Annotated in this window: 52 protein-coding genes and 1 tRNA gene (2 of these 53 running past the window's edge); 26 read left to right on the top strand and 27 right to left on the bottom strand. The window is 34.1% G+C overall.

The window, feature by feature from the left end; translation table 11 throughout:
* The 13 genes from JQC67_RS05115 to JQC67_RS05055 all read left to right on the top strand — a co-directional run.
* Positions 1 to 570: the end of a beta-ketoacyl-[acyl-carrier-protein] synthase family protein gene (locus tag JQC67_RS05115; protein ID WP_203251774.1), read on the top strand. 630 nt of this gene lie to the left of the window's left edge; only the last 570 of its 1,200 coding nucleotides appear in the window; its start codon lies off the left edge, out of view; the stop codon is at positions 568 to 570.
* Positions 567 to 1,640: a beta-ketoacyl synthase N-terminal-like domain-containing protein gene (locus JQC67_RS05110; protein ID WP_203251773.1), complete on the top strand. Its 1,074-nt coding sequence runs from the start codon at positions 567 to 569 to the stop codon at positions 1,638 to 1,640. The genes JQC67_RS05115 and JQC67_RS05110 overlap by 4 nt, the downstream gene beginning before the upstream one ends.
* Positions 1,634 to 2,410 carry a polysaccharide deacetylase family protein gene (locus JQC67_RS05105; RefSeq protein ID WP_203251772.1) on the top strand — a complete coding sequence of 259 codons (777 nt, stop codon included), beginning with the start codon at positions 1,634 to 1,636 and terminating at the stop codon, positions 2,408 to 2,410. The genes JQC67_RS05110 and JQC67_RS05105 overlap by 7 nt, the downstream gene beginning before the upstream one ends.
* A complete protein-coding gene (locus tag JQC67_RS05100; RefSeq protein ID WP_238934488.1) occupies positions 2,403 to 3,062 on the top strand; it encodes a LolA family protein in 660 nt (219 codons plus the stop codon). Before JQC67_RS05105 ends, JQC67_RS05100 begins: the two co-directional genes overlap by 8 nt.
* A complete protein-coding gene (locus tag JQC67_RS05095) occupies positions 3,043 to 3,648 on the top strand; it encodes a hypothetical protein (RefSeq protein WP_203251771.1) in 606 nt (201 codons plus the stop codon). The genes JQC67_RS05100 and JQC67_RS05095 overlap by 20 nt, the downstream gene beginning before the upstream one ends.
* Positions 3,645 to 4,016: a hotdog family protein gene (locus JQC67_RS05090; RefSeq protein WP_203251770.1), complete on the top strand. Its 372-nt coding sequence runs from the start codon at positions 3,645 to 3,647 to the stop codon at positions 4,014 to 4,016. The genes JQC67_RS05095 and JQC67_RS05090 overlap by 4 nt, the downstream gene beginning before the upstream one ends.
* Positions 4,017 to 4,021: 5 nt before the next feature.
* On the top strand, positions 4,022 to 4,510 hold the full coding sequence (locus JQC67_RS05085; protein ID WP_203251769.1) for a hypothetical protein: 489 nt from the start codon (positions 4,022 to 4,024) through the stop codon (positions 4,508 to 4,510).
* 86 nt (positions 4,511 to 4,596) lie between these two features.
* A complete protein-coding gene (locus JQC67_RS05080) occupies positions 4,597 to 5,766 on the top strand; it encodes a DUF2062 domain-containing protein (RefSeq protein WP_203251768.1) in 1,170 nt (389 codons plus the stop codon).
* Complete coding sequence (locus tag JQC67_RS05075; RefSeq protein ID WP_203251767.1) at positions 5,759 to 9,439, top strand: MMPL family transporter; 3,681 nt, start codon at positions 5,759 to 5,761, stop codon at positions 9,437 to 9,439. Before JQC67_RS05080 ends, JQC67_RS05075 begins: the two co-directional genes overlap by 8 nt.
* Complete coding sequence (locus JQC67_RS05070; protein WP_203253192.1) at positions 9,436 to 10,980, top strand: phytoene desaturase family protein; 1,545 nt, start codon at positions 9,436 to 9,438, stop codon at positions 10,978 to 10,980. Before JQC67_RS05075 ends, JQC67_RS05070 begins: the two co-directional genes overlap by 4 nt.
* On the top strand, positions 10,958 to 12,649 hold the full coding sequence (locus tag JQC67_RS05065) for a C45 family autoproteolytic acyltransferase/hydolase (protein WP_238934487.1): 1,692 nt from the start codon (positions 10,958 to 10,960) through the stop codon (positions 12,647 to 12,649). Before JQC67_RS05070 ends, JQC67_RS05065 begins: the two co-directional genes overlap by 23 nt.
* Positions 12,649 to 13,947 carry a phenylacetate--CoA ligase family protein gene (locus tag JQC67_RS05060; RefSeq protein WP_238934485.1) on the top strand — a complete coding sequence of 433 codons (1,299 nt, stop codon included), beginning with the start codon at positions 12,649 to 12,651 and terminating at the stop codon, positions 13,945 to 13,947. Before JQC67_RS05065 ends, JQC67_RS05060 begins: the two co-directional genes overlap by 1 nt.
* A gap of 12 nt (positions 13,948 to 13,959) precedes the next feature.
* Positions 13,960 to 14,532 (top strand): pentapeptide repeat-containing protein, encoded by a 573-nt coding sequence (locus JQC67_RS05055; RefSeq protein ID WP_203251766.1) that lies wholly within the window; start codon positions 13,960 to 13,962, stop codon positions 14,530 to 14,532.
* 30 nt (positions 14,533 to 14,562) lie between these two features.
* Here JQC67_RS05055 and JQC67_RS05050 read toward each other — a convergent pair whose 3' ends face one another.
* The 3 genes from JQC67_RS05050 to JQC67_RS05040 are packed head-to-tail and all read right to left on the bottom strand — an operon-like array spanning position 14,563 to position 18,134.
* Positions 14,563 to 15,240, bottom strand: a complete 678-nt coding sequence (locus tag JQC67_RS05050; RefSeq protein ID WP_203251765.1) for an SCO family protein — start codon at positions 15,238 to 15,240, stop codon at positions 14,563 to 14,565.
* Positions 15,227 to 16,909, bottom strand: coding sequence for a tetratricopeptide repeat protein (locus JQC67_RS05045; protein WP_203251764.1), 1,683 nt, complete (start codon positions 16,907 to 16,909; stop codon positions 15,227 to 15,229). Before JQC67_RS05045 ends, JQC67_RS05050 begins: the two co-directional genes overlap by 14 nt.
* Before the next feature lie 46 nt (positions 16,910 to 16,955).
* The gene (locus JQC67_RS05040) at positions 16,956 to 18,134 is read right to left on the bottom strand and encodes a DUF1624 domain-containing protein (RefSeq protein ID WP_203251763.1); all 1,179 of its coding nucleotides are present in this window, start codon (positions 18,132 to 18,134) and stop codon (positions 16,956 to 16,958) included.
* Positions 18,135 to 19,080: 946 nt separating this feature from the next.
* On the opposite strand from JQC67_RS05040, the gene JQC67_RS05035 reads away from it, so the two are divergent.
* Together JQC67_RS05035 and JQC67_RS05030 are read left to right on the top strand one after the other, a co-directional pair.
* On the top strand, positions 19,081 to 19,578 hold the full coding sequence (locus tag JQC67_RS05035; protein WP_203251762.1) for a DUF6265 family protein: 498 nt from the start codon (positions 19,081 to 19,083) through the stop codon (positions 19,576 to 19,578).
* Positions 19,575 to 19,925: a hypothetical protein gene (locus JQC67_RS05030; RefSeq protein ID WP_203251761.1), complete on the top strand. Its 351-nt coding sequence runs from the start codon at positions 19,575 to 19,577 to the stop codon at positions 19,923 to 19,925. Before JQC67_RS05035 ends, JQC67_RS05030 begins: the two co-directional genes overlap by 4 nt.
* A 79-nt stretch (positions 19,926 to 20,004) precedes the next feature.
* On the opposite strand, the gene JQC67_RS05025 is transcribed toward JQC67_RS05030, so the two are convergent.
* The gene (locus tag JQC67_RS05025; protein ID WP_203251760.1) at positions 20,005 to 20,469 is read right to left on the bottom strand and encodes a CBS domain-containing protein; all 465 of its coding nucleotides are present in this window, start codon (positions 20,467 to 20,469) and stop codon (positions 20,005 to 20,007) included.
* Between the two features lie 141 nt (positions 20,470 to 20,610).
* Here JQC67_RS05025 and JQC67_RS05020 point away from each other — a divergent pair, with 141 nt between their 5' ends.
* From JQC67_RS05020 to JQC67_RS05005, 4 genes are all read left to right on the top strand, one after another.
* A complete protein-coding gene (locus JQC67_RS05020; protein ID WP_203251759.1) occupies positions 20,611 to 22,893 on the top strand; it encodes a M28 family peptidase in 2,283 nt (760 codons plus the stop codon).
* Positions 22,886 to 23,692, top strand: coding sequence for an SDR family oxidoreductase (locus JQC67_RS05015; protein ID WP_203251758.1), 807 nt, complete (start codon positions 22,886 to 22,888; stop codon positions 23,690 to 23,692). The genes JQC67_RS05020 and JQC67_RS05015 overlap by 8 nt, the downstream gene beginning before the upstream one ends.
* A 116-nt stretch (positions 23,693 to 23,808) precedes the next feature.
* Positions 23,809 to 24,180, top strand: a complete 372-nt coding sequence (locus tag JQC67_RS05010; protein ID WP_203251757.1) for a hypothetical protein — start codon at positions 23,809 to 23,811, stop codon at positions 24,178 to 24,180.
* 135 nt (positions 24,181 to 24,315) lie between these two features.
* Entirely contained in the window at positions 24,316 to 25,017 is a 702-nt protein-coding gene (locus JQC67_RS05005) for a tetratricopeptide repeat protein (RefSeq protein WP_203251756.1), read from the top strand.
* A 96-nt stretch (positions 25,018 to 25,113) separates the two neighbouring features.
* Here JQC67_RS05005 and JQC67_RS05000 read toward each other — a convergent pair whose 3' ends face one another.
* The 7 genes from JQC67_RS05000 to JQC67_RS04970 form a co-directional block, all read right to left on the bottom strand.
* Positions 25,114 to 25,614: a hypothetical protein gene (locus tag JQC67_RS05000; protein WP_238934483.1), complete on the bottom strand. Its 501-nt coding sequence runs from the start codon at positions 25,612 to 25,614 to the stop codon at positions 25,114 to 25,116.
* A 106-nt stretch (positions 25,615 to 25,720) separates the two neighbouring features.
* A complete protein-coding gene (rimK, locus tag JQC67_RS04995) occupies positions 25,721 to 27,091 on the bottom strand; it encodes a 30S ribosomal protein S6--L-glutamate ligase (RefSeq protein ID WP_203251754.1) in 1,371 nt (456 codons plus the stop codon).
* A 36-nt stretch (positions 27,092 to 27,127) separates the two neighbouring features.
* Positions 27,128 to 28,654 carry a bifunctional GNAT family N-acetyltransferase/carbon-nitrogen hydrolase family protein gene (locus JQC67_RS04990; RefSeq protein WP_203251753.1) on the bottom strand — a complete coding sequence of 509 codons (1,527 nt, stop codon included), beginning with the start codon at positions 28,652 to 28,654 and terminating at the stop codon, positions 27,128 to 27,130.
* 77 nt (positions 28,655 to 28,731) lie between these two features.
* Positions 28,732 to 29,055 carry a hypothetical protein gene (locus JQC67_RS04985; RefSeq protein ID WP_203251752.1) on the bottom strand — a complete coding sequence of 108 codons (324 nt, stop codon included), beginning with the start codon at positions 29,053 to 29,055 and terminating at the stop codon, positions 28,732 to 28,734.
* A gap of 2 nt (positions 29,056 to 29,057) precedes the next feature.
* A complete protein-coding gene (locus tag JQC67_RS04980) occupies positions 29,058 to 30,035 on the bottom strand; it encodes a deoxyhypusine synthase family protein (protein ID WP_203251751.1) in 978 nt (325 codons plus the stop codon).
* Positions 30,022 to 30,963, bottom strand: coding sequence for an agmatinase (gene speB / locus JQC67_RS04975; protein WP_203251750.1), 942 nt, complete (start codon positions 30,961 to 30,963; stop codon positions 30,022 to 30,024). The genes JQC67_RS04980 and speB overlap by 14 nt, the downstream gene beginning before the upstream one ends.
* 25 nt (positions 30,964 to 30,988) lie before the next feature.
* Positions 30,989 to 32,449: an arginine decarboxylase gene (locus JQC67_RS04970; RefSeq protein WP_203251749.1), complete on the bottom strand. Its 1,461-nt coding sequence runs from the start codon at positions 32,447 to 32,449 to the stop codon at positions 30,989 to 30,991.
* A gap of 719 nt (positions 32,450 to 33,168) precedes the next feature.
* Here JQC67_RS04970 and JQC67_RS04965 point away from each other — a divergent pair.
* Positions 33,169 to 33,876, top strand: coding sequence for a hypothetical protein (locus JQC67_RS04965; protein ID WP_203251748.1), 708 nt, complete (start codon positions 33,169 to 33,171; stop codon positions 33,874 to 33,876).
* Between the two features lie 40 nt (positions 33,877 to 33,916).
* On the opposite strand, the gene JQC67_RS04960 is transcribed toward JQC67_RS04965, so the two are convergent.
* Positions 33,917 to 35,323 carry a sulfatase family protein gene (locus JQC67_RS04960; protein ID WP_203251747.1) on the bottom strand — a complete coding sequence of 469 codons (1,407 nt, stop codon included), beginning with the start codon at positions 35,321 to 35,323 and terminating at the stop codon, positions 33,917 to 33,919.
* Positions 35,324 to 35,394: 71 nt separating this feature from the next.
* Positions 35,395 to 35,466: transfer RNA gene (locus JQC67_RS04955), tRNA-Arg, on the bottom strand.
* Positions 35,467 to 35,646: 180 nt separating this feature from the next.
* Here JQC67_RS04955 and JQC67_RS04950 point away from each other — a divergent pair.
* Genes JQC67_RS04950 through JQC67_RS04930 form a run of 5 tightly spaced genes read left to right on the top strand, consistent with a single transcriptional unit; the run spans position 35,647 to position 41,246 of the window.
* Entirely contained in the window at positions 35,647 to 37,014 is a 1,368-nt protein-coding gene (locus JQC67_RS04950) for a Gfo/Idh/MocA family protein (RefSeq protein WP_203251746.1), read from the top strand.
* Between the two features lie 9 nt (positions 37,015 to 37,023).
* Positions 37,024 to 38,007, top strand: coding sequence for a Gfo/Idh/MocA family protein (locus JQC67_RS04945; protein ID WP_203251745.1), 984 nt, complete (start codon positions 37,024 to 37,026; stop codon positions 38,005 to 38,007).
* Between the two features lie 13 nt (positions 38,008 to 38,020).
* The gene (gene nagA / locus JQC67_RS04940; RefSeq protein ID WP_203251744.1) at positions 38,021 to 39,232 is read left to right on the top strand and encodes an N-acetylglucosamine-6-phosphate deacetylase; all 1,212 of its coding nucleotides are present in this window, start codon (positions 38,021 to 38,023) and stop codon (positions 39,230 to 39,232) included.
* Between the two features lie 8 nt (positions 39,233 to 39,240).
* A complete protein-coding gene (locus JQC67_RS04935) occupies positions 39,241 to 40,482 on the top strand; it encodes an Nramp family divalent metal transporter (RefSeq protein WP_203251743.1) in 1,242 nt (413 codons plus the stop codon).
* Positions 40,483 to 40,490: 8 nt separating this feature from the next.
* Positions 40,491 to 41,246, top strand: coding sequence for a glucosamine-6-phosphate deaminase (locus JQC67_RS04930; protein WP_203251742.1), 756 nt, complete (start codon positions 40,491 to 40,493; stop codon positions 41,244 to 41,246).
* An 80-nt stretch (positions 41,247 to 41,326) separates the two neighbouring features.
* Here the strand turns inward: JQC67_RS04930 and JQC67_RS04925 are convergent, their stop codons facing one another.
* The 10 genes from JQC67_RS04925 to JQC67_RS04880 form a co-directional block, all read right to left on the bottom strand.
* Positions 41,327 to 42,601, bottom strand: coding sequence for a TRAP transporter large permease (locus tag JQC67_RS04925; RefSeq protein WP_203251741.1), 1,275 nt, complete (start codon positions 42,599 to 42,601; stop codon positions 41,327 to 41,329).
* Positions 42,598 to 43,062, bottom strand: a complete 465-nt coding sequence (locus JQC67_RS04920; RefSeq protein WP_203251740.1) for a TRAP transporter small permease — start codon at positions 43,060 to 43,062, stop codon at positions 42,598 to 42,600. Before JQC67_RS04920 ends, JQC67_RS04925 begins: the two co-directional genes overlap by 4 nt.
* Positions 43,052 to 44,062, bottom strand: a complete 1,011-nt coding sequence (locus JQC67_RS04915; protein WP_203251739.1) for a TRAP transporter substrate-binding protein — start codon at positions 44,060 to 44,062, stop codon at positions 43,052 to 43,054. The genes JQC67_RS04920 and JQC67_RS04915 overlap by 11 nt, the downstream gene beginning before the upstream one ends.
* A 5-nt stretch (positions 44,063 to 44,067) precedes the next feature.
* A complete protein-coding gene (locus JQC67_RS04910) occupies positions 44,068 to 44,649 on the bottom strand; it encodes a RidA family protein (RefSeq protein ID WP_203251738.1) in 582 nt (193 codons plus the stop codon).
* Positions 44,650 to 44,669: 20 nt separating this feature from the next.
* On the bottom strand, positions 44,670 to 45,905 hold the full coding sequence (locus JQC67_RS04905) for an aminotransferase class V-fold PLP-dependent enzyme (RefSeq protein WP_238934481.1): 1,236 nt from the start codon (positions 45,903 to 45,905) through the stop codon (positions 44,670 to 44,672).
* A 22-nt stretch (positions 45,906 to 45,927) separates the two neighbouring features.
* Entirely contained in the window at positions 45,928 to 46,404 is a 477-nt protein-coding gene (locus JQC67_RS04900) for a RidA family protein (protein ID WP_203251737.1), read from the bottom strand.
* A 60-nt stretch (positions 46,405 to 46,464) separates the two neighbouring features.
* Positions 46,465 to 47,565 (bottom strand): bile acid:sodium symporter family protein, encoded by a 1,101-nt coding sequence (locus JQC67_RS04895; protein WP_238934478.1) that lies wholly within the window; start codon positions 47,563 to 47,565, stop codon positions 46,465 to 46,467.
* 62 nt (positions 47,566 to 47,627) lie between these two features.
* A complete protein-coding gene (locus JQC67_RS04890) occupies positions 47,628 to 48,884 on the bottom strand; it encodes an amidohydrolase/deacetylase family metallohydrolase (protein ID WP_238934476.1) in 1,257 nt (418 codons plus the stop codon).
* An 11-nt stretch (positions 48,885 to 48,895) separates the two neighbouring features.
* Positions 48,896 to 50,650, bottom strand: a complete 1,755-nt coding sequence (locus tag JQC67_RS04885; RefSeq protein ID WP_203251736.1) for a c-type cytochrome — start codon at positions 50,648 to 50,650, stop codon at positions 48,896 to 48,898.
* Positions 50,651 to 50,808: 158 nt separating this feature from the next.
* Positions 50,809 to 51,558 carry a carbohydrate-binding family 9-like protein gene (locus tag JQC67_RS04880; RefSeq protein WP_203251735.1) on the bottom strand — a complete coding sequence of 250 codons (750 nt, stop codon included), beginning with the start codon at positions 51,556 to 51,558 and terminating at the stop codon, positions 50,809 to 50,811.
* Between the two features lie 132 nt (positions 51,559 to 51,690).
* Between JQC67_RS04880 and JQC67_RS04875 the strand changes: the two genes are divergently transcribed.
* Complete coding sequence (locus tag JQC67_RS04875) at positions 51,691 to 51,915, top strand: hypothetical protein (RefSeq protein WP_203251734.1); 225 nt, start codon at positions 51,691 to 51,693, stop codon at positions 51,913 to 51,915.
* On the opposite strand, the gene JQC67_RS04870 is transcribed toward JQC67_RS04875, so the two are convergent.
* From JQC67_RS04870 to JQC67_RS04855, 4 genes are all read right to left on the bottom strand, one after another.
* Complete coding sequence (locus JQC67_RS04870; protein ID WP_203251733.1) at positions 51,902 to 52,480, bottom strand: RNA polymerase sigma factor; 579 nt, start codon at positions 52,478 to 52,480, stop codon at positions 51,902 to 51,904. The two genes, JQC67_RS04875 and JQC67_RS04870, sit on opposite strands and share 14 nt — an antisense overlap.
* 497 nt (positions 52,481 to 52,977) lie before the next feature.
* Positions 52,978 to 55,506 carry a glycoside hydrolase family 95 protein gene (locus JQC67_RS04865; RefSeq protein ID WP_203251732.1) on the bottom strand — a complete coding sequence of 843 codons (2,529 nt, stop codon included), beginning with the start codon at positions 55,504 to 55,506 and terminating at the stop codon, positions 52,978 to 52,980.
* Positions 55,507 to 55,523: 17 nt separating this feature from the next.
* Complete coding sequence (locus tag JQC67_RS04860) at positions 55,524 to 56,285, bottom strand: SGNH/GDSL hydrolase family protein (protein WP_203251731.1); 762 nt, start codon at positions 56,283 to 56,285, stop codon at positions 55,524 to 55,526.
* A gap of 43 nt (positions 56,286 to 56,328) precedes the next feature.
* Positions 56,329 to 57,671, bottom strand: partial view of a PVC-type heme-binding CxxCH protein gene (locus JQC67_RS04855; RefSeq protein WP_203251730.1) — the 3' portion only. It continues 1,693 nt past the right edge of the window; 1,343 of the gene's 3,036 nt are visible here — the last part of the coding sequence; its start codon lies beyond the right edge, outside the window — the gene reads right to left on this strand; its stop codon occupies positions 56,329 to 56,331.

The following is a 57,671-nucleotide window of genomic DNA, read 5'->3' as shown; positions in this document are numbered from 1 at the left end:
CCTTTTGATGAAAATAGAAAAGGTTTAAATTTAGGGGAAGCAGCAGCTTATTTGGTTTTAGAATCTGATAAGATTATTGCTAGAGATAACAAAAAAGTGCTGGCTTATGTGAAAGGTTATGGCAATTCAAATGATGCTTACCACCAAACTGCATCTTCAGAACAAGGAGACGGTGCCGTTTTAGCAATGGAGAAAGCATTGAACGTAGCCGGACTCTCACCAGACGCTATTGATTATGTAAATGCTCACGGTACAGCAACACCCAACAATGACCTTTCAGAAGGCAGAGCGCTACTTCGTGTTTTTGGAGCTAATGTTCCTGAATTTAGCTCAACAAAAGCATTTACAGGTCACACTTTGGCTGCTGCCGGAGGTGTAGAAGCTGTATATTCTGTGCTTGCTTTACAAAATAACATTATCTACCCAAATCTGAATTTTAAAACTCCAATGAAAGAATTCGATTTGTGTCCTGAAACAAATCTCAAGCAAAAAGAATTAAAAACAGTGCTATCAAATTCGTTCGGTTTTGGCGGAAATTGTTCGACCGTAATATTTTCAAAAGAAGCATGAAAAAGTCGGTCTACATAAATAGTGTTGGTTCAGTTTCACCACAAAACACCCTTGATAATTCGGTGTTTCTTGATGAAATTGTCAATTATGAAGATACCACCTTGGCTGTCATCTCACCCAACTATAAAGAATTCATTCCGCCTGCGGCCGCAAGACGAATGGCAAAGGGAATAAAAATGAGTACCGCAAGTGCAAAAACAGCTTTAAGTGAAGCACAAATTGAAGAAAGTGCGGTTGATGCAATTATTGTTGGAACGGGACTAGGCTGTATTGGCGATTCAGAGAAATTTATAAAAGATATAATTGATAATGATGAGCAATACCTAACACCTACTCGCTTTATTCAATCTTCACATAATACCGTTGCAGGTCAAATTGCATTGGGCATGGGCTGTAAAGGACATAATTTCACTTATGTTCATTCATCAAGTTCATTTGAATCTTCACTTTTAGATGCTAAAATGCAACTAGAAGAAAATGAAGCCAAACACATTTTAGTTGGTGGCGTAGATGAATTGGTTGATCATCATGAAAACACCCATCGCTTTATTGGTCATATTAAAAAAACACCTGTGCACACCAATGCACTTTTAACCTCTAAAAGTAAGGGAGCCGTGTTTTCAGAAGGCGCCAACTTTTTTCTACTTTCAAACGAGAAAACTAATTCTGTCTATTCGCAATTAATAGCGCTTAAAACTTTCAACACAATAGCTCTTGAAAGAATTGAATCATTGGCAACTGACTTTCTTTCGGAAAATAATTTATCAATTAAAGACATTGATTTAATTGTCATGGGTAACAATGGTGACATTGAGTTTGATGCGTATTATGATGAATTATCTAATAATATATTTAAAGAAACACCTCAGGCGTATTACAAACATTTATCAGGTGAATTTGACACGGCGTCTGCTTTCGGATTTTGGTTAGCCAATAAAATCTTGAAAAATCAAAACATACCCAAAGCGGTTCAAATGAATTCGATTCAACCTGAAAAATTACAAACCATTTTGCTCTACAATCAATATAGAGGTGAAAATCAGAGCTTTGTATTATTAAAAGGATGTTAAAGCGAAAGTACATCAACCTATTTTTTATAGCACTTTTAGTCACATTAATTGGTCTGAATTTTGTGACTGCAATACCATGGATTAGCTACCCGGTAATATTGATTTTATGGTTTTTATTAACGCTTTGTGGCTCTTTCTTTATTCGATGGAATTATCATTTAACATCATTGTCTGAGAATAAAAATGTTATAGAAAGTCAAATTTCTTTAACCTTTGATGATGGCCCAAACCCTGAGTTCACTCCTAAAATATTAGAATTATTAGAACAATATAACGCTAAAGCGACTTTTTTTTTAATTGGAAAGCATGCCGAAAAACACCCGAATATTGTTCAAAACATATTAAGACAAGGTCATAGTATTGGTAATCACACATATTCACACACCAATGACTTCGGTTTTTTCAGGACAAACAAAGTGATTAACGAATTACGAACAACCAATACCATTGTAGAAAAAATTTCAGGTTACAAAATGAGGCTATATCGCCCTGCATTTGGCGTTACAAACCCAAGTATTCAAGAAGCTGTTACAAAACTCAACGTAAGCTCTATTGGGTGGTCAGTACGTTCCTTAGATACTACTAACAGAAGTGAGGAAGTTATTTTAAAGCGCATCACAGCTAAGGTTACCAAAGGCGATATTATACTTTTGCATGACACCTCAACAAAAACGGTAGATGTGTTGGAACGGTTATTGCTATTTTTGCAGGTAAATAATCTAAAGTCTGTTCCGGTTGAACAGCTTTTGAAGATCAAGGCTTATGAATAAATGGTTTATAAATAACACTTCTATTAAATCAAGTCTTTTAATAAGCGCTTTTATTATACTTTTTGCTACAGGAGAATTATTTGCTCAAACCCAAATGAACTCGGATGAAGCTGCCCAATTGCAAGCTAGCGTAAAATCTTTGGCCGAAACAACAAAAACCATTACAGCAGATTTTGTGCAATTCAAGCATCTAGACTTTCTTTCAAACGACATAGAATCAAATGGCAAACTGTCTTTTAAAAGCCCTGACATGTTAAAATGGGCTTATGTAAAACCATTTAAATATTCAGTTTTGTTTAAAAATGATATGCTTTATATCAATAATGAAGGTGAAAAAAACAATATTGATATTGGCTCGAATAAATTATTCAAACAATTGAATAAGCTTATAAGTACTAGTATTACAGGTGATATGTTCAACACAGAAGAATTTCGAATTACCTATTTTAACATTGAAAAAGGTAGTGAAGTTCATTTTTCGCCAAAAGATGAAAAGTTCGCTAAGTATATCAAAGAGTTCCATATTACATTCAACGAAAAAGCAACTGTAAGTGAAGTCAAAATGATTGAGCCTACAAATGACTATACGCTTATTCAGTTTTCAAACCGATTAAACAATCAAAATATACCTGATGCGGTTTTTGCTCAGTAGTCTTGTTTTAGTATTGGTCAGCTGTGGATCTTATCCGAAGAACCAAAACTTCATGATATCAGATACTGAAGAAGTTCAAATAAACAACCCCTATTTTTCTGACTCCTCTCAAGATTATATCTATAAAGCTGATATAAAAGTTTTAAAAAAATCTTTCAGCGGAATATTTATAGTAAAAAAGATGGGAGACAAACATCATAGAATTGTCTTTACTACTGAAATGGGGAACAAACTTTTTGATTTTGAATTTTTAGACGAAAATTTCAAAATCAACCATATTTTACCAGAAATGGACAAAAAAATACTCATAAACACCCTAAAATATGATTTTTTTGCCCTAATTAAGCAAAATTCAATTTTAAAAAATTCATATTCTGATGGTGAATTAAAAATAATGCAGACTGAACTTTTAAATAAAAACCATTTTTATCTTATAGAAAATAGTCGACTTACTAAAATAGTTCGGGTAAGCAACGGAAAAGAAAAAGTTACTTTCTTATTTTCAGGAATAAATGATAACATTGCAACTGACATCAACATTCAACATCATAACATAAAACTGAATATTCATCTGAAAAAATTATGAACGTACTCATAGAGAATCTATACGAAGTAAAATCATTTGAAAACAATAATGGCGCTGTAATTGCTACGGTAACATTAAATAAGGACCATGAAATTTTTAATGGTCATTTTCCTGACAATCCAGTAATGCCAGGTGTTTGCATGATTCAGATGATTAAAGAACTAACCGAAAGAGCTACTGCTAAAAAACTCTTTTTATCAAGTTGTTCTAACATCAAGTTTATGGCTATCATAGATCCTGAAGAAAATAAACTTTTAAATTTAACCATCAACTATTCTGAAGATGACGGTATAATTAAAATTAAGAATACAGCCACATATGAAGACACTCTGGCATTAAAATTGAATGCTACATTCAAAATAATATAGGCGCAATGAAAGTATTGGCATATGCATTCTGTTTCTTTTCTTTAGCATTCATTTCGCTTAGTCTAAGTGAATTGCGTAAAAACTATGTGCTTGCCAATGATAATAAAGAAGTGACGCAGAAAATGCATGATGCGCTTGCATCTATATCTGAAGATGACCAAGCCATTCTTGTTGCGTACAAAGGCGCGGTATCAACATTATTAGCAAAACACAGTAAAGCAATAAAAGATAAAAAAGGTTATTTCAAAGAAGGGGTAGTATTACTTGAAACAGCAATAAAAGAAGAACCAAACAACATTGAAATACGTTGCCTGCGACTAGGGGTACAAGAAAATTCGCCTAAAATTTTAAGATACAAATCTGAAATACCTACAGACAAGCAATTTATTCTTGACCATTATTCTTCTGAAACTTCACAAGAAATTAAAGATTTTGTAAAGGGCTACATTCAACAATCTAACAGCTTTACCCAAGCCGAAAAGCAATTGTTTTAGGCTTGTGAATATGTATCTTTGCCTAATATATTGGGGAAAGATTGAATACACCAACAACCACGAATATTGACAATGTACAAGAAAATATGAGGCAACTTAAATGTTGCGTCATAGTACCTACCTATAACAATGCTAAAACCTTAAAACGAGTTTTAGACCGTGTTCTTCTTCAGACTACTAATATTATTATCATCAATGATGGTTCTACCGACAATACAAAAGAGCACTTAATTGATTATTCAGAATATACCCAAATCACTTTAACTCAAAATAAAGGAAAAGGAAATGCGCTAAGATTAGGCTTTAAAAAAGCATTAGAATTAGGTTTTGAATTTGCCATCACTATTGACTCTGATGGTCAACATTTTCCTGAGGATATTCCAATATTCTTAGATGAATTAGTCGCGACTGAAGACAAGAAAATTTTATTGATTGGCAGTCGAAATATGACGCATGAAAGCGTTCCAAAAAAGAGTAGTTTCGGTAACAAATTTTCCAATTTTTGGCTGTGGGTTACCACAGGAACGACATTAGCCGACACCCAATCAGGTTTTCGTTTGTATCCCATAAAAGCAATGCAAGACATAAAACTCAGAACGAATAAGTTCGAGTTTGAGATTGAAGCCATGGTAAAGTCTTCTTGGAATGGTATTACCTTAAAAAATGTGCCAATTCGCGTCTTATATGATGAAACCGAACGTGTTTCACATTACCGCCCAACAAAAGATTTCTTACGTATTAGCGCACTAAATACTGTTCTGGTACTCATAGCTTTATTCTACATTAAACCGCGTGATTTATTTCGGAAGTTTCGCAAAAAAGGCTTTAAACGTTTTTTTTATGAAGACTTTTTAAAAAGTAATGATCCACCATTAAAAAAGGCCCTCTCTATTGCTTTAGGTATTTTTATAGGTCTATCTCCGCTGTGGGGTTTTCATACAATTTTAGTTATTACACTAGCCGTTCTTTTTAAATTGAACAAAGTAATTGCCTTTGCCTTTTCAAATGTTAGTATGGCACCTTTAATTCCGATTGTTGTTTTTTTAAGTTTACATACGGGCTCTTGGGTAACCGGACAAGAAGTGAGTTTTTCAATGAGCGACTTTAGTGAAGATTTTGGCGCAATTAAACAATTACGCACCTATCTCATTGGCAGTTTCACACTAGCTACTGTGGCCTCAATTGTATTTGGACTGTTAGGTTATTTCACGCTACTTTTTTTCAACCGAAAAAATTCTACAGTAAGCAATGGGTAGCGTCTTCCATAAAACACACGATTGGATCAGCGCCAACAAATGGCAAAGCATAGTATTGCTTTTTTTACTTGTTAGTGGACTAGCTTTTTTAGCATCTCGAATTCAATTTGAGGAAGATATATCAAAATTGATTCCTGTAAATGAAGAATCTAAACAACTTCAAAAAGTTTTAAAATCAGTCAACTTTGCTGACAAAATTATTGTCAATATTCAATTACAAAATGATGGAAGCGCAAATGACCTTACTGAATTTGCTACTCATTTTTTAGATAGTCTAAATAAAACTTCCGCTGATTACATTAAAGATATTCAAGGCAAGATTGAAGACGAAGTCGTTTTAAAATCAATTGATTTTGTCTACAATAATTTGCCGCTTTTTTTAGATGAAACTGATTATAAAACAATTGCGAAAAAATTAGCACAAGACTCTATCGCTGCAATCACCAAAGAAAATTATAAAACCTTAATTTCTCCATCAGGTATTATTGCTCGCGAAACTATTCTTAAAGACCCATTAGGACTATCGTTTATTGCATTAAAAAAATTGCAACAATTAAGTTTTGGTGATGACTTTAGTATCAAAGATGGATTTCTTCTAAGCAAAGATCAAAAGAATATATTGCTTTTTGTTAGTCCAGCTTTTGAATCAAGTGACACCGCTAATAACGAACCTTTTGTTGACCAACTTTATACTATTCGTAACACGCTAAACAATTCATTTCAAGGAAAAGCGAAACTTGATTATTTTGGCGGGGCATTAATTGCAGTTGCTAACGCACGCCAAATAAAACAAGACATACAATTCACTGTAAGTATTGCGCTAACTTTATTATTTCTAATTTTAATTCTGTTTTACAGAAAACTCACATTACCCATAATTCTTTTTACTCCAACAGCCTTGGGTGGCTTATTGGCCATTGCTATTTTATTTTTAATTCGCACCAAAGTCTCAGCTATATCGTTAGGTATTGGTTCAATTTTATTAGGTGTCACGCTAGATTATGCGTTACATATTTTAACTCACATTAGAAATGGAAATTCTATAAAACGTTTATACAAAGAAGTTGCGCCTGCTATTTTAATGAGCAGTTTAACTACAGCTTCCGCATTTTTGTGTTTGCTATTTTTAGAATCGCAAGCCTTACAAGATTTGGGAATTTTTGCAGCCATTAGTGTGCTTGGCTCTTCCGTTTTTGCTTTACTTTTTATTCCGCAAGTTTATAAAGTATCCATAGAAAAAAAACAAGGCAAAACAATTTTAGACCGTATTGCTGCCTTTAATTTTCATAAAAGCAAATGGGCTATTGCTGTTGTTTTAATAGCGTTTATGGTTAGTATTTTCACGTATTCTAAAGTGCTTTTCAATAAAGATATTAGTCAACTTAATTATGAGCCTAAAGCATTAATTGATGCTCGAAAACGCATTGATGCCCTCACAAATATTGAATCAAAATCTATTTACATAGCTGCCTACGGCACGTCGATTGAAAATACACTACAAACCAACGATCAGTTAAATCAAAAACTTGCAACCCTAAAAAAGGAAAACAGAATTATTGATTACAGCGGTGTTGGTGAATTGGTATCTTCAAAAGCTACACAAGAGAAAAAAATCAATTTATGGAAACAATTCTGGAGTGCAGAAAAAAGTAGCACCCTTCAGAAAAATCTAATTGCAAGCGGAAGTGAATTAGGGTTCAAACCAGAGACCTTTAAAGATTTTTATGAACTTCTTCATTTGGATTTCCAAACTTTAGAAATTGCTGATTTCAAAGCCCTAAATACAATTCCGATTCAAGATTATATAAATACCGAAGATGGCTTTACCACTATTAACTCACTCGTTAAACTAGACTCAACACAAGTTGAACATATTGAAGATACTTTTAAAAATTCATCCAATTCGGTTTTAATTGACAGGCAAGCCGTTAATGAAACTTTTCTTGGTAATTTAAAAAATGATTTTAATCGCCTAATCGGGTATTCGGTTTTAGTAGTTTTATTACTGTTAGCATTTTACTATCGTAGTTTTTCCTTGACTTTAGTTACTTCACTACCTATTTTTTTAACTTGGTTTGTTACCGTTGGCGTTATGGGCCTTTTCTCCATTCAGTTCAACATTTTCAATATCATTATTTGCACTTTTATTTTCGGTCTTGGGGTAGATTACAGCATTTTTATTACCAATGGTTTATTAGCAGAACTCAAAACCGGCGAACGACTTTTACCTACCCATCGCACCTCAATTATACTTTCGGTGATTACCACCATTTTAGGTGTTGGTGTATTAATTTTCGCCAAGCACCCAGCACTGCATTCCATTTCATTGGTATCTTTAATTGGAATACTCTCAGCAGTCGCAATTGCATTCACCTTACAACCATTATTATTCAAATTATTTATTGGAAGTTCTAAAAAAAGACCTATTTCATTACGAGTGTTGTTACACTCCTTACTTTCATCAACCTATTATGCACTAGGCGGAATGTTATTTTCATTTTTAAGTACGGTACTTGTGAAAATAATTCCGATAAGCAAGAAATTGAAAATGAAATGGTACCATAAAGCCATGTCCAATTTTTTGAAATCTGTATTGTATAGTAATCCGTTTGTAAAGAAAAAAGTGGTTAATGTGGCAGGTGAAACTTTTGAAAAACCGTCAATGATTATTGCAAACCATGCTTCTGCACTAGATTCTTTGACCATCGGCATGTTGCATCCGAAGATAATATTTTTGGTTAATGATTGGGTTTACAATTCACCTGTTTTCAGATTTGCGGCACGATTGGCAGAGTTTTATCCTGTTTCTGAAGGCATAGAAAAAAGTGTACTGCATCTGCAGAAAAAAATTGACCAAGGCTATTCGTTAATGGCTTTCCCGGAAGGGACGCGATCTGACACCAATAAAATTAGACGTTGGCATAAAGGAGCATTTTATCTTGCTGAACAATTAAAATTAGATGTTGTACCTGTTCTCATTCATGGCAACTCCGAAGTACAACCCAAAGGAAGTATTGTGATTCGTGATGGTAGTATTAGTGTGAAAATTTTAAAAAGAATACTTTCTTCGGATAAATCATTTGGTGAAACTGATCGTCAACGCACCAAACAGATAGGTAACTTTTTTAGAACCGAATTTCAAAATTTTAGAGATGAAATTGAAGTTGCATCCTACTTTCAAAAAGATATTTTAGCAGAATATCGTTATAAAGGAAATACTATTTACAAGGTTGTTAAAAATGATTTCATTTCGAATAAATCCATCTATAAAAAAATCATAGACTTTGTGCCTAAAAAAGCAACTATTGCTAATCTAGTTGATGATTATGGGCAATTAGCAATTTTACTTTCTATGGATTCGGCAGATAGAAAAATAAATTGTTTTCATTCAAAACCAAACACTCAAATGTTGGTTCAGAATTCATTTACAAGTCAATTTAGAGGTCGAATTTCAACTTTTGATACCATAGAAAAAACGCTTTCTCTAAAACCTGATACCCTCATTTTAAACTTAGACAACGGTGATTTAAATACATTAATTCCCATAATAAGTAATGAAATCGCTAACTTCATTTTAATAACAAACGGCACTATCTATCAAGAAAATTCAATATCTGAATTAGGATTTAAACTAGTACACCAAGAAAAAAAACTGGCGATTTGGCAAAGATAAAATCACATTATGATATTGTAATCATTGGCAGTGGTATGGGCGGACTAGTAGCTGCAATAATTATGGCTCGTGAGGGCAAAAGTGTTTGTGTTTTAGAGAAAAATAATCAGTATGGTGGCAACTTACAAACTTTTGTTAGAGACCGTACCATTTTTGATACGGGCGTACATTATATTGGCGGATTGTCAAAAGGGCAAAACCTTTACCGTTATTTTGACTATCTAGGTATAATAGATGGCTTAGAGCTTCAAAAATTAGATGAAGATAATTATGATGTTATCACCTTTGATGATGATGAAATTGAATATCCGCATGCGCAAGGTTATGACAATTTTAAAAAACAATTAGTTAGTCATTTTCCAGAAGAGGAAAATGCTATTGAGAATTATTGCAACAAGTTACAAGAGATTTGCCAAAAGTTTCCGCTCTATAATTTAGAGGCTGGTAAACCATACGGAAACGATCCAGAGCTTTTTGAGCAATCAGCTAAAGATTATATCGATTCTATTACTCAGAATAAAAAGCTTAGAGCGGTTTTAGCGGGATCTAATTTATTGTATGCCGGCATTGCTGACAAAACTCCAATTTACGTGCATGCGCTTTCTATTAATTCATACATACAAAGTTCATATAGATGCGCAGATGGCGGTAGCCAGATTACTAAATTATTAGTCAAAAGACTTAAAGAAAGTGGTGGCGAAGCATTTAATCATCAAGAAGTAATTGATATTAAGTGCAGTAATAAGAAAATTACTTCTGTGGTTACAGCCGAAGGATTAGAAATTACTGGTGACAAGTACATTTCAAATATTGAACCAAAACTCACCTTAAAAATGGTAGGTGAAAAACATTTTAGAAAATCATACAATTCTCGTATTCAAAATTTAGAAAGTACCGTTTCCGCTTTTAGTATTCACATTGTTCTTAAACCAAACTCATTTAAATATATCAATAAAAACTACTATCATTTTAATGACACTGATAAGGTTTGGAAAGGTCACGAGTACAGTCAAAAAACTTGGCCCGAGACTTACATGGTTTCAATGGGTGTGCGCAAAAACCAAGACGAATGGGGTGACCAACTAACGGCTATCACTTATATGCGTTATGATGAAGTAGCGCAATGGGAAGACACCTTTAATACCGTGGCCCATAAAAATGACCGCGGCGAATCTTATGAAGAATTCAAGAAAATAAAGGCAGAAGCTTTCTTAACTGCAATCGAAAAAAAGTTTCCGAATATACGTGAGTGCATTCAATCAATTCACACTTCTACACCTCTATCTTATCGCGATTATATTGGGTCAACTAGAGGTTCTATGTATGGTTATGTAAAAGATATTAAAGACCCACTTTTGTCGTTTATTTCACCACGCACAAAAATTGAAAATCTATTTTTTACTGGTCAAAGTTTAAATATGCATGGCATACTAGGGGTAACAATTAGTGGTGTTGTCACATGCTCTGAGATTTTAGGAGGAAAATATTTAATTGACAAAATTATTCAGGGCACTAAAAATGAAAACGTCAATGCCAATTAAGCACTTCATAATAAAAACGTTTCTGCTCATTGGATTCTTTTTGGTTCTGGGTTCATGTGGTGTTAAAAAATCTTTGCATGATTTACCTGATGTTTCTAAGTATGAATCTCAAATTGAGAAACGACAAAAAATCAACGATTCAACCTATGCTCTTGGCTCAGATTTTTTGACAAAAAATAAACAGGGCCAATGGGAACTATTGGTTTCGGGAAATCCATTAGAGCTTGGTTTAAAAACCGGAAACCTAACACAAGAACTCTTTAACCATCAAGAAGAAATTTTTGTAAATAAGATTGATGAATTAGTTCCTTCAAAAGGTTGGCAAAATTTTTTACGAAAATTTTTGGCTTGGTTCAATCGAAAAATGTATCAAAATATAGATGAAAAATTTAAAGCTGAGATTTATGGAATTTCAAAATATGCCAAACAAGGTTTAGATTACATAGCTAAGCCTTATCAGCGTGTGATGTACTTTCATGGAGCTCACGACATTGGTCATGCCTTGCAAGATTTAGCGTTGGTCGGTTGTTCTTCTTTTGCGGCTTGGGGTGATCATACTGAAGATGGCAAAATGATTATTGGTCGAAATTTTGATTTCTACGTTGGTGATGAATTTTCAGAAAACAAAATTATCGCTTTTGTAAAACCCGATGATGGATATAACTTTATGTCTGTTACCTGGGGTGGATTTATTGGTGTGCTATCCGGAATGAATGACCAAGGATTAACGGTAACCATAAATGCAGGAAAATCAGATTTTCCACTAGTTGCTAAAACCCCAATATCTTTAGTAACTCGAGAAATTTTACAATACGCTTCTACAATAGATGAGGCTATCGCTATTGCAAAAACTCGAGAAGTATTTGTCTCCGAATCAATTTTTATTGGAAGTGCCAAAGACAAAAAAGCTGCAATTATTGAGGTATCACCAAAGAATTTTGGTGTTTATGAAGTTGAAAATACGAATCAATTAATTTGCGCCAACCATTTTCAGAGTGCTGCATATGCCAATGACAAAAAGAACCAAGAGCACATTTTAGAAAGCCATTCGCAATACCGATTTGAGCGAATGGAAGAACTATTAGTTGAGCATCCTAAAGTGACTCCAGCACTAGCTGTTGAAATTCTAAGAGACAAACAAGGCTTAAACGAGAAAGCAATTGGCTATGGAAATGAAAAAGCGCTCAATCAATTATTAGCACATCATGGTATCGTATTTAAACCTGAAGATTTATTGGTTTGGGTTTCATCGAATCCGTATCAATTGGGTGAATTTGTGGCTTATGATTTAAATGAAATATTCTCAAACGAGCAACCAAACAATAGTAATACTTCATTGTCTAAATCAACTTTAAATGTCAAGGAAGATTCCTTTTTATATTCTGCTGCATACGATAGTTATAAAAAATATCGGGAGTTATATTCGGAAATAAAAAAGGCCATCGCCAATGAAACACATTTAGAAAAACAGATTTTACAAGAGTTTGAAATTAGCAATCGTGAGTTTTGGGAAGTACATTACCTCATTGGCATGTATTATTACAACAAGGGATATGACACACTTGCTTTAGCCGCATTTTTAAAAGCTAATTCAAAAGAAATTACCACTGTACCAGACAAAGAACAAGTGGATCGTTATATTCGTAAATTAAAGAGAAGATTGAATTGATGATGGAAATTCCTGAAATTGAGAAAGCAACTACGGCAGAAATAAAACACTTTCAAGAAGAAAAATTGAAAGTGCTTTTATCATACTTGAATGAAAATTCAAAGTACTATCAAAACCTATTCAATACGCACAAAATTAATATTGCGGAGATTCAAACATTAGAAGATTTAGCAAGAATTCCGATTAGCACAAAAGAGCATTTACAAGAATTTAATGATGATTTTTTCTGTGTTCCAAAAAATGAAATTGTTGATTTCGTTACCACTTCCGGAACTTTAGGCGAACCGGTAACTGTTGGTCTCACCGATAAAGATTTAGACCGCTTAGCATACAATGAGGCTATTTCATTCGCCTGCGCAGGTGTGGGCAAAGATGACATTCTACAACTTACAACAACCATAGATCGTAGATTTATGGCTGGTTTGGCATATTTTCTAGGCGCAAGAAAACTTAAGGCAGGTATTATTCGCGTTGGGGCAGGAATTCCTGAATTGCAGTGGGACACCATTAAAAAATTTAAGCCAACTTATTTAATAGTTGTGCCTTCCTTTTTATTGAAATTGGTAGAATACGCAGCAAAAAATAATATCGATATAAATGCATCTGGCATTAAAGGTGCCATTTGTATTGGCGAAGCTTTACGAGAACAAGATTTCTCTTTAAACACACTCGGTAAGAAAATAAAAGAGGCTTGGGATATAGAATTATATTCAACTTACGCATCTACAGAAATGAGCACTGCTTTTACAGAATGCAGTGAGCAACAAGGCGGGCATCAGCACCCGGAGTTAATTATATCTGAAATTCTAGATGATGCTGGAAATAAAGTACCTGATGGACAAGAAGGTGAATTGGTAATAACCACCTTAGGCGTTGAAGCTATGCCGTTACTTCGATTTAGAACTGGCGACATTGTAATTGCACATACTGCAAAATGCAATTGTGGCAGAAACACTACTCGTTTAGGACCGTTGGTTGGCCGTAAAAAACAAATGATAAAATACAAAGGCACTACTATTTATCCGCCTGCTATGGACAATCTACTGAATGATTTCTCGGAAGTAGCTAGCCATGTTATCGAAATTTATAAGAATACTATCGGCACCGATGAAATCTTAATAAAGATTGCGGTTAAAACTCCTTCTGAGGAACTATTGGTTAAAATAAAAGATCGTTTTCGCTCTAAACTTCGAGTTTCTCCTAAAATAGAAGTCTGTGATAGTAAAGAAATTCAAAAATTAAGCATGGGTAAACTGGGAAGGAAACCAGTTGGAGTTATCGATAAAAGAAATCAGTAAAATCGAACGGTAATGAACAAACCTTTTATCACTGACAAAACCTTTAAAAATGAAGATTATACTCAAATTGCTTTAGTAAAAGGAGAGTATGAAAATTGCATTTTTGAAGGCTGTAATTTTGAAGGAAGTTACCTTGACAATCAAAATTTCATGGAATGTGAATTTATTGATTGTAATCTCAGTAATACCAATATTACTAATACCACTTTTAATGAAATTACCTTTTCACACTGCAAAATGATGGGACTCAAATTTGAACAATGTAATGATTTTTTAATGGCATTTTCATTTTTAGATTGCAATTTAGATTTTTCATCTTTCTACGGACTTCGACTTAAAAAGCAGCAATTTGTTAATTGTAAAATGAATAAGGTCGACTTTTCGGAGTCCAAACTACCCGAAGCAAACTTTGACAATTGCAATTTAGATGGTGCAATTTTTCAACAAACAAATCTTGAGAAAGCGAATTTCGAAACTGCTTTTAATTTTAGCATAAATCCAGAAATTAATAACATTAAAAAAGCAGTTTTTACTAAAGATAAATTGATTGGTCTGCTTCGCAAATATGATATTGTAGTGAAATAATTTAGAAAATCATCTAAAAAATCACATGCTTTAATTGCTAAAAGCAACCTCATCTTCTTCAATTAACAGAATATTGATATCATCAATTAATCGAACTATTTCATCATCATTTGTTCCATCATAGATACCACGAATTTGCCTTTTAGTATCAACTAATATAAAATTAGGAGTATGAATAAAATCTTGCAAACCTCCATCACCTTGGGTAACAACAGCAAAATAACTTTTACGAGCTAGTTCATAAATTTGCTTTTTATCACCTGTGGTAACATTCCATTTTTTCGTAATTACTCTTTCTTTTTGTGCATAATTTTTTAGTACAGAAACGTTATCAATTTCCGGCGTAACCGACAATGACAAAAGTTTTAACTTGTCTACTTTAATATATTCTTTTTGAATTTTTGCCATATTATTTGTCATAACTGGGCATATACTAGGGCAAGTAGTAAAAAAGAAATCTACAACATAGATTTTATTCTTATAATCTTCTTGTGTAATCTTTACCCCTTCTTGATTTATTAGTTCAAAATCAGCAACGGTATGGTCTGTATTTGTGTTTTGCAAACTCTTATCTACTAATTCTGGATTAATATCTGATGGATTATATACCGGCAACTTCTCTTTACAAGAAACGTAGCAAAACTGGAATATTACCAATAAAACAATAAAGTTTATTGTTGTTCTAAATTGGAAATTAAATTGCTTCATTTCCTATAAAATTATGGGCCTCCTGAAGTTCAACTCTATCAGAATTAGATTCATTTGTCAGTTTAATTAATTGTTTAAAATATTTACTGGCTAGTTCAGAATTCTTAGATTTTCTAGCAGCAATTGCAGCGCCATAAATACCATTGAACCTTTCCGGATGTTGAACGAGATTTTCCTCATAAGCTACCAATGCCTCTTGCGGTCTATTTAACGCAATTAACATATCTCCTAACAGTTCTATGGCAGGCAAAACATCACCTGGGGTTAGCGGGTGTAAACTGGTATTACGCTCCATGGCTGCTGCTTCTTGCATTAGGGTTAATCCTTCTTCTTTGTTATTGTTTTTAAAATGCAACCATGCTTTCGCAGTTTTAATTTGAATTTCAACTTGTGTTACTTGTATAAATTTAGAACGATTGTTTTCAGATACTAAGTTTTGGTGTAATTTCTCAAGAGTTTCAATTTCCTTTTTGGCAAGAGAAATCTTATTGGTATGCGATGATCCTAGTGACTTTGCAAAATGGTGAATCGCTTTTTGCCATGGAAAATCTTCCCAGTTCATATTAATTTCTTGCAGTTCTAACGTTGCAGCCCTACCCCAATTTTTATTCTCAAGTGCTATCCTTGATGGTATTGCAGCTATAGGATAAATTACTGCTGTAACATTCAATGGATAAAGATCTTTAAGTTTTCGGACTATTCTATATTGTTCTTCCGCATGCAAATTGTCACCTTTTTGCAAATAGGCATATACCAAATAGTCTACAGCATGCAACTCTTCAAAGAAACCCTCGTTAATCCCCAAAGCTTGTGTATAGCATCTAGCGCTTTCTGCTGAGGCTATGTTTGATTGAATCGACTCTTCCCAGATTCCTAATCTCGTAAAAATATGTGATGGCATATGTTGTGCATGTGAAGATGATGGCGCGATTTTAGCATATTTTCGAGCAGTCTCTAAACCTTTAGGTGCCAATACTGGATTGTCATAATTGTGAATTATATAGTGCGCAATTCCAGGATGATTCGGATTAGATTCTAACAGTGATTCAAGAATTTTACCTGCTTTTTGTTCATTCTTATATTCTTTTCCAACCCTATCTCTAGTAGAATATAGCGCTAAGGTGTAAAAGATAGCAGCTTCTACATCTTCAGGGTATTTAAGATAAATTTCTTCCATCTTTTTTTCGAAACGTTTAGCTCTATCTTTATGATCTACCTGTTCCCAATCTGAATAAAAAGCATCAATCGCATTTATATAATCACGTTGCTTTTCATCCATATTTAATTCCTTAGCTACCGCTAATACTTGTGCACCTTTAACTAAATCTTCATTTGTTGGCGGAAACCAAGCAGCATGATAAATACTCATTGCAACTCCCCAATAGGCCATTGGGCAATTTGGATCTTTATCGATTACTTTTACAAACGCTTTTTCAGCTTCAGAATATTGAAAAGAATGCAGTAATGCCACTGCTAAGTCAAATGTCTCTCTGGTTTCATAGTTACATGAAAGCGAGAACTTTAATTCTCCGAATTGACCATCTCCACAAAGCAAAAGATCTCCTCTTAATAAATCTATTGACGCTAACGCCTGATTGGTATTTTTGTTTTTACACCCAATAAGAATGAAAATTACAATACATAAAACAGAAACTAATTTTGATTTCATATCAGCTCACTTTAATTTTTATAGTGCTTGCAATGTTAATTTTATTTTACAAATACCGTAACCACCACTTATCTCTATTGTTACTCTTATAAGTATTAAACCAAGCACATAGTGGGTAAAGACCAATTATTAAAACTATCCAGATTATATAAACTACTCCTAAATTAAAACCAAACCCCTTTAAACCTGGTTGCATAGTAATCCAAAGATCTGCAAACATGTCTGACTCATTAAAGCCTGTGGCTATTGCAAATAATAGCGCAACTAAATGAATTACATAAAGATGAATAATATAAAAGAACATGGGTACACGACCAATAATTACCAATTTGTCAAAAATCCATCCTTTCCATTTTTCAGCAAGGGCAAGAAGTATTATTGATGGCCCAATTGTTATTAATAAGTATAATAATGAAGGTGGGTACTTGGTAACTTTAAAAAAGGACATTAGGGTATAGCTCCAAGAATCTTGTGATGTCCACAAATAAGGATCACCGTAAAGATTCATAATTCGAATTATAAAAAAAGTTAAGGTAAGGCCTAAGCCAATTTGCAGTAATATTTTGGCTCTAATTTTGCTTTCAAAACGGGGCAAATAAAATGATCCAAAATAATAGCCTATTGGCATTATAAAAACCCAAGGTAAAATAGAATAAGCAACAAAAATCTTTATATCACCGTAGGTCAACAACTTAAATTCATATAGAAATGACCAAATGCTAGTACCAACCTCACTAGTTGGGGCGAAAGAATCAAATACATTATGGCCGACTATAATTAATACAGAAATGGCAACTGCTAAACGCTTGGGTAAATGAATAAGACCTGCTAATAGAATCATGCCCAAACCAAGAACCCATATTACCTGAAGCAAACTATATGAAATATCAAATTTAAAAAGCCATGCAAATTTTATTATGGTAAATTCTAAAAAAATTAACCATACACCCCTTTTAACCAGCCAACTAGTTAAAAATTTTACACCTTTCCGTTGTCCTACTAAAAAAGCTGAAGTACCCGCTAAAAACACAAATACTGGCGCACAGAAATGTGTAATAAATCTGGTAAAAAAAAGTGTACCGTTCGTCTGTGTTAAATCTAGAGGATTAAAAAAAAATGAATCGTAGTGTAAAAAAAGACGGACATGATCCAAAGCCATAATTACCATAACCAAACCCCTTAGCATATCAATTGATTTTATTCTGGTAGTGGCAGTTTTAATCATGATACTAATTCTTGAAATTATAGCCTAAAAAACAAATGTTTGTACTAGCCTATTAAGGTAAACCAAATATGAAGTAGTAAAACAAACTTTATGCTTGCAGCGTATAAAACTGTATAGGATGCAACTTTTATGGTATAAATGGATTAGTATGCAAATAAAATATGGATAGACTTTGATGACGGTCTATCCATATTTCTACTTCTTGGAAGTTCAATTCTCATAAATAATGTACCCATTTAATTTAATGGATTCTTTTACTGTATTTCAAATTGCTTAAGAAAATTGACTTTTTAGATACTGATGATTGATTGTTGAAAGGTTTCATGACTTGATTTTTTGATTGATGTAGTTGTTTATCCGTGATTAGCGGTTAAAGTTTCGATAGTTGGCCCATTGTACTCTTCTACTGTTACTAAACGTAGAAAAATATTGTCCACTTTTAGATTCTGTTGCTGTTTTTGTGATTGATGCTTTCATAATGTTTTGTTTTTTTGATTGTTAACGATTGTTTTTAAATCGTGATTAGCGATTGTAATTTCTATACTGAGCCCATTGTGCTCTTTTACTACTTCCAAAGGTTGAGAAATACTGTCCTGTTTTTGATTCTGTTACCGTTCTGTTGCTTACTGCTTTCATAATTTCTAGTTTTTAATATTATTATAAATCGTTGTTTTTAAATTGTGTACACTAGATAGACGAAGTATGTTTCATTTTGTTACAGTACTATGTAATAAAAGGTACTATTTTATATAATATTTAACATTAACTTATTCAAAGGAAGAATTAAACAAAACTTATTTATCTCTATATCAACTATTTAGGTATATTTTAAAGAACTCACTTATGTTGTATTTTAATTTCTCTTTGAATAAAAAAATGAAGTTGAAGCTGCTAAATCCGTTTACAAACGGATATTTCGTATCTTGTTCATACAATAAACATCACAATGAAATACATTTCTATAATTGTATTCTTCTTTACCATTACTGCAAATGCGCAGAATACATTATCATACAAAGTTGGAGACATTGCTCCTAAAGCTAAGCTTTCACAAATTTCTTGGATGGAAGGTCATTGGCAAGGTGAAGCCTTCGGTGGAATTACAGAAGAAATTTGGAGCCCGCCTCTTGGAGGTTCAATGATGTTTTCATTTAAGTTAGTAGCTGATGGCAAAGTTCAATTTTATGAATTAGGCCATATTCGTCAAGTAGATGAATCTTTAGTTTTTGAATTGAAACACTTTAATAGTGATTTAAAAGGTTGGGAAGAAAAAGATGAAGTGCAAAGCTTTAAATTAATCAAAATTGCTGATAATCGATTTTACTTTGATGGATTTACTTTTGAAAAAATAAATACAAATGAAATCAACATTTATGGACTAATTCACCAAGAAAATGGCGGAAATGAAGAAGTAGTTTTTAACTATAAAAAAGCTCAGTTGTGAAAAAAAAATGCTTAGAATGTGGTACTGAAATAATTGGTAGAGTTGACAAAAAATATTGTTCAGATGGGTGCCGTAATGCCTATCACAACAAATTCAATTCAGATAGCAAAAACCTTATACGTAATATTAATAATAGACTTCGGCGTAACTATAAAATACTTGATGGTTACACTTTAAAAGATGGCAAAACAAGAACTACAAAAACCAGCTTATTAGATAAGAATTTTGATTTTGATTACTTTACAAACCTATATACTACTAAAAAGGGCACTACCTACTATTTCGTATACAACCTTGGTTATTTACCACTAGACAATGATTATTATATGATTGTAAAAAGAGAATAACGTACAATTGCCGTAGTAAAGACAAAAAAAATGCTCTCATTTTAATGGGAGCATTTTTTATTTAAAAGTTATAATTTTCTTACTTCCAGTTATGACCAGTAAGTCTAAGTGCCGCAATAACAATATCTTTTCTTGATATTTGACCAACCAGCAATCCGTCTTTCATTACTGGCAATCTTCTTCGGTTATTTTTATGAAAAACCCCTGCTGCATCAAATATGCTCATTTCATGCGGAATGGTTTCCACATTTTTAGTCATATACGTTTCAACACTTTTTTCAAGAATAGGTAAATTGAAGTACCTACTTTCAGAAATTTGCTTCATACAATCGGCTTCAGAAATGATGCCAACTAAAAAACCATTATCATCAAGTACTGGCCCACCTGAAATATTATATTTCGTAAACAGCTCCATTACCTCTAAAATAGACTGTTCGGGTCTAAAAGACACCAATTTCTTCGTCATATAATCTGTGACCATGATAGGTGCATCAAATTCCTTTTTTGTCTCTTTTCGGGCTCCTCTAAAACTTTTTATTCCCATAATTTTAGTCTTTTTAGTAAATACTGGTTCGGCTAAGGTTAATCTTAAATATAGTCTTTACTTATGATTTTGCCAAAAATATCGGTTGAAACAATCAAAACTTTAAGAATTTCATACTTTTATCGCATATCTTCTAAAATAATGAAACCATTTAATAGTTTTCTAACACTTCTTCTAATTTCTGTGGCCATCTATTGGAGTTTCAAAGCAGAAAAACCAAACTATGTGCCAGATGAACAAATTGAAAAATCGGCCTTTTCTACTGATAGAGCTCTAAAACATGTAGAAAACATTTCTAAAAAACCACATGCCGTGGGTTCTGCAGACCATAAAGTGGTTCGCAACTATATAATTAAAGAACTTAACAAGCTAGGTCTTGAAACACAAATACAAGAAGGCTATACAGCTGGTGATTGGGCTAATTACAGTAAAGCCGTTAATATTTTAACGCGCATAAAAGGATCGGAAGACGGCGAAGCTTTGGTACTTATGTCTCATTATGATAGTAGTCCACATTCATCTTTAGGGGCAAGTGATGCAGGTAGTGGTGTAGCAACTATTTTAGAGGGCATTAGAGCCTTTTTATCAAAAGGTATAACCCCAAAGAGCGATATCATTATATTAATCACTGATGCGGAAGAACTAGGCCTTAATGGTGCAGATTTATTTGTTAACCAGCATGAATGGGCTAAAGAAATTGGTTTGGTTCTGAATTTTGAAGCACGAGGCAGTGGTGGTACTAGTTTTATGTTGCTAGAAACTAATAAAGGCAATGCTGGCTTAATAAAAGAATTTGTGAAAGCTAACCCTGATTATCCTGCTGCAAATTCTTTGATGTACAGTATTTATAAAATGTTACCAAACGATACAGATCTCACAGTTTTTCGTGAGGATGGTGATATTCAAGGTTTTAATTTCGCATTTATAGATGATCACTTTGATTATCATACCGTTCGAGATAATTACAATCGATTAGATCGAAATACGCTGGCACATCAAGGCAGTTATCTTATGCCTTTACTACAACATTTTTCTTCAGCGGACCTCAACAATTTAAGAAGCAAAGAAGACCTAGTGTACTTCAATGTTCCGCTTTTTAAATTAGTTACTTATCCTTTTTCTTGGATATGGCCCATGTTTGCTATAGCTGTTTGCGCTTTTGTTTTACTTCTTTTTTATGGATTCAAAACCAAAAGCCTAAACTTAAAAGCAGTTGCCATAGGATTTATACCTATGCTGTTATCATTTGCAATACCAGGAGTCATCGGTTATTTTTCTTGGCCATTCTTAAAATGGATGTACCCAGGCTATCAAGATATTTTACAAGGTTTCACTTATAACGGGCACGCATATATTTATGCCTTTGTTTTTCTCACTTTAGCAATTTGTTTTTCGTGCTATCACCGATTCAAAAAGACTGACACCAAGAACCTTTTTATAGCACCTATATTTTTATGGTTATTGATTTGTGGCGCACTTTCTTATTATTTAAAAGGGGGCGTCTATTTTATCATTCCGGTGTTTACAGCATTGGCTGCATTAATGGTTCTAATCAATCAAAAAAAACCAAACCCTTTCTTACTGGTATTTTTGTCAATTCCTGCGATATGGATTTTTTCGCCATTTATTGCTGCATTACCCATTGGTTTAGGCCTTAAAATGATGCTCGGCTCAATGATTTTGACAGCATTAACATTTTCCCTTCTATTGCCCCTAATTGGCTTTTATAGAAATAAAAATAATTTAGCGCTGCTTAGTCTAGTTCTTTTTGCATTTTTCATGATTAAAGCACATTTAAATGCTGATTTTTCAGAAGAAAATGCAAAACCAACAAGTTTAGCTTATATACTAAACAGTGAAACCAATAGAGCATATTGGGCAACATATGACAACGTTTTAAGTGATTGGACAAGCAATTACATCGACAAAACCACCACATCAGAAGATTTAAACGTTAACATTATAAAAAGCAAATACAAAACAGGCTTTAGCTTTGTTTCTGAGGCACCTATAAAACATATAAAACCACCTTTAGTAGAAACTTCTCTTGATACCATCATAGGAAATGAACGCATTTTAGAACTTTGTATCACCCATCAGCGTTCAGTAAATAGATTAGAAATTTTTACTGGTAAAACATTTCTAAATGCTGTAAAAATAAACGGCATTGCAATAGAAGAATCACATTTAGGCAGACAAACGGAAGGTAGATTATTAACACATTATATAAGTAATAATGAATATACAGAGCTACAAATAGCAATACCGAAAGTTGAAAAATTAGCCCTTACATTTTATGAGGCTTCAAATGATTTATTAGAACATCCAGAATTTTCATTACCTGAGCGTCCAAAAAACAATATTCCCATGCCATTTGTAATAAATGATGCTATTATAACCATAAAAGAAATCCGTTTTGAATAAAAAAATAGCAATACTAGGTTGTGGTTGGCTGGGTCTTCCGCTAGCTGAAAGTCTGATAAAAAATGGCTACACAATTAATGGCAGTACAACTTCTAAAGAAAAATTAAATGATTTAACCCAGATTGGTATAAATGCTTTTTTAATTACGCTAACGGAAGAAAAACTTGATGGTGATATTACAGGTTTCTTTATGGATGTATCAATTGCGATTATTAATGTTCCGCCGAAACTAAGAGGAGAACACAAAGAAAATTATGTGAAAAAAATGCAACTACTTCACAATGCTATTGTTCAATCTTCTGTGAAAAAAGTTGTTTTTGTAAGTAGCACGGCGGTTTATGGTGAAGCTGAAGGCAAAGTTACTGAAGAAACGCTACCCGAACCTACTACCGAATCTGGCATACAAATGCTGAAAGCCGAAGCAATTTTTAAAAATGAAAGTCGTATTCAAACTACAATTTTACGTTTTGGAGGTTTGATTAGCGCTGACCGACATCCTATTACTATTCTTTCAGGGAGAAAAAATTTATCTAACGGAGGGCATCCTATTAATTTAATTCACAGAACAGATTGTATTAAAATAATCGAAGCTATACTAAAGAATAATTGGTGGAACGAATTATTTAATGGTGTCTATCCCTATCATCCTATTAAAAAGGATTATTATACTGCTGAAGCCAGAAAAAGAGGATTGCAATTGCCTGATTATAAACTAGATAATTCAAAAAAGGGTAAAATTGTACAATCTAATCGACTCATTTATGTTAAAAAACATCTTCTTACCACAACATTAACCTAAACTTATACAACATATAGCCCAACTTTCACAACAAAAGAGGGATTAGTACTGTTAATATTCTATGTATTTCATCGATTAACTACTAACTTTAGTATATAATCATAATATATATTGTTATGGAAAAATCTAATTTAAGAACAAAGATTCTCAACGAAATAGAAAATCTTGTTGCTGGTAGTACGAAGTATAATAGTAGACCTAAATATGAAAGTCTCCATGTTGCAATTTTAAAAAACCACTATAATGCAGCATTGGTCTCGATTGACTATCATCGAAAAAGGGTGAAATTGGATATTGTGTTAGATGACAAAGCATATGATCCAAAAAAGGTTAATACCAACGTACCAATCTTATATGCTAATCTATTATTTAAAAATTTAGGTGAGTTTCTTAAGTCATGTATTGATAATGATTCTAAAAGTCTAGCTATTTACGTTAATCTTTTAAAATCATTCAAAGATAAAGGGGCGAAATACTCAATTGCTTAGGGCTCAATAAATAACCTACTTAACAATAAAAGGGATGTCAGAATATGGCATCCCTTTTTCATTACCAATTTTAATGCTTTTATAACAGGTTTACCCAGATAATTTTAATAGTTTAGCGCACCAAAAATTAATAAAATGAAAAAATTACTAATTGCGCTAGTGCTACTTGTTGGCTTTGCCAGTTCAGCACAAACCACTTCTGAACTTCAAAAACACTATGAGGCATTTTATACAGAAATGCGCTTACAGGGTGATATGAATGGAGTAATTAATGCGCTAACACACTTAAACGTATTATCTCCATCTCAAGCTCGTAAAGATACCTTGGCATATATTTATGCAAATGACAATCAACATTTACAGGCTTTAAATACCATTGGTATAGAGAAACAAGATTCTGATTCAGATCTTGCAGTTCAAGTAAAAGCAATTTCTCTTAAAGCTTTAAATCAACCGAAAAGAGCGTTGGAACAATTTGAATCGTTATTTAAAAGGTCTCCAAATGCCTATTTGGCCTATGAACTAGCTGATTTAAAAATTCAAACTGGTGATGGTGCAGGCGCATCAAAAGATATTGAGTATGGCCTTGCGAATGCAAAAGATGATCAGAAATATGCCTTTTATGAAAGACAACAACCCTATGAGGTTTCTCTTAAGGCCGCGTTTACACACCTTAAAGCATTGGCACAATTCAACCTTGATAAAAATATTGACACCGCAATTGTTACAATTGACGAAGCGCTAAAAATAGACCCCAATTTCAACTTGGCAAGTCTTAGCAAACAAGCACTTGAAGCAAGAAAAAATCAACCTGCAGAGGCTGAACCAAAACAATAACAATACTTTGTATTCAAATAAAAAAGGATCAACCTTAGGTTGATCCTTTTTTATTGCTTCTAATTGAAGCTAGTTAGTCATTTAAAAATCAAATGATTACTTCTTTTTTTCTTGAAGTAAATCAATGTCAATCTTACTATTTAAAATAACATTAAATTGATTACGTAGGGCATTAAAAGCCGCTATCATCTCAATGACTGGCTCTTGCAAATCTAATCGATATTCTAGATTTCCTTTTGTTTTTAAAATATAAGTTTTCAGTGCTATCTGTCTGCTTTTTATATGTGGCCTATCAAATTCTACCGGGTATGTTGATTCAGCCATTGCTTTTTGTTTTTCTATCAAATCTTCAATTATCAATGATAAATCTTCAGAATTCTCACTAGTATAAATACTTTCAAAACTAGTTTCTAAAGCAACATATTCTGGCCACTTTGCTAAAATTTTAGCAGCTTCTGCGTTTGCAACAGCCTTTTTAGGCCACTCTTCAACATTAAAATTTATTGCCTCTGCATTACCAGCAACTTGCTTTTTATTATCCTTCTTACAGGAAAAAGCAATTAAAAAAACCAGTAATAATATGGGTGTTTTTTGCATCAAGCTAAGGTACAAATTTTAGAACTTGGTATTGATTATAGGTGCAATGTCAAGATTATTTAAAAAACCTTTCTATTGTACATACGATTATAATTAGCGTCTATTCTTAAATTGTAAATTTTAATTTTCGCTCAATTGCCATTATCATCGCGTTAGCAATATCTTTACCAGTGGCATTTTCAATACCTTCTAAACCTGGCGATGAATTAACTTCTAACAAAAGCGGACCTTTGTTTGAGCGAATAATATCAACCCCTGCAACGGCAAGATTTAATGCCTTTGCTGCCTTTAAAGCTAACTTTTTCTCTTCTGGTGTAATTTTAATGATTGATGCTTTTCCGCCTTGATGAATATTTGCCCGAAACTCTCCTTTCTCTGCTTGGCGCTGCATTGAAGCAACCACCTTATTATTCACTACAAAACATCGAATATCTTGACCATTAGCTTCTTTAATAAACTCTTGCACCAATATGTTAGTATTAACACTCTTAAAGGCATTTATGACACTCTCTGCGGCTTTATTGGTTTCAGCTAACACTACTCCTTTTCCTTGGGTGCTTTCTAATAATTTAATAATCAATGGAGCACCATTAACCATTTTAATTAAATCTTTGGTATCCATCGGAGATTTTGCAAACCCCGTTATTGGAATATTAATGTCATTTTTAGAAAATAATTGTGAAGCAAAAAGTTTGTCACGTGATTGTGTTATTGCTTCTGCTGAATTTTGACAATACGCACCTAAATTATCAAATTGTCGTATTAGCGCACAACCATAAAATGTAACGGAAGGTTTTATTCTAGGTATTACGGCATCAAATTCGGTCAGTATATTTCCACCACGATAGCGAATTTCAGGTTCCTTCGCATCCAACTTCATATATGCCAACTCTACATTCAAGAAAACAATTTCATGGCCACGAGCTTCTGCTGCCTCCATAATTCTTTTGTTGCTATATAAATTAGGATTACTAGCTAGCAGCGCTATTTTAAGGCCTGTTTTTTCTTTAAAGTATGAAGCGTATTTTTTATTTATTTCTTCGTCTGTGAATGCTTGAACTTGATAATTAACAGCTGGGTTTACTGCATAACGCTGATTTATTGCTTCTCTACCCAAAAGCATTCTGAATTCCATGGTATCACGGTTTGCTAAAGTTAGCTCAACATCAAATGTTTCACCACCCATAGTTAATGACGTTTGCACCACCAATCTTTCTTCAGAAATACCAGAAGAACTTTTCACCATTCTGCGATCTACTAAACGCGCTTCACATTCAATAGCAATACTTCTATTTTCTTGTAACGGACTAACTTCAAATTTGACCCATTCTTCAACTCCTTTATTATAAATTTTAATATTTGTCGCTTGTATTGACGAAGTTTTCGCTCCAGAATCTACACGTGCTTTAATAGCAGGTACACCAAGGTTTTTAAACACACACCACTCTTCACCGCCAATAATTTTTAAATCTTTCACTATATTTTGTTTTGATGCCCACTACTTAGAGCAATTCTATTTTTTTCTTAATTCAAAGATATCTTTTCTTCGATCTTTTAAATTTCTAACTGCGCCAAACTGATTTAATTCACGTAATAAATCAATATCAACATCAGCTATTAAAATCATTTCTGTATTTGGCGTTGCTTCAGCTTTTATACCATTTGTTGGAAACGAAAAATCACAAGGCGTAAAAACCATACTTTGCGCAAACTGTATATCCATATTTTGAACATTTGGCAAATTACCTACACTACCTGCTATTGCAACATAACATTCATTTTCTATTGCTCTGGCTTGGGCACAATGCCTAACACGTGAATAGCCATTTTGTGTGTCTGTTAAAAAGGGGATGAAAAGTATATCCATACCCTCATCCGCCAATAAACGACTTAATTCAGGAAACTCGGAATCGTAACAAATTAAAATTCCTATTTTACCACAATCGGTATCAAAAGCCTTTAGTTGCGTACCACCTTGCATACCCCAAACCTTTGCTTCATCTGGCGTTACGTGCAACTTTTCATAGCGCTCCATGCTACCATCTCTTCGACAAAGATAACCGACATTATACAATCTACCATCAATCATTTCAGGCATACTACCTGTAATTATATTGATGTTATACGAAATGGAAAATTCTGAAAATTTTTGAACGATATCTTGCGTATGCTTCGCTAGTTCTCGAATAGCATCTGGCGTAGACAAATGATTGTCTTTTGCCATTAACGGCGCATTAAAAAATTCAGGAAACAATGCAAAATCTGATCGATACCCTGATACAGCATCTATAAAATACTCGGCTTGTTGCAACAGCTCCTCTAAATCTTTATAGGGTCGCATTTGCCACTGTATTAGCCCTAATCGAATAATTGTTTTTTTTGTTGCCGCTTTTTTCGATGGTTTTTGATAATAGATATTATCCCACTCCATTAAAATAGCAAAATCATTTGACGCAGCATCCCCTTCTAAATACCCTTTCATCACTTTTGCAGGATGAAAATCATTACTTATTTGAAAGTTTAGAACAGGGTCTTGAATCTCTTTTCTACGCACCTGTGCAATATATTCTTTAGGTGTTAACTCATTTGCATACTTATGAAAATTCGGCATTCGACCACCAAAAACAATGCTTTTTAGGTTTTGTTTTTCGCACAATTCTTTTCTATAGTCATATAGCCTTCGGCCCAATCGTAAACCTCTAAATTGAGGTTTTATAAACACTTCTATTCCATAAAGAACATCGCCATTGTTGTTATGGGTATTAAATGAATAATTACCTGTAATCTGCTCATAGGTATGACTATCGTCAAAGTCGTCATAATCAACAATTATTGACAAAGCAACACCCGCCAACTGCCCATTAATTTTGATTACAACCTGGCCATCAGGAAACTTTTCAATTAATGATTTAATATGTTCTTCTTTCCAATAAGCACCAGGCATATTTGTATATGCCGAAATCATAGCCGTTTTTAATTCTTGATAATCATCAAGATCCAAAAACTTCAATTCAATATTTTCAATATCTTCTATTTTCATGATATGTGACATAAAAAAATGGGATTTTCAAAAATGAAAATCCCGGTTATCTTTTTAATACTTATGTTATTTAATTATTAATCATCATCCTCGTTATCAGCCATATCTTCTGGGTCTGGCTCTGCTACCGCAGTTGGATCATCATCTTCAAATTCTTCGTAGTCAGATTCATTATAATTCTCCATAGTGTACTCTAACTTTTCACTGATTTTCACTAAGTATTTAGTGTCTTCAGTTAAGACTTCTACAGCTTCTATGCGTTCACCATGTGCATTTCTAAATGAAATTATATCGTCATCATCATAGCCATCAGGATACCTTTCAACGGTTAGTTTTAAAACTTCTGGAGTTAATTTTTTAAAATCAACTATTACTTTTTTTAAATGTGCGTATCTGTCCATAATTACATCTTTAAAAGGTAAGCAAATATTAATGGCGCAACAATTGTTGCATCGCTTTCGATTATAAATTTTGGGGTATTAATGTCTAATTTTCCCCACGTTATCTTTTCGTTTGGTACCGCTCCTGAATATGAACCATAACTAGTTGTACTATCACTAATTTGGCAAAAATAACTCCAAAAAGGTGTGTCGGTTCGCTCCATATCTTGATACAACATTGGCACTACACAAATTGGAAAATCACCAGCAATACCACCACCAATCTGAAAAAATCCAATTCCATTTTTGGAATTATCGGTGTACCAATCAGCCAAAAAGGTCATATATTCTATACCAGATTTCATTGTGCTTGCCTTAAGCTCACCCTTCAATACGTAAGAAGCAAAAATATTACCCATTGTGCTGTCTTCCCATCCGGGGCAAACAATTGGCAAGTTTTTTTCTGCTGCAGCATACATCCAAGAGTCTTTCAAATCAATTTCATAATGCTCTTCTAATACACCAGATAGCAACAATTTGTACATATACTCGTGTGGCAGATATCGTTCGCCTTTGGCTTCAGCATCCATCCAAATTTTAACGATATGCTCTTGAATTCTTCTGAAAGCTTCCTCCTCTGGTATACAAGTATCTGTTACACGATTTAAGCCTTTCTCCAATAAATCCCACTCATCTTGCGGAGTTAAATCTCGATAATTTGGCACTCGCTTGTAATGCGAATGCGCTACCAGATTCATAATATCTTCCTCCAAGTTAGCTCCTGTACAAGATACAATTTGCACTTTATCTTGCCGAATCATTTCAGCAAATATTTTACCCAATTCAGCCGTAGACATTGCCCCAGCTAATGAAACTAACATTTTAGATCCTTGATTCAATTGGTCTTCATAACCTTTTGCAGCATCAACTAAAGCAGCCGAATTAAAATGTAGGTAATACTTTTCTATAAAATTAGAAATTGGACCTCTAGATGTCGTCATCGTCAAATTTTAAACTGTTAGTGTTGCTTTTTTGCTCAATATCATAAGTGTTGTCATAGCTATCATCTACAGATTCATCCATAAACTTATAACTCAACATTTTATAATACAACTTAGCTGCTAAAAAATCAGAAGCTTTACTGGTTTCATTTGGGCAAAGTTCAACGATATCAAAACCAACTACATTTTTCTCTGCGAACACTTGTTTCAAAAAATCTAAAGTTTCGTACCACAACAACCCACCAGGTTCTGGCGTGCCAGTAGCCGGTAAAATTGACGGATCAAGAGCATCTAAATCAAAAGTGATAAATACATTTTCTGTACAAAGATCTACTACTTTATCTACCCAAAATTCATCGTTAACCATATCATGAGCAAAAAAGGTTTTCTCCTCATCCATCACCGTTTTTTCAATGGCATCCATAGAACGAATTCCCACCTGTACTAAATTAGTGGTTTGACTTGCCTCATACACCGCACATGCATGATTAAACTTAGTGCCTTCATACGTTTCACGAAGATCCGCATGGGCATCAATATGTAATACCGTTAAATTATCAAAACACTCATTAAAAGCACGAATAGTGCCTATTGAAATTGAATGTTCACCGCCAAATAAAGTTACAAACTTATTACGCTTAATAAAGTCTTTAGTAGTTTTATGAACAGCATTTACCATTGCATCTGGTGAGGCATTTTCAGTAATTGGCATAGTCAGATGTATACCCTGTTGAAACACTTCACTATCCGTTTCAATATCATAAAGCTCCATATTTTCTGAGGCTTCCAAAAAAGCTTCAGGACCTTTATCAGCTCCTTTACCCCATGTACTTGTACCATCGTAAGGCACTGGAATCAATACTACCTTTGCAGTTTCTAACTGCCCGAATTCGTCAGCAATACCGGCGTAATTCTTTGTTGTTTTCATTTTTAATTTTTGTTGTTAACTTTATTTAGTGATGCAATGCACCTTCTTCAGATAGCATTGTTTCTTTATTTTCTTGGACATCAACCTGTGGTGTTCCGTATCCTAATATTTGCAAAAAATCTTCTGCTTTTTGCTGTGGATTAAATAATTTGGTAACTATATTTCCATCAGCATCTTTATCAATTAAAATATGTTTCGGCTGTGGTATTAAACAGTGTTGCAAACCACCATAACCCCCAATAGTTTCTTGATATGCACCTGTATTAAAGAAACCAATGTAAAGCGGTTTCTCACGTTTGTATTTTGGTAGATAGATAGCGTTCATGTTCTGCTCACTGTTATAATAATCATCACTATCACAAGTGAGTCCACCTAAAAGCACTCGTTCATATTCATCATTCCACCTGTTGATAGGCAGCATTATAAAACGCTTATTAATAGCCCAGGTATCAGGCAAGGTTGTAATGAAAGATGAATCAATCATATTCCATTTTTCACGATCGTTCTGTTGTTTTTGATATAATATTTCATAGATAGCTCCACCGCTTTCGCCCACTGTAAAACTGCCAAACTCAGTGAATATATGAGGCACTGGAACATCTGCTTCAGCACAAGTGACATTTATTTGATTGACGATTTCATCAATCATATATTGATAATCATATTCAAATGCTAAAGAGTTTTTAATAGGGAAACCACCACCAATATTTAAGCTATCTAGTGAAGGACATATCTTCTTTAGCCTCACATAAACTTTTAGACACTTCACCAATTCATTCCAATAATAAGCATTGTCTCGAATACCTGTATTAATGAAAAAATGGAGCATTTTCAACGTCACCTTATCATTACCTTGAATCTGATTCTCATAAAACGGAACAATATTTTTGTAACCAATACCCAACCTTGAGGTGTAAAACTCAAATTTAGGCTCCTCTTCAGATGCAATACGTATACCTACTTGAAAGTCATCTTTTATGACATCTGAAAGCAAATCAATTTCTTCGTAATTATCAATAATAGGAATGCAATTTCGATGCCCACCATTTATAAGGCGACCAATATTTTCAACATATTGCGCACGTTTGAACCCATTACAGATAACAAAAGTGTCATTTTTAATTTTACCTACTTCTTTCAATTGCTCTATAATATTTATATCAAAAGCTGAGGAGGTTTCAATATGAATATCATTATTCAAGGCCTCATGCAAAACATGCTGAAAATGAGAACTTTTTGTACAATAACAATATTTATAATTCCCCTTATACTGGTGCTTTTCAATTGCGTTAGCAAACCAAGTTTTAGCCTTATTAATATTATCAGATATTTTTGGTAAATAGGTGAATTTTAACGGACTGCCATATTCTGCAACCAATTCGTTTAATTCAATTCCGTGAAAGCGTAAATGTTCTCCCTCTAAGGTAAATTCTTCTTGAGGAAACTCATAGGTTTGATCAATTAGATCAATATATTTTGTGTTCATTACTGATACTTAATTAAAATAGAAAATTCGACAATAGTTATAGCAAACGTGTTTGCTAATCATTAAAAAATTGCAATGAAATTCTATCTCAGATAATTATCTGTTTTTGAGTAGTAGGTAGGAAAAAGTAGTCGTGCTGGCTGCCGACAATTTCAAAAATAACAGAAGTTAGCTTTAAAATTCGGTCACCTATCTGATAGGTTGTTATGAGGTTTGACTTCTTAATTCCCCATAACCCGAACATAGAAACATGGTTCATAATGTTCAGCTAGTGCTAAATAATCAAATCTTTATTATTTCGATTTGACTCAGCAAAACAAATCAAAATTTTTGAATAAGCAACATTTTTCGAATAAATTACGATATATGGTTGAAAAAAGTTTTCGATACGTATTCTTAATAGCTTATATTAATCACAATTCACTCATTTATAGTTCATTAAAAACAAATATTATTAATTCAAAGTCTTGAAAAAATATCCGAATTTTTCGATATTGCTCTCAATATTCCTTATTAGTGGTAAATAAAAAGATAATCAGCACTTCTTTTTTGGCTAAAAACGACAGCCTATGTCTAACTAAATTTATTAAGTTGGCAAGGTAAAGTAATAATCAATTATTCAAATTCACTTTTTTCAATGTAGAGGTATGTCATTTTTAATGATTTAAATATTATCAAATCTTTATATTTGAAAATACCTTTTAATAATTATACTGACTATGAAACATCCATTTCATTTAAAGCCCCTAGTGTTGATATTCTGTTTCGTAATAGGATTGAATGTTTCAGCCCAAATTAAACCGGGTATTTACACCTCAGATTTAGACAATGTTATTCATGAGCTTAAAATCACTGATGATTATATGATTCACAGTATTTATGAAAAAACCCCAGCTAGATTTATTAAAACCGAAGGCGGTTTTTATACCATAGAAGATTCTGAATTGAGAGTTAAGTTAGAATTTAATTCAAACTATTCAGGCGACACTATTTCTTCATTAAGTATTCCCTTCACAATCAAAAATGACCAATTGATACTAGGCACCACTCCCAAATTGATTTTTGATAAATCTAAAGCTAAGAAGCAAGATTTAGATGGCCAATGGTTATTTGCTACTCGTGGCCCAGATTCTGGACAAGAGCGCAGAGGAGAAAAAAGCGCAAGAAAAACATTGAAATTTCTTAAGGATGGTAAATTTCAATGGATTGCTTACAATACTGATACATTTGAATTTCACGGAACTGGCGGTGGCACTTTCACGTCAAATAATGGAAACTATACCGAAAACATCGAATACTTCTCAAAAGACAATTCAAGAGTTGGCGCTACTTTAAAGTTTCAGTATGAACTTAAGAATGATGATTGGCATCACACAGGAAACAACAGTAAAGGAGAACCAATGTATGAAATATGGTCGAAGCGTTAATAATATTAATCGTAATTACAAGAGAGCATCTGAACTTTAATTAATCAAACCAAACTGTTTCAAAATCTAATCGAAGATTTGCCAATATGTTTTTATGGTCATCACTAGTTGTAAAATGTTTTGTTTCGAAAGGGTCAAGGTTTAAATCTAATAATTGTTCTTCTTCATCCACACCAAAATAACGTATGAATTTATATCCATCTTCATGTACAACCATACGACCCACCTCAGTTTCAACACCTAAGGTTTTACGCCAGTTGGTCTCGCCCTCTAGTAACGATTTTATACTCAAACCCCTTGGATCCGAAGCTCCTTTTAGTCCGGCATAATCGGTAATTGTGGGAAGCAAATCTAGTCCATTCGAAATCAAATGTTTATCATCTACCACTCCAGCAGGAATCTTACCCTTCCACATCATTAAAAAAGGAACATTAGCAGACTCTTCATAAGGTGTAGATTTATGTTCCATTCGATGTGAACTATCCATATCTCCATGGTCTGAGGAGAATACAATTAAAGTATTCTCTTCTTGACCCGATTCACGAACTGCATCAAGCACCGTTTGAATTTGATGATCCACAGTTTCAGTTAAACGACAATAGGCCCATCGGTGCAAACGCCAATTTTCATCAGTATATTCTTCCCTAGCCTTTTTTCTAAAATTACGCTGATTTAAGAGTGCCTGAATTGCTTTTGGCTCTCCTTCTTGTGGCTCATAGTTTGGTGGTAAGGGTGGTGCGTACGATTTATAAAATTCGTCATCCGTTACTCCTTTTGGTTTTACTAGTGCTTTATCTAAAGTTGATACTTCTTGAACCCCAGTTGAAACAAGCCTTTTCTCATGATCGGTCTCAGCAAAATCACGAATTGCCATATAGCAAATGTCGTGTGGATTTATTAAGGAAACCACCATAAAATAAGGATTTCTTGGCTTACTATTAATGATTTTTGCAGCGTCCTTAGCTAGCTCCGATCTTTCATCTTTACTAAATATGGTAAAACCATGTGCTTCAGGCAAAAGTGGTTTTGGTAAATGTTGTTTTCCACCAAAGTACAAATCATAACCTGCTTTTTTTAACCATGATGCAATTGTTGTATTCTTTACTTCATCTGATATTTCAGATACCCGAATAGCTCCCCAATTTTCATATACTTTATCTCCCTTATTATCTGTAAAACTTCCAGGAAAACGGCCAGTCATTAAACTTATTCGGGAGGGTGTACAAACCGGATTTGTAACGTAAGCGCGAGTAAATCGAACTCCATTTTCTGCAATATAATCCATTGCTGGAGTCTTGAGCCACTCATTTCCAGCACAACTCATCATTGAAGCATTTTGTTGATCGGTAAATATGTAAATGATATTAGGTTTTTCAGTATTCTGTGCATAAGAACTACGAACCATAAGAATTGCAAAAACTAATAAAACGACTCTTAATTTAATCATGATTTTCTGTTTTAGTCTTATCAAGTAAGATACTAATTAAAATTTTCGATTGGTGCAACGGAAATAATTAGTAGCCCCGGCAAGAATCGAACTTGCATCTAAAGTTTAGGAAACTTCTATTCTATCCATTGAACTACGGGGCCAAATAAATGTAGCCTAAAATAATGCATTTTTTCTAAGGTCATAATGCACTATTCATAAGAAGTTGCTTCAAAATTGTTACTAGTAAAAAGACTTCATTATTTATTGAGTTACACTTGTTATTTGCAAACACCTTTTAGTATCTTGTAAGCTGTGTTTTATTACACATTCAAACTAACATTATGTCAAAAAAAGAAAAAACTCAGCCGTCTGGTAATGATGGCTCTCGAAGAAAATTCATCAAGAAAAGCTCAATGGCCTTTTTAGCCGGAAGCATTTTACCACAATTTAGCGCCAAAAGTTATAGTCAAATTATCGGCGCCAACGAAAGAATTAATGCATCCGTTATGGGTGTCAATAGTCGCGGAAACGCACTTGCACAGAATTTTGCTAGTCAAAATAATTGCGATGTGGTTCATGTTTGCGATGTTGATACGAGAGCTATAACAAAATGTGTGACGGCTTTGAAAGACCGACAATCGAATAAAGTGAAGACTTATACTGATTTTAGAAAATCATTAGAAAGCAAAGATGTGGACGTTCTGGTTATTGCTGCACCTGACCACTGGCACGCACCGGCTTCACTTTTAGCCATGCAAGCAGATAAGCATGTTTATGTTGAAAAGCCTTGTAGTCATAATCCTAACGAAGGTGAAATTCTTGTTGAGGCTGCTAAGAAGTACAATAAGATTGTACAAATGGGCAATCAACGTCGTTCATGGCCAAATGTTATTGCAGGTATCAATGCTCTTAAAAATGGAGAAATTGGCAATGTCTATTTCGGCAAAGGATGGTACACAAATAATAGAGCCTCAATTGGTATTGGCAAAGAAACTGCCGTACCGGAATGGCTTGATTGGGAACTATGGCAAGGACCGGCTCCTAGAAAAAACTTCAAAGATAATCTTGTACATTATAATTGGCACTGGCATTGGCACTGGGGTACTGGTGAAGCCCTGAACAACGGCACTCACATGGTTGACCTTTTACGTTGGGGTATGAATGCAGAATTCCCTACAAAGGTAAGTTCAAGTGGCGGTAGATATCGATATCAAGATGATTGGGAAACTCCTGACACACAGGTTATAAATCTTGATTTTGACAATAACACATCAATGTCTTGGGAAGGTAGAAGTTGTAATGGAAAACCAATTGAAGGTAGCTCAGTAGGAGTTATGTTTTATGGTGACAATGGTAGTTTACTTATTCCGGGAGGCGATAGCTATACACTTTTTGATTTGAAAGGAAAAATTGTACGAGAGGTTAAACCTTCTGAAGTTATTGACCCTAGAAACAAAAGTAATCCTGCCGAAAAACTAGATGCATTACACATCCAAAATATGTTCGAAGGCATTCGTAATGGAGGCAATTTGAATGCGGATGTAGATTCTGGACACAAAAGTACTTTACTGGTACAATTAGGTAATATCGCACAACGTGTTGGACAATCATTGAATATTGATAAAGCCAACGGCCATATTATAAATAATACTGATGCCCAAAAACTTTGGAGTAGACAATACGAGAACGGATGGGAAATGAAATTATAAGAATCATATATGGAAAATAGAAGAACTTTTCTAAATAAATTAGGTAAGGGTTCTGCCCTTTCAGCAATAGCACTTTCAAGTCCGGTTTCATTGTTTTCACAATTTGATTCTAAAAAAGGTGACATGGTAAAACCTTTTAAAATCGGTATTATTGGAGCAGAAAATTCACATACAGCTGGTTTTGGCAAACTTTTTAATATAGATAAAGCCTTCCCTGGTATGGAAGTTAAATATGTATGGGGTGAGACTGAAGAATTCGCTAAAATTGCCATGGAAAAAGGGAACATCCCAAAAATGGTAAAAGACCCGAATGATATGCTTGGCAAAATCGATGGTCTAATTGTAGACCATCGTCACGGAAAATTCCACCTAGAGCCGGCAATTCCATTTATAAAGGCAGGTATTCCAACTTTTATTGACAAACCTTTCTGCTATAGATCTGAAGAAGGAAAAGCTTTTTTAGCACTTGCTAGAAAACATGGCACACCAGTTACATCATTCAGCTCAATTGCCCATAGTTATGAGACGTTTGACATAAAAGAACAACTAAAAGAATATAAAGAAATCAATCAAGTAGTGCGTTATGGCCCTGTTAAATTAGATTCAGAATATGGTGGCATCTTCTTTTATGGAGCTCATATTCTGCAACCTGTTTTATATCTTTTCGGTGATAACGTGGAAAAAGTTCAAGTGCATGTAAATGGAATAAATAGCAGCGCTAGTTTAGTTTTTAAAAATGGCATGTTGGTAACGCTTATATCTACAACTAAAAAATACGGTTGGCAGACCCACATCGAAACTGAGGAAGGAATTATTCCACTTCAAGCAAAATCAAAAGACCAATCACCTGGCAAAAACTATGTTGATATGGTAGAGATGTTCAAAACTGGTAAAGAACCACGAAGTCATGAAAGCATTTTGTATTGTGTTACCGTACTTGAAGCTCTTGAAAAATCAATTAATAGCGGACAATGGGAAACTGTTCAAGCTTAAATCAAAAAATTTAATGAAAATATATATTACCTATTTAACCGTAATGTTAGCATTTCTAACAACGGTACAATCTCAAGAAAAACTTATGCTAAAAGGTCTTTCCTATTCGGATGAAACACCAATTTCAATAGCCCTTGACAACGGAAAAATTAAATCTGTTCAACAATTGAAAGATGCCCCGAGCAAACATAAAACCTACATCGCTCCTGGACTAATTGATGTTCAGATTAATGGGTATATGGGAGTCGATTTCTCAGGACCAGACCTTACAGTTGAAGGCGTGAAAAAGGCAACCAAAGCGCTTTGGAAAGCAGGTGTAACAACCTACTTCCCAACAATCATTACTAGTGATATTGAACAAATTAAAAAGAACTTTGCCATATTAGCAGAAGCTAGAAAAGATCCGGAAATCGGAAAATCTATTCCTGGTTTTCATCTTGAAGGCCCTTATATTTCTCCAATAGCTGGCTTTAGAGGAGCACATCTTGAAAAATACATTAAAGCTCCTGACTGGAAGGAATTTCAAGAAATACTGAAAGCCTCAGACAATGGCATTTTAGTGATTACTATTGCTCCTGAATTGGAAGGTGCAATTGAATTTATTAAAAACTGTGTCGCAAACGGAGTAACAGTTTCTTTAGGTCATCATAATGGTACGGCTGCTCAAATTCAAGCAGCTGTTGATGCTGGTGCAAAAATGGCCACTCACCTTGGTAATGGTTGTGCCAACGAAATCAACAGACATCATAATCCACTTTGGCCACAACTTTCTAACGATGCAATTACAACCAGTATTATTACCGATGGTTTTCATTTGACCCGAGAAGAAGTAAGAACTTTTTACAAAGCTAAAGGTGTCGAAAATACAATTATTGTATCTGATGCATTAGATTTAGCAGGGCTCCCTCCTGGTGAATATACAAGAGGTGAACGCACTTTATTATTAACTCCAGAAGTTGTAAAACTACCTAAAGAAAACGTATTGGCAGGGGCTGCTTCGCCAATAAGTAAATGTGTTGGAGTGATGATGGAATTCACAGGCTGCTCATTAAATAACGCCATTAAAATGGCTAGTACAAATCCTGCAAAACTTTTTTCATTAGATAAAATTGGCACTATCGACAAAGGTAAACGAGCTGATTTAATTGTGTTCACATTAGAAAATAATGTGCTAACTATTTCCGAAACTTATATTAATGGTGAGTTAGTTTATTCACTCAATTAAACATCTGAATGAAAAATAAATCATTACTTAAAAAAATATTATTAGGCTTAAGCGCAGTTGGTCCAGGTCTCTTTTTAATCGGATATAATATTGGTACAGGTAGCGTTACCACAATGGCAAAAACGGGTGCTGAACATGGCATGGGCCTTTTTTGGGCATTGGTGTTATCCTGTATTTTTACCTATGTTCTTATGGTTGCCTACGGCAAAGTCACTTTGGTAAGTGGCAAAACCGCACTATTTAATTTTAAAACAGAATTTAAATGGGGATGGGTATTATCGCTCTATATTATTATCGCCCTTATAATTGGTGAATTATTAGCACTAATGGGTGTGATGGGTATTGTTGCCGATTTAGTTCAAGAAGGATTTCGAATAGCATTTGACGGACTAGAAGTAAATACGTTCTGGATTATTCTCTTTTTCAGTATCATTCTCTTATTTCTTTTATGGTATGGTCGTTATCAAGTATTTGAAAAAATTCTGACGGTACTGGTGATTTTAATGGGACTCTCTTTTATCGTTGTATTTTTTATGGTTAAACCTAGTTTCTCAAGTATAGCCGAAGGTATAATACCTAGTATACCTGACACGCCAGGTGCTTTCGGACTCATCGCAGCAATTGCAGGCACTACATGTTCTGCCGCCGTATTTATAATGCGTAGTACAGTGGTAGCGGAAAAAGGTTGGGGCATTTCAGACCTTAAAACAGAAAAGAAAGATTCTTTTGTTTCTGCGGCTACAATGTTATTATTAAGTGGTGTAATCATGGCAGTAGCCGCAGGCACCTTGCACATCTCTGGTCTTAAACTTGAGAACACTGTTGAAATGATTGGACTTTTTGAACCTTTGGGTGGTAAACTTGCTGCTTTTGTTTTAATAATCGGAATTGCTGGCGCAGGACTTTCCACTATTTTTCCAATCGTATTAATTGCACCTTGGTTGGTAGCTGATTATACTGGTAAACCTAGAAACATTCATTCTAAACAATCACGATGGATGATTTTTATAGCCATGCTTTTTACATTTGGCACCGTTTTCTTAGAAGAACGTCCGCCTGCCTTAATGGTTTTTTCGCAGGCATTTCAAGCCTGTATATTACCTGCAGTTGCCATACCGGTTTTTATTTTAATTAATAAAAAAGGGCTAATGAATAAAAACACTGCAAGCAAAGGATTAAACTTTGGAATCATTTTAGTGATTCTATTTTCTATAATAACTTCTTGGTTGGCAATAGCAGAATTCTTTTAATATAAGAAATGAAAACATTTACAGTTGATAATTTAAAAGTGGCAGCTTACAATGAAACATCCAGTATGGGTGAAGCTGCCGCAAATTTTGTACATCAAAAATTACAAGAGGCATTACAAGAAAAAGACGCTGCTAATATGATTTTAGCAACCGGTTCTTCACAATTTTCTTTTTTAGAAGCTCTACAAAAAAAAGATATCGATTGGCAAAAAATAACTGTTTTTCATTTGGATGAATACATAGGTATTTCAGAAGAACATCCGGCTAGTTTTAGAAAGTATTTGAAAGAACGCATTCTAAATGCCGTCGCCCCAAAAAAGGTTTATTATTTAGAAGGTGATGCAAATGATTTAGATAAAGTTATGGAAGATTATGCTGCTGAACTTCGTGCTCATCCTATTGATATTGCATGCATAGGTATTGGTGAAAATGGTCATATTGCTTTTAATGACCCTCCAATTGCTGATTTTAATGACCCTAAACTTGTAAAAATAGCTGATCTTGATGACGCTTGTCGCAATCAACAACTTGGTGAAGGTTGGTTTCCCACTTTTGATGATGTTCCAAAACAAGCCTTATCCTTAACTATTCCAGCAATAATGAGTTGTAAAACTATTAGCTGTGTAGTACCTGATGAACGTAAATCTGACGCAGTACGCAACACACTTTACAATGAAGTAAGTACATCTTGCCCTGCAACCATTTTACGAACGCATAGTGACACTACATTATTTTTAGATCAGAATTCTGCATCGAAAATTTAAGGTAGCTCAAAACAACTAAAATCACTTTTTATGGAAGTTGATAGGGAAAACATTGTTAAAAAATAACGACATAAAAATCGCTATTCAATAAATAAATTAGGAAGCCATAACGAAATTTCAGGAACTAAGGTCACCAAAATTAAAACCAAGAAGCTAACTATTAGAAATGGAAATCCGGCTTTACTAACCGAACCGATTGATATTTTACCGATACTTGAAGCTACAAAAAGACAAACACCAACAGGAGGTGTAGTTAACCCTATAATCAAATTTAATACCGCTATTACAGCAAAATGAATTGGATCTACATCTACTGCTAATGCTACTTTCAATAAAATAGGAAATAGTATCAACAGGGCTGCTATAGTCTCCATAAAAGTTCCCACTATTATCAATAAAATATTAATAAGCAAAAGCACCACATACTTGTTAGTTGTAAACCCTAATATTTCAGCTGAAATTGCTTGTGGTATTTGCTCTGTAATTAATATAAAGCCAAATAAATTTGCAAAACCTACCAGCACCATTAACGAAGCTGAAGTTTTCATACTATCTAATAGTACAACTTGAATATTCTTGAAGTTTAATTTTTTATAAACAAATAACCCAATAACTAGTGCGTATAATACGGCAACTATTGATGCTTCTGTAGGTGTAAATATTCCACCAATAATTCCATATAGAATAATAAACGTCATTAATAAAGACCAAAAAGTGTCAACAAAACCTCTTGCAACTTCTCCTAAACTACTACGCTTGTGCTTGGGGTAATTTTTCTTTTTAGAAATAAAATAGGCTGTAAATAAAAGTCCAAGCCCTAAAAGTAAACCTGGCAAAGCACCAGCCAAAAATAGTTTTCCGACAGACAATCCACTAAGCGTAGCTGCAATAATCATGGGCACACTTGGTGGAATAATTGGTCCAACTGTTGAAGAAGCAGCCGTTACTGCACAAGAAAAATCGGTGTCATAACCTTCCTTTTTCATCGCAGGTATCATTATAGAGCCCATACTAGCGGTATCTGAAATTGCAGTACCTGAAATGCCTGCAAAAAGCATTGACGCTCCTATATTTACAAGGGCAAGTCCACCTCTAATATGGCCTAATAAATGGTTGCAAAATGTTATTATTTTTTCAGTTAAACCGCCATGGTTCATCAAATTACCCGCCATAATAAATCCAGGTACACTTAACAGCACAAAGACATCAATACCCGAATACATCTTTATCGGCACCACAATTAGCGGAACACCCTTTAACAATAAATAACTCAAACAAGCTAAACCCAATGAAAAAGCAATTGGAAAACGGAGAACTAAACATATCACAAAAACTATGACTAATACCCAAATCATATGTTCTTGTTCTTAAAACTCTTACGAATCGTTATGGATAAATAATAGCAAATTGAGACGGACATTATAAACATACTAAAGAATGCCAGACCCATTGTAAACCCCATACTGGGCGATTTTTCAGCCATACCTTGCAACACAAACTGTATAGAATACACAGCAAAAATCGCAAATAAAATGAATGTTATTATAGGAATAGCTTTCAATAAAAATTGTTGCGCTTTTTTTGAAAAACTATTAAAGAAAACATCTAAGTGAACATAATAATTATTTTTCATTGCTAAGCCTGCAGCAAATGCCATTGCATAAATAAATAAAATACGTGAAGCTTCTTCGGTCCACGAAGGTGTTGCAATTGGCGTAAAACGACAAATTACCTGTATTGATACGGCTGCAATAAGACCCCAAGTACTTACAAGCACACCATACTTTAAAATACGACCTATAGCTTTATGCAGCATCTTTTTTGGCCTTGAGTTGATGATATAACTTTTGCATTTCAGGAGAAAGACTATCGTAAATAGCTTTTTCACATTTTTCTTGAAAGGCATCTTTATCAACTTCAATAAACTCCATGCCTTTTGCCTTTAATTCTTCTTGAACATTTTTCTCATTCTCTAAAAAGAGATTGTGTTCATATTTCTGCATGTCTTTTCCGGCTTGCAATACTATTGCTTGTAAATCTTCAGGTAATTTTTGAAATTGCTTTTCACCTATCACCGGATATACCCAACTTAGGACATGCCCTGTGAGATTAACATACTTTTGAACCTCTGCAAAACCGGCATTATTTATCATTGCAAACGGATTCTCTTGTGCTTCAATAGTGCCTTGTTGCAAAGATGTGAAAACTTCAGAAAATGCCATTGGTGTAGGCTTAGCCCCAAGCGCCGTCCAAGCTTCAACAAAAGAAGGAACATTAGGCACTCGAATTATCAAACCTTTTAAATCATCAGGATGCCGGATTGGTCTGTTTGACGTCAAATGCCTTTCACCACGTTGAAAATGACCTAAGGAACGTAAACCTGACTTTTCAATCATTTCTTTTTCCATCAATTTTGCCACAGGTCCTTTAATATAGCGTGCCATATCTACCGAATCTTGCATCAAAAAAGGAAGTTCGCAAAATGTTGCCACCTCAAACCAATTTGTCAAAGTAGAACCAGTGGTAGTTATATCTATGACTTCGGCTTGAATTAGACGTATTGCTTCTATTTCTTTTGCTAGTTGTTCTGAAGGATATATTTCTACTTTTATTCTCCCTTCTGAACGCTCTTCAATAATTTTACCGAAATAATCAAAAGCCTTATACCACGTATGATTTTCATTAACCAAAAGCGCTGTTCTCAGCAAATATTGGGGCTCTTCTTGCTTTGATTTACAACTCAAGAGCAATAGAATAGCAAACAAGAGCAAAAGTGCCCTCGCCGTTAATTTCGCTATGTGCTCTTTATTTTCCATTTTAATTAATCATATACCTCTATAACCATGTCAATTTCTACTGGAATATTTCCCGGCAAAGACCCCATGCCCACAGCAGCACGTGCATGTTTTCCTCTTTCACCAAAAACTGCAACCATTAAATCTGAATAACCATTAATCACTTTAGGATGATCACCAAAATCAGGTGATGCATTCACCATACCCTTCACTTTGATTATTCTTTTTACTTTATTTAAATTACCTAATTCACCTTTTAGAACTGATAATTGGTTGATACCCGTAATTCTTGCGGCTTCATAGCCCTCTTCAATTGTTAGATCTACTCCTACTTTACCCGTAATATCTTCTCCATCTGCTTTCTTTGGACCTTTACCTGCTAAGAAAATTAGATTACCAGTACGCACCGCATTAACATAATTTGCCACAGGTGCGGATGGTGTTGATAAAGTAATTCCGAGTTCGCTTAATTTCGCCTCAGGATTATAGTTAGGATCTATGACATCTTCTACTTTAGACACTTCTTCTACTTCTTCCTTTTGCTCAATAACTTGATTGCATGAAACAACTAATATCAAAGCAACAATGATTAAAATATTTCTCAACATTCTAGATTATTTTAAAATTACTATGCGTTTTCAAGCACTTCTTTTACCCTACTTGCAACAATTCGTTCTTGACCGGGCTCCATCATCCAAGTAGTAATACCCACTTCTTCTTTGCCACCTACTGTTTCAATTGAAGGATGTCCGTTTCTCAACTCTTTTCGCATATCATCTTTTGAAATTTTGACAACACTTTCATCCCAACGAATTTTTAAACTTGGCACATGATTAGCATACGGTGGAACATGAATTTCAGTTTCTACCCCCTTAACGGATTTAGCACTATCACTAATTAGCTTGATTTGATTTTCCCAAAGCTCCCATTCTTTATCATGATCTTTACCTAAATACATTTCTAAAGCAACCAACATACCTAAGACTTCTTCTTTGTTAACTTTCATACCACGAGCAATAGTAGTACCTCTAGGTGGTGTATGTAATCGGGCAGCTTCAATATATTTTCTCTTACCCAATAATAGACCTGCACTTTGTGGCCCTCTAATTCCTTTTCCTCCTGAAAAAGCAACTAAATCAAAGCCCATTTTAGTATACTTAAATAGATTTTCAACAGGCGGAACATCTGCAGCACAATCTATGAAAGTCGGAATATTGTGTTTCTTGCCTAAGGCCACAAACTCTTCCCATTTAATATCACCCATCTCTGTATTTGCATTCAAATACCAGAGCATTGCTGTGTTTTTATTTATAGCTTTTTCTAAATCTTTAGTAGTTTTTACAGATACAATTTTAGCGCCTGTATTAATTAATGCATGCGTATAACCTATGGCATGTGCCTCTTGAACAATGACTTCGCTTTTTATACCAGTGGTATCTGGTAATTGCGCCACTTTCTTGGTATCCATACCGCACATAATACCTGCAAGACCTATTGTCATAGCTCCAAAACAGCCAGAAGAAACAGTGGCATATTCACATTCTAAAAGCTCAGCAATTCTCTCACCAACCTTGTCATGCAATTCATCTAAATTCACATATTCTGTTGCCCCGTAATTAATTGCATCGGTGACCTCTTTTTGCATCAAAGAGCCAGTCATTGAGGTATAGGTACCTGCGGCATTTATAAATGTTCGTATACCGAGTTCTTTGAAAAAATCACGTGCAAGCGGCCCACTGACCGGACATGCTAATTTAGATACTGCTGATTCACCTGTATTTGCGCTTAATAAACTAGGCCCCATTAAACCACCAACTAGTGGTAGCGCTGATAATGTTTTTAATGCTTTTCTTCTGCTGCTCATAATATCTGTCTTAACTATTATTTTAATCGATGGCTGCAATGCAATCCATCTCTACTAAAGATTTACCTGGTACTCCACCATAAGTTGCGACTGTTGTTCTTACTGGTGGATTTTTACCGAAACGACCTCTAAATACCTCATTCATGCCTTTATAATCAGCAAGATCAGCTAAGTATACATTCACTTTTAACACCTGCTCCATAGAAGAACCATTTCGCTCAAGTTCTTTTTGAAGTTCTTGAAGCACAATTTCAGTATGAGCTTTTATCTCATAGGGTTCTGTATGCGCTCCTTTACCAGCAATGTACAATGTGTTTCCATGCTTAACAGCACCTGAAAAAAGCGGAATATCTTGATCCGTAACAACTTTACCAACTACTTCTTTTTTGGCGTTTTGCTCTTTCTTAGCCATTGCACTCACAGTTCCTACACCGAAAATCGTTGCTAAACCCATTCCTATTTTCTTGAAGGATGCCCTTCTTGTTGTTTTTTGTTCCATATTCAAATCTTTGTTTGTGTTTGTGTTTGTGTTTCTATTTTACCAATTTATTTTAAGCACCTATTTTAAATTTTCAATTACTTCTTCTTTTTTCTCAGGGTCTTTATCTCGCCAATACAATGCTAATGATGAACCTGAAATATTCATCCATGGACCGAAGACAGCCGGAGCCAATCCTACCGTTGCTACTTTGCCCATTTCTAAGGCAATACCTGAAGCCAGACCGCCATTCTGCATACCTACTTCTAATGCAATTGTACGGCAATCTCTTTCATCCATTTTAAAGAGACGACATCCCCAATAACCCAGAAAATACCCAGCTGCATTATGTAAAATTGCAGCAACAATTAAGAACAACCCTATTGAAAGCAAACTATCTCTACCTGCTGCTGTAATTACCATAATTATTAGTGTAATACCTGCCATAGAGAGTATTGGCATAGCTTTATCAAGCCATGGCGTTTTACCATGAAAGAAGTGATTAAATAATAACCCACCTATTATTGGCAAAATGACCATTTTAATAATACTCCACATCATCCCCCAGAAATCTATTGGCACAAATTCTCCAGCAAAAAACTCCATTAATGTAGGTGTCATTAATGGGGCAAGTAAAGTTGCTACTGCTGTTAATGTAACCGATAGTGCAACATTTGCTTTAGCCAAATACGCCATTACATTTGATGCTAAGCCACTGGGTGAAGAACCTATTAATACTACACCGGCTGCAATTTCCGCTGAAAACCCAAATAAACTAGCAATTGAAAAACCTAAAATTGGCATTATTGTAAATTGACAAACAAGCCCTACCAAAACTCCTTTAGGCATTTTAATTACTCCTACAAAATCATTAAAACTCATGGCTGTACCCATACCAAACATGATTATTTGAAGAAGTGGTACAATCAATTTTTTCATTTGAAAGCTGCCAATTTGCACAAATGGTTCAGGATAAAACATAGAAAGTGAAACCGCTCCAAAAATTAATATGGCAAAAGAAAAGCCTTTAAATGTGTTATGACCTCTTGCAGCTAGAGAAAGAAATAAGAAGAACAATACTAAAACCGGACCAGTTGATTCGCCTAAGCCAATTACCAACATGACTATTAAAATGATTATAGCCAGTGCTGACCCCACTAAAAATATTCTACTATTCTTCATTTTTCCTTTTAAAAGTTATTCTCACATTACTTTTATAAATATATCACATTCAACATTTGTAATTATTTATCCCATGGTGTTGCAGCAAGACCATTTAGATCGTAAACCACTTTACCATCTCTAATTGTCAACTCACATTCTAATTTTTTATCACCTTTCATTCTCTTTCCTTTTGTATCAATAAAACCGAAATCTCCGGTACGTTGATTTAAAATAGCAACATCAGCAACGGCTCCTTTTGAAAGATGACCTAGGTCTTCACGCTTAATTGCTTTTGCCGAATTCCAAGTAGTTGCTGCGATAACATCTGCCACAGGCATATTCATATTCAAAAACTTCGACATAATATTTACAATATCTTTCATACCGCCGTTCATACTACCCGTATGCAAATCAGTACTAATTGTATTCGGAACAAAACCCTTTTTCATCGCTGGAATTGCCTGCTCAAAAAGAAAGCTACCACCACCATGACCAACATCGAAAATGATGCCTCTTTTTTGCGCAGCCCAAGCAAAATCTTCAACTTCACCTGCATCATTTACAATTGGGATACGACCTGCAACGTGAGCATATACATGTGTAAAAATATCTCCTGGACGAAGCTTTTCCATAAATAAAGTTTCAAGAGAAAGTTCAGGCTGACTCCCCCCAAAATCAATCATCACTGGGATATCTGCCAATCTTCCAGCCTCTGCTGCACGTTCTGTCGGTGTCCAATCAAAACCTGAATAATGGGCTAATTTCACACCTACAATATGCTCAGGAAACTGTTTGGCTACCATGGCTGTTAATTTAGGATCCATATCTACAATATTTTGCTCTACAGCACCACCTTTCATTCCTGAACCAATAATGTTTAAAAAAGATAAAACTCGTGTTTTAGATTGATCAATTACATTTTCTTTAAACAACCTAAAATTCCTCCAACCCGCACCACCGACATCTACTAAAGTTGTAACACCATTTCTAAATGAAAAACCATCTGGAGGCAATGCTGTAAAGCTATTACTCAAGTAGGCATCATGTTCGGTGCCATGAAAATTGTGACTATGTATATCAATTAGACCTGGCGCAACTACAAGCCCTTTAGCGTCAATAATTTTAACAGCTTTTGAAGCCGAAATTGACTTTGAAATTTCTGCAATTTTACCATCCTTTATCGCAAGGTCAGATACTTTATCAATTCCGTTCTTAGCATCAATTACATGTCCATTTTTTATAACTATATCATATTCTTGAGCATTAAAAACCAAGCTACTGAACATAAAAAGTAGTGTAATCAATTTTGAGTTTCGAAGCGTATTTTTCATCATCATAGTATTTAATATTAATTGGCAGGCACTTTAATGGGCTCTATTTTATCACCACTTTCTTCTAGTTTTTTTCTTGACTCGGCGACTTGTTCTTTAGTTATTTCTGAAGCATCATTACCAAAATTTGAACGGATATAAGTCAAAATCTCGGCAATTTCTTGGTCTTTTAAAAATGCATGCTGTGGCATCACTCCATTAAAAACTTCACCATTTACTTCAAGACTTCCATCCATCCCTCTTAATAATACTTGAATTAAACGGGCACTATCACCTGTTACCCAATCAGTATCTGTTAGCGGTGGAAATCTTCCGGAAGCACCTTTCCCATTTGCTTGATGGCAAGCACTACAATATTGATAATATAACTTTTGACCACCTGTACCAGTGTCTTTCATTAAATTATCTTCAATGATATCTGGCGAGCGAACATTCGATGCCTTTTTTCGTTCTTCCATGATTAAAAGTTGATCTTCTTTAAAATCTCCCTTTTTACCATTATAGGTTACTTTCCAAATTTTACCTTTTACAGAATCTGAAATATACAATTCACCATCGGGCCCAACTACGAGACCCATGGGTCTATGGGCTGCGTCTTTCGTATTTACAATGGGGTCAACCTCAGCAAAACCATCTGCAAACACTTCGTATTCATTACTAAGTTTACCATCTTTAAAAGGTACAAAACCCACAATATATCCGGACTGCGGATATGGTGCTCGATTAGTAGAACCATGAAAAGCTATAAACGCACCATTTTTATATCGTTCTGGAAATTGTTCCCCTTGATAAAACAGCAAATCATTTGGCGCCCAATGCCCTGGAAAACCAATTATCGGATCATCATAATCGGCACAACGACCTACTATTTCACCATCGCCACCATATTCTGGAGCTAACACTTTTTTACCCTTTACTTGATCAAAATAACAATAAGGCCATCCAAAATCTGAACCTTCGGTTACTTTCATAAATTCTTCAGATGGCAGCAAGGCACTTTCATGCGGAGTATATACATTAGGCCATAATCGTAATAAATCATCGCGACCATGCATTACAGCATATAATTCTTCATCAACTGGATTCCAGTTCATAGCAACAAGGCTTCTAATTCCTGTTGCATATTTATAGCCATCTTTTTGTGTTTGACCTAATTTGTTTGCGTCAAATCGCCATATACCTGCATGATCTTCTAATTGAGGGCAAGGATCCATACCCGGAGCCCCAGGCGTTCGTTTTGGTTCTTGACAGGCATTTGAAGGCGCACCAAACGGTACGTACATATACCCTTTATTATCAAAAGCTATTGGCTTACCTATATGTTCATGTTTTCCATGCTCATGATCATCAGTTAAGACTACCTCTACTTTGTCATCAGGCAACAAAGATCCAGGCCTTAATTTCTGACGATATACAACAAGGTCTGAACTATAATAAATATACCCGTTGTAAATGCGCATAGCTGTAGAATAACTCCATCTTGCTTTTTGTCCATTTCCAAAACGCTCAATTTGGTCAGCCCTACTATCACCGTCGGTATCTTTCAATGCTATTGCTACTCCTTTTTCTGTTGAATTTCGCAACTTAGCGTAAATGACTTTATCTTCAGTTACAGCCATATGCCGTACCGTTTCTTCAATACTATCAATTACAACAGCTGAACTAAAACCATTTGGCAATAACAGTTTACCATCTGTCGGTTCATTTTTACACGCAGAAAAAATCAAAAGTGATAATACGATAAAGTACCTTGATGTAAAAAGTAACTTCATTATTTGAGTAGTTTGGTGGGTACTGATTTAATCCTGTCAATATAGAATACTTTTGTAATAAAACCAAGCTACTTCCAATAAATGTGCTCGAACACACTTTTAGCAAATAAAAACTGGATTGCTCTAACCTATTAGAGGAGTACTACCAAATATTAACCCTATTCAAAAATAACAGCACCAAAGAATTCTGGACGATGAAAATCTGGGCGTTCAGTTTTAACAGGATTCCAACTTAAAAAATGAGGCTCCGCACTTTTGTCTCCACATTTATAAAAATTAGCATTAGTCGTTAGTCCTTTTAAAACAATATCATTATCATGTGTCAAACTAGAAGCAGGAATAACAATGGTCATCTCCCAAGTGTGGCTACCTGATTTTTCATCAAAGGCTTTTTTACCTAAAGTGGAACTAGTCAAAATTTCTTTATCAATAATTTCAGCATCTATAAAATCACGCTTACCACGCCCTGGGCCATATGCTAAATGTGTTACACCAATGCAATTAAACTCAAAATTATAGTAGTTGCCATCAACTTGTGGATCAAAGAAAAACTCAACACAACTATCTAAATGTACAGACCCGTTAGTTTCTGTAACCACAGCGCGAATACTTTTTTCTTTCACATAATATTTTAGCCAAATCTGATTATTGTTATGTGCAATTCTAAATTGCACCTCAGGCTGGTATTGAAAATCTTTCCAATTATTAGTGCTAATCGAATGAATCTCTGTGTTTGATTCTAATAGTTCAGATACTTTTGATAAATCGGCTTCACCTGAATATTGTATTTCTTTTACTTTTAGCACTTTTTTTTCATTCTTGATTGCTTGTCCACTTACAATTACAGGCAAACCGATTAATAATACGACTATTACTTTAAGACTATTTTTCATTAACTGTTTCATCATCCACCAATTTAGTGAATTTTGAGAAACCTAAAACAGATAAAAATGTTTTGTACATTTAAGGATACAGCAATTTCATAATTCGGACTTATCATAATACTTCAGTTTAAAACAAAATGAAGTTCTTATTTAAAAATGGAAACTATTAAAAAATTAGCAATACTTTTCTGTTGCGTTCTTCTGTCTAATTGCGGAATAGACAAACCAGAAGAAGTACAATTGGCTTATGATATACTACCCGAAAAAATTGATTTCAATTTTCATGTTCGCCCTATTCTTTCAGATCGTTGTTTTAATTGTCATAGCCCTTATGAAAATAAATATTTATTTATGCGCCTTTTGTTCTCTAATAGGACTTAAACAACATAAAAAATATCATTCGGTCTTCTTTAAAAGCCTCTCGAATTTTAATAAATGCTATTCGCATTTGTGACTCCACAGTTTTAATTGAAATGCCTAGCAACTGCGATATATCTTTATATTTAATACCTTGGACTTTGTTCATTTCAATGATTCTCTTACATTTTGGAGGTAATTTTTCAATAACCTCTTTCATTTTATTAATTCGAATTTCTAAAGCTTCCGAATCTTCTTTAATTCTATCGCGAAGAGCATTCTCCCGTATCTGATTTAATAATCTTTCTTGTTTTTTTTTATTTTTAACTGAATCCAAATAATTATTATAAGCAATTACATACAAATAAGATATGGGTGATTTATCAATTTCCAACTTGGTCCTATTTTCCCATAAAGTGATAAATGATTTTTGAACAATATCCTCAGACTGAGTCTTATCACCTGAATATACCATAATATAAGCTACTAATCGGTGGTAATATTTATCAAAAAAATACTTAAAGGCACTCCTATTTCCTTCTTTCAAACTAATAACCGCAAGTATGTCGTCAGCAAAAATTAATTTCATGGGTATTTGTTTGGCAATTAACTATAATGCCAACTTCTAAAATAGATTTTTTTTAAAGAGTTTAATTTACTTTTTCAAATTAACTTATACATAGTCGCTAAACATTTACAAGTTTCTTTCATGAAATTTAAAAACAAAATTTAATTTAATAATTATTTATTGAATTTACACAAAACCAAATTGAGTTGTTTTGCTTAAGTATAAGATTAATAACCTTATAATTTTATATATGAACAATTTAAAAAAAAGAATTATTATAATAACCAGAGAAAATTCTGAAAGAAACAATTAATAATTTAGCATGCTATAGAAAGACCGACAAATGAATTATGGATGTTTTAAAACAATTAACAGTGGACTATTACTTATCTAATAAATAAGCTAATGTTCAATGTTTATTATCAAAGAAAAAACTTGCATTACAAAAAGATTCATTAACCTCTTTAAAAAATCTATTAAAGCTTAGGTAGACCAATATATATAACAGGTCCAATTAATCATTTATCAAAAATAACAGTTATATAATCCAAATCTTTATGATTAACCAATTTATCTTTTATTCGAATAGGAGGAATATCATTTCGATTTGGACAGGTAATGGTCACATGTTCAACTTCACTATTTTTCCATTTCAAATCTATTGTATAATTGCCTCTAGCTTTTAATCCTTTTATTTCACCTGTATGGAATTCATCGGCCAATGCAGGAAGGATATGTAACTCGCCTAAATGCGATTGCAACAACATTTCTGCTATACACCCAGGCAAAGAAGCAGAAGCGTCTAACTGAAAATGTAGATAGAGTCCGTCTTCCGTATAATAATTAGGTCTACCCATGTCATAATCTGCATGTTGAAAAGTAAGTCCATTTTCAAAACCCTGTTCAGTTAATAATTCTGTAAGAATCTTATTTGCCCTGTTTCCATCATAAAGCCGAACCCATGCCCACATTCGGTGAGCCCTTGCCCAATTACCCCCAGAAGCCAATTCTTGATTCAGATACCTTCCATCACCTCTCATATTCAATGATTTTTTGGCGGCTGAAGCCAATTCGGGTGTGTTGAATGGGCTTATTTGCGTTCCGGGAATTACCGCATATAAATGAGGAATATGCCGGTGATGACCATTAGGTGAATCTATGTCATCATACCACTCTTGTAATTGCCCGTATTTCCCTATTTGATGAGGCAAAAGCTTGGTGCTTTTCGCTTTTATCTTTTGCGCAAAAGCAGAATCACCCAAAATTATTGCTGCCTTTTCGGTCATAGAAAAAAGCTCTCTTATCATTTGAACATCTTGCTGAACACCAGGCAGTGAATAAATATACTTATCGCTTATAGAATCGTGTTGTGAAGTATCTAAACCATTTTTAGTTTGCATTGCTCCGTGTTCAGCAGAAACTGTTGGAGCACTTATTAAATACCCTTTGAATTCTGTAAGATTTTCAAGCCAAAATTGTGATGCTTCTTTTAATATGGGATATCCCCTATTTTTTAAATATTCCTTATCCTGAGTAAAACTATAATGGTCCCAAATATGTTGAGAATGCCAAGCGGAACCCATCGGATATAGACCCCAAGGAAGACTTCCCGTTGGTGCTGCGTGACCCCATATATTCGCAGTGGTATGGCTTATCCAACCCGAGGTACCATAAATTTTCTGAGCCACCTCTTTACCAGGTTTTACTAAATCTTCAATCCAATCGACGTATGGTTCTTGACATTCAATTAAATTTGTTGGACCTGTGGACCAATATATTTCTTGAAGATTGATATTGGCTTGATAATTACCTGCCCAAGGAGCAATATAAAAGGCATTCCAAACTCCTTGAAGATTTGCAGGAAGCGTATTTGGTCTCGACGAGCTTATTATTAAATATCTACCCAAATTAAACATTAACGTTTTATAACCAAGATCTTTTTCACCGTTTCGTAAACGTGTGAAACGTTCATTAGTAGGTAATGTATCTAACGCTTTATCAGTCTCTAATTTTAGTTCAACCCTGTCGTAAAGATTTTTGTAATCTCTTATGTGGTCTTCCTTAATTTTTGGATAGCCTTTTGCAAATGCCTTATTAATAACATTTTTAGTAATCCCTAAAGGATCTTCACCTTTATAATGTGGATATTCCATTTTATAATTAGTGGCCATAGTAACATATACATAGGCAGAATCCGCATTTTTAAGTGTCAATCGATGAGCATCTTGTCCTAATTCACCACCATAATTAATAATTTTCATACGCACTTCGAAAGGGCGATTATTACCGTTTATATAGCCCCGTAAACTGTATTCATTTTCATTGATTTTAATCGATGAAGAATCTTGAAGAATTTTCATGCCTAGAGCAAACGAAACATTTTTAGGTTTACTTGCTGAATACTTCATTGCTAAAACTCGATCAGGGTAGGAGCAGAAATATTCCCTTTGAAAATCAACTTCTCCAATGGTATAATTTATTCCTCCAATAGATTGAGAAATATCTAAAGTTCTTTTATAATTTTTTACAGAGTCTTTTTTATGATTCATTTGAATAATCAAATCACCAATAGATGTGAAGTGACCAAATAGTTCAGAAGAACCAAAGAAATGATTTTCAACCAGTTCATCTGCTAGTTTTCCATTATTGTTAACAACAGCATTACGGATTTTTGGGAGAAACTTTTTTGCATCTGGATTTATTCCAGCTTTTTCCCAGCGACCATTTGCTGGCTCACCTGTCCACATAGAAGCATCTGTTAATGAAAATTTTTCAGTGTTAACACCACCAAAAAAAGACGCTCCGAAATATCCATTTCCTAAGTGTAAGGATTGACTATTCCAATATTCAGCAGGATAAGAATACCACAATTTCTCATTACTGCCTGTTGTTTCAAATTTGGCTTGTTTTTTTGAGCAAGACACAATTAAAAAAACAATTACCATTATCGAATAAACACAAGGTACTTTCCATTTGGTAAAAACAATTTTTTTAGCTTTAAATACTCCGAGTAAACTTCCTATGGACTTTATTAAATGTTGTATCATATTTTTTTGTGCAATTTTTACTTGTATAAAGTATTAAAAGCCTGAAGCCAAGCTTTTGATATGAGATAATTACCAGCTAACGACGGATGGATTCCATCCCACGTCCAATAACTTGCAGGAGCTTGCTTGATAGCCTTATCAAATATTGATTGATAGGGTATCCAAATAGCATCAAATTCTTTTGCTATTTTATAAGCAGCTTTTTGATACTTTGGAAAATTAACTTTCCATTCTAATTTCTCATTTTTAATTTCATCCAAAATGCAAAATGGCTCCCCAATAATCACCTCCACATTTGGAAGTTTATTCTTAGTAACTTTAACTAATCTTCTATAATCCGATTCATATGTAATCTCGGAGCCTTTATGACCATTAGTAAGTTTATGCCAAAAATCATTAACCCCTATAAGAATACTCACCACATCTGGTTTTAAAGCAATAGTATCTTCACTCCATCTTTCCAATAATTGAAATACTTTATCGCCACTTACCCCACGATTGTAATATTTTAAATTTGTTGAGGCAAATTCTCCTGCAAGCGAAGCTGCTGATAAAAAGACATAACCCATGCCTATATTTTCAAAATCATTTGGACCTTTACTTTTTTTATTCCGACCACCATCGGTAATTGAGTCTCCCTGAAAAACAACATTTATACCGTATGGCATATTATTTTTAACTATTTTGGAAGAAGTACAATTGTGTAAATTTGGCACAGCAAGTATATTAGCAGACACTAATGATGCTTTCTTAATAAAATCTCTTCTTTTAAAATTCATTTTCCCACATAATTAAATGTTACAAATTTTTAACGGCTTCAATTTATGGTTTAATTAAACTTGACAAATATTCTACCAAATCAATTAATTCACTTTCTTTCATTGCTGTGGCAAGATTGGGCATAAACGAATTTTCAAGTATTTTTTTAGAAATAATTTGAGTTTTGAGCACTTCATTTAAACTACCACCAATCTGTTTTATGGTAATCGTTTCTTTTGTTTCACTTTCTAATAAACCTACCATGATTGTACCATCCTTTAATTTTAATTCTACACCCTGATAATCATAATTTACAGCTTGGTTAGGGTAAAGAATTGCATTATACAACCCTTCCTTGGCTAACTTACTGCCAATCGTTGACAATTTTGGCCCAAAGTCTGTGCCCGAATCATTAAGCATATGACATGTAGCACATAGTTTATTAAAAACCTCCTTCCCTTTGCTTATATTCCCAATAGATGCTAACAAATCTCTTATCGGAGCAATGGGTTCTCCTTGTAAATTTTTAGGTTGCTTTATATAAAAAGAGGCCTCGTTTTGAATCTCTGTTCTATACGCATTAAAAAGTATGCTTGCAGCTGCCTGATTAAACTTCTTATCCCAGTTATTAGATTTTACTAAGTTTAATAATTCACTTTCGCCACCCCAACTATACCCCATAAAATGAATTGCTTTATTTCTAATAATATCGGAATAATCTGCATCCATAATAATTGACACCAATACCTTCAAAGATGATTTTGTCCCACCGTGTTTTCCAATATTCTCAAGAATACTCAATGAGCTGGAATCACCTTTCTTTATAAGTTCCAAAACTAAATTTTGTGCCTGAAAACGCGAATCAATAAGCAATTTCGAAGCTTTTAAACCTGCTTCTGAATTGGGATATTCTTGTAATAATGTCAACAAACGCTGTCTTTCGTCAATCAATCCAAACTTATCAACTAAGTTTACATATTCTAATGTTCCAGATATTGAACTCAAAGTTTTTCTTAATATATTTTTGAAATCACCATTCATTGGAATATCATCTGTATTAAGAATTTGAAGTGTCTGCCTCTGAATAAAGGCAGCATTGTCGCCTTCAACTTTTAATAGCTCGATTAAATATTTTTGCTTTGAAGGAAATTTTAAAAAATTAAATGCTCTAAAAAAACGGTATTTATTTTCATTCGGAATACTGTCAGATTTGATAATATCTACTAATAGCGGTAATGATTTTTCATCCCTTGACCTCCAAACTACATCATTAAAAGCAGCTTTGCTTATTTGTTTTTCTTTATTAATTAGTCTTAAATATTCAGACAAACAATTTTTCCAATTATTTGCCGCCCCTACTCCTAAAGCCTCTAAATACCAGCGATCCGTTCCGTTGTGCTTAAGTG

Origin of the sequence: Aurantibacter crassamenti, assembly GCF_016811105.1 — a bacterium.
GTDB classification, from domain to species: domain Bacteria; phylum Bacteroidota; class Bacteroidia; order Flavobacteriales; family Flavobacteriaceae; genus Aurantibacter_A; species Aurantibacter_A crassamenti.
This window is presented reverse-complemented; position numbering and strand designations above follow the sequence as displayed.

Excerpts from the sequence above, each read along its gene's own strand:
- JQC67_RS05110 (WP_203251773.1), top strand. The coding sequence starts at position 567 with ATGAAAAAGTCGGTCTACATAAATAGTGTTGGTTCAGTTTCACCACAA.
- JQC67_RS05105 (WP_203251772.1), top strand. The coding sequence starts at position 1,634 with ATGTTAAAGCGAAAGTACATCAACCTATTTTTTATAGCACTTTTAGTC.
- JQC67_RS05100 (WP_238934488.1), top strand. The coding sequence starts at position 2,403 with ATGAATAAATGGTTTATAAATAACACTTCTATTAAATCAAGTCTTTTA.
- JQC67_RS05095 (WP_203251771.1), top strand. The coding sequence starts at position 3,043 with ATGCGGTTTTTGCTCAGTAGTCTTGTTTTAGTATTGGTCAGCTGTGGA.
- JQC67_RS05090 (WP_203251770.1), top strand. The coding sequence starts at position 3,645 with ATGAACGTACTCATAGAGAATCTATACGAAGTAAAATCATTTGAAAAC.
- JQC67_RS05085 (WP_203251769.1), top strand. The coding sequence starts at position 4,022 with ATGAAAGTATTGGCATATGCATTCTGTTTCTTTTCTTTAGCATTCATT.
- JQC67_RS05080 (WP_203251768.1), top strand. The coding sequence starts at position 4,597 with ATGAGGCAACTTAAATGTTGCGTCATAGTACCTACCTATAACAATGCT.
- JQC67_RS05075 (WP_203251767.1), top strand. The coding sequence starts at position 5,759 with ATGGGTAGCGTCTTCCATAAAACACACGATTGGATCAGCGCCAACAAA.
- JQC67_RS05065 (WP_238934487.1), top strand. The coding sequence starts at position 10,958 with ATGAAAACGTCAATGCCAATTAAGCACTTCATAATAAAAACGTTTCTG.
- JQC67_RS05060 (WP_238934485.1), top strand. The coding sequence starts at position 12,649 with ATGATGGAAATTCCTGAAATTGAGAAAGCAACTACGGCAGAAATAAAA.
- JQC67_RS05055 (WP_203251766.1), top strand. The coding sequence starts at position 13,960 with ATGAACAAACCTTTTATCACTGACAAAACCTTTAAAAATGAAGATTAT.
- JQC67_RS05050 (WP_203251765.1), bottom strand. The coding sequence starts at position 15,240 with ATGAAGCAATTTAATTTCCAATTTAGAACAACAATAAACTTTATTGTT.
- JQC67_RS05045 (WP_203251764.1), bottom strand. The coding sequence starts at position 16,909 with ATGAAATCAAAATTAGTTTCTGTTTTATGTATTGTAATTTTCATTCTT.
- JQC67_RS05040 (WP_203251763.1), bottom strand. The coding sequence starts at position 18,134 with ATGATTAAAACTGCCACTACCAGAATAAAATCAATTGATATGCTAAGG.
- JQC67_RS05035 (WP_203251762.1), top strand. The coding sequence starts at position 19,081 with ATGAAATACATTTCTATAATTGTATTCTTCTTTACCATTACTGCAAAT.
- JQC67_RS05025 (WP_203251760.1), bottom strand. The coding sequence starts at position 20,469 with ATGGGAATAAAAAGTTTTAGAGGAGCCCGAAAAGAGACAAAAAAGGAA.
- JQC67_RS05020 (WP_203251759.1), top strand. The coding sequence starts at position 20,611 with ATGAAACCATTTAATAGTTTTCTAACACTTCTTCTAATTTCTGTGGCC.
- JQC67_RS05010 (WP_203251757.1), top strand. The coding sequence starts at position 23,809 with ATGGAAAAATCTAATTTAAGAACAAAGATTCTCAACGAAATAGAAAAT.
- JQC67_RS05005 (WP_203251756.1), top strand. The coding sequence starts at position 24,316 with ATGAAAAAATTACTAATTGCGCTAGTGCTACTTGTTGGCTTTGCCAGT.
- JQC67_RS05000 (WP_238934483.1), bottom strand. The coding sequence starts at position 25,614 with ATGCAAAAAACACCCATATTATTACTGGTTTTTTTAATTGCTTTTTCC.
- JQC67_RS04990 (WP_203251753.1), bottom strand. The coding sequence starts at position 28,654 with ATGAAAATAGAAGATATTGAAAATATTGAATTGAAGTTTTTGGATCTT.
- JQC67_RS04985 (WP_203251752.1), bottom strand. The coding sequence starts at position 29,055 with ATGGACAGATACGCACATTTAAAAAAAGTAATAGTTGATTTTAAAAAA.
- JQC67_RS04980 (WP_203251751.1), bottom strand. The coding sequence starts at position 30,035 with ATGACGACATCTAGAGGTCCAATTTCTAATTTTATAGAAAAGTATTAC.
- speB (WP_203251750.1), bottom strand. The coding sequence starts at position 30,963 with ATGAAAACAACAAAGAATTACGCCGGTATTGCTGACGAATTCGGGCAG.
- JQC67_RS04970 (WP_203251749.1), bottom strand. The coding sequence starts at position 32,449 with ATGAACACAAAATATATTGATCTAATTGATCAAACCTATGAGTTTCCT.
- JQC67_RS04965 (WP_203251748.1), top strand. The coding sequence starts at position 33,169 with ATGAAACATCCATTTCATTTAAAGCCCCTAGTGTTGATATTCTGTTTC.
- JQC67_RS04960 (WP_203251747.1), bottom strand. The coding sequence starts at position 35,323 with ATGATTAAATTAAGAGTCGTTTTATTAGTTTTTGCAATTCTTATGGTT.
- JQC67_RS04950 (WP_203251746.1), top strand. The coding sequence starts at position 35,647 with ATGTCAAAAAAAGAAAAAACTCAGCCGTCTGGTAATGATGGCTCTCGA.
- JQC67_RS04945 (WP_203251745.1), top strand. The coding sequence starts at position 37,024 with ATGGAAAATAGAAGAACTTTTCTAAATAAATTAGGTAAGGGTTCTGCC.
- nagA (WP_203251744.1), top strand. The coding sequence starts at position 38,021 with ATGAAAATATATATTACCTATTTAACCGTAATGTTAGCATTTCTAACA.
- JQC67_RS04935 (WP_203251743.1), top strand. The coding sequence starts at position 39,241 with ATGAAAAATAAATCATTACTTAAAAAAATATTATTAGGCTTAAGCGCA.
- JQC67_RS04930 (WP_203251742.1), top strand. The coding sequence starts at position 40,491 with ATGAAAACATTTACAGTTGATAATTTAAAAGTGGCAGCTTACAATGAA.
- JQC67_RS04925 (WP_203251741.1), bottom strand. The coding sequence starts at position 42,601 with ATGATTTGGGTATTAGTCATAGTTTTTGTGATATGTTTAGTTCTCCGT.
- JQC67_RS04920 (WP_203251740.1), bottom strand. The coding sequence starts at position 43,062 with ATGCTGCATAAAGCTATAGGTCGTATTTTAAAGTATGGTGTGCTTGTA.
- JQC67_RS04915 (WP_203251739.1), bottom strand. The coding sequence starts at position 44,062 with ATGGAAAATAAAGAGCACATAGCGAAATTAACGGCGAGGGCACTTTTG.
- JQC67_RS04910 (WP_203251738.1), bottom strand. The coding sequence starts at position 44,649 with ATGTTGAGAAATATTTTAATCATTGTTGCTTTGATATTAGTTGTTTCA.
- JQC67_RS04905 (WP_238934481.1), bottom strand. The coding sequence starts at position 45,905 with ATGAGCAGCAGAAGAAAAGCATTAAAAACATTATCAGCGCTACCACTA.
- JQC67_RS04900 (WP_203251737.1), bottom strand. The coding sequence starts at position 46,404 with ATGGAACAAAAAACAACAAGAAGGGCATCCTTCAAGAAAATAGGAATG.
- JQC67_RS04895 (WP_238934478.1), bottom strand. The coding sequence starts at position 47,565 with ATGAAGAATAGTAGAATATTTTTAGTGGGGTCAGCACTGGCTATAATC.
- JQC67_RS04890 (WP_238934476.1), bottom strand. The coding sequence starts at position 48,884 with ATGATGATGAAAAATACGCTTCGAAACTCAAAATTGATTACACTACTT.
- JQC67_RS04885 (WP_203251736.1), bottom strand. The coding sequence starts at position 50,650 with ATGAAGTTACTTTTTACATCAAGGTACTTTATCGTATTATCACTTTTG.
- JQC67_RS04880 (WP_203251735.1), bottom strand. The coding sequence starts at position 51,558 with ATGATGAAACAGTTAATGAAAAATAGTCTTAAAGTAATAGTCGTATTA.
- JQC67_RS04875 (WP_203251734.1), top strand. The coding sequence starts at position 51,691 with ATGGAAACTATTAAAAAATTAGCAATACTTTTCTGTTGCGTTCTTCTG.
- JQC67_RS04870 (WP_203251733.1), bottom strand. The coding sequence starts at position 52,480 with ATGAAATTAATTTTTGCTGACGACATACTTGCGGTTATTAGTTTGAAA.
- JQC67_RS04865 (WP_203251732.1), bottom strand. The coding sequence starts at position 55,506 with ATGATACAACATTTAATAAAGTCCATAGGAAGTTTACTCGGAGTATTT.
- JQC67_RS04860 (WP_203251731.1), bottom strand. The coding sequence starts at position 56,285 with ATGAATTTTAAAAGAAGAGATTTTATTAAGAAAGCATCATTAGTGTCT.